This window comes from Methylomonas albis (assembly GCF_014850955.1).
Lineage (GTDB): Bacteria > Pseudomonadota > Gammaproteobacteria > Methylococcales > Methylomonadaceae > Methylomonas > Methylomonas albis.
Genome location: NZ_JACXSS010000001.1, coordinates 1959712 through 2017382, shown reverse-complemented (window position 1 = coordinate 2017382; position 57671 = coordinate 1959712). Strand labels below are relative to the sequence as shown.

Genomic DNA, 57671 nt, shown 5'->3' with positions numbered 1-57671 from the left:
TAAATGAATATCTTGTTCGACCACCAAATATTTTGTATCCAAAAATATGGCGGCATATCTCGCTACTTTTATGAATTGGCGAATAACTTAAGAAAGCTGGATCAAACTTCTGTCGAAATATTTTGCCCTCTCCATACTAATGAATATTTCTACGAGAATAACCAAATTCGTCCTCGCGGCATGAGACTACCAAGAGCTATGCCGCAAATGCTCTCGCGAAGAATTTCCTCGTTAACAAACGTAATATCATTCAGTTTGCTTAAAGACAAGCTTCACCCTGACATTTTTCATGAAACCTATTATTCACTTTTTGATTGTTGTCCGCCTGGAGCAAAGCGAATAATCACCGTATGCGATATGATTCATGAGAAATTTCCAGAAAACTTTTCAATTTTGGATAAAACACGCGAAATTAAAGCACGTTCACTGCATCGTGCAGACCACATCATTTGCATTTCTGAAAACACTAAAAGAGATTTGCTCGAATTGACCGATATACCTAACGAGAAAATCTCTGTAATATATCTTGGACATTCCTTTTCTACCTACGCTCCATCTCTCAAGCGAAATAGGCAAAATAAACCTCATTTATTATATGTAGGTAAACGCAACGGATACAAAAACTTTGCAAACTTACTTAAGGCTTATTCGGAATCAAAATTGCTAAAAAACGAATTTTCTATCGCTTGTTTTGGCGGCGGCAGCTTTACTTCGGCTGAATTGAAACTTTTTAAAGCTCTAACTATTAACCCTGACAATGTCATTTACGCATCCGGCGATGACAATGAGTTAGCTGCTTGGTATCGTTCAGCAGCGGTTTTTATTTATCCTTCGTTGTATGAAGGATTTGGAATCCCTCCCCTAGAAGCCATGTCTTGCGACTGCCCAGTGGTGTGCTCTAATAACAGTTCGCTACCGGAAGTAGTGGGGAGCGCTGCTGAGCTATTTAATCCCGAGGATACGACCGAAATGCGATTGGCGATTGAACGAGTGGTTTCATCGCCAGATTACTCTGCACAACTGATAGCGAAAGGAAAGCAACGCGTTAAACTATTTTCTTGGGACAAATGTGCCAAAGATACGCTTAACACCTATCACCAACTTTTAAATAATTAACCATGAAACGTGCATTAATTTGTGGAATTAACGGTCAAGACGGCGCTTATTTAGCCCGCCATTTATTAACAAAAGGCTATTCGGTGATTGGTACATCCCGAGACTCGATGGCGAGTTCATTTAACAATCTTCAATCTCTGGGTATTAAGGAACAAGTCGAAACGGTATCCATGGCGCTTAACGATTTTCGGAGCGTTTATTCGACAATACTACGACATAAACCAGACGAAATTTACAATTTAGCAGGCCAAACTTCAGTGGGTTTATCGTTTGAGCAACCCGTTGAAACTATGGAAAGCATCGTCACGGGTACGTTGAATTTATTGGAATCCCTTCGATTTATCGATTTCACCACGCGTTTCTATAACGCAGGCTCGAGCGAATGCTTTGGTAATACCGGAGAGACGGCTGCCACCGAATCCACGCCTTTTTACCCTCGAAGCCCTTACGCAGTCGCTAAAGCCGCTGCACATGGCCTAGTGGCTAATTATCGGGAAGCGTACGGCTTATTTGCCTGCACAGGTATTCTTTTTAATCACGAATCCCCTTTACGGCCTGAACGTTTTGTGACACAAAAAATAGTACGTGGCGCCGCGCAAATAGCTTCTGGGAATTGTAAAAAATTAAGTCTTGGAGATTTAGATATTGAAAGAGATTGGGGGTGGGCACCTGAATATGTGGAGGCCATGTGGTTAATGATAGAAGCTACTAAACCAGAGGATTATATTATCGCCACAGGCAAAACGGTATCTTTGGCATATTTTGTCGAAAGCGTATTTAGTTATTTCGGACTGGATTGGACAGACCACGTTATACAAGATAAAAAACTCTCAAGACCACTAGATATTAGAACTAGTAAAGGTAACGCTGGCAAAGCAGAAAAGGAGTTGGGCTGGAAATATCAAAGTGATGTTGATGCTGTTGTAAATTTTATGTGTAAAGACACCGAGTTAAAAGTACCTATGTAATGGCATTATTAACAACAGATGCGTCTATTATTTCTATGTAAACGCCGCCCACAAGGAAGAGACCTTCTAACTCGACCTTATGGGCGTTTTTTTTATTTGCCATATTATCTTGCGCAACAAGGTCACGATATCACCTTATTGTTACTGGATTATCATGCTGGCGACCCAATCTATCACCACGCTCACGGTATAAAATGGTTTTCAGTGAGCGTTCAGCCACTGAAACAGGCAAGCGGACCCATGGCTTATCTTAGGCAAGCAGAAAAGATAGTTAACACGCAGACACCTGATTGGATAATCGGATTTTCAGATACTTGGTACGGTATTCTCGCGGCATATTTAGGGAAGCGATACGGCGTAAAAACTCTAATTGACGCTTATGACAATTATGAAAGCTATATCCCCTGGTTTAAACCCTTACATTGGCTTTGGCGTCACTCTTTGCGGCGATGCACTGCGGTAAGCGCCGCCGGCCCTCAATTAGCTAAATTAATGGCGCGCAGCAGAGCGGATAACGTTTCCACGGTTATCCCTATGACAGCCGATCCGATATTCCACCCGCTGAATGATTGTTATGTAAGAAACCGCTTTAACTTGCCTAATGGAGTCCCGCTCATTGGTTATTGCGGCTCTCTTTATGAAAACCGGGGTGTAGAAACATTATTTCAAGCAATGAGATATTTAGTAAACCAGCTTCCAGAAGCTAAGCTTGTGATTTCCGGACGTCGGGAACAAGGCATAAAAATACCTATAGATCTGCGGCATGCTGTTATCGAGCTTGGTTATCTGGCAGATGATGACATGCCGCTGCTGATCAATGCGTTAGACGTATTAGTGGTAATCAACCGTCATTCAGCATTTGGCGAATACAGTTACCCCGTTAAGTTGTATGAAGCCATGCATTGTCAGAAACCTGTTATTGCTTCAGACTCGGCTGGCGCAAAGTGGATTTTGCAAGGTCATCCAGAATGCTTAGCCGATAGTGGTGACTCTGTGAACTTCGCGAAACGGATTCATCAAGCGCTGTCCTGGAAAACTAAAGAATACAATTCCAGTCATGATTGGGCGTTTTCTTCAAAACTATTTAAGGATTTACTAGGTCACTGAATTGTTAGGGGATCACCTAGAGTATTCTGCTTACTCAATAATGGTATTCGTTACCCTAATCTGGATAATATTCCAATAACTAATCCACACCCTTAGGCGCAAAGGATCATGAAAAATATTCTGCTAGTCACCCGTAACTTTCCACCACTTACCGGAGGTATGGAACGGCTCAATCTACATCTGTATTTTGAATTAAATAAAACATTCTATGTATCGATAGCTGGCCCCGCAGGTTGTCGAGAATATCTGGATGCGGACACCCAATATCACGAATTCCCTCACCGCCCGGTGGCAGCATTTCTTTTTTACTCTTTCTGGGCAACATTACGACTTGCCTTACGAAAAAGACCCGACATTATTATTGCTGGTAGTGGAATCACAGCATTATCTGCACGGTTAGTCGGCTATTTATTCAATGCAAAAGTTATAACCTTTCTTCATGGCTTGGATATTATTGAAAGACACCCTATTTATCGTGCTTTTTTTTTTCCAGCAATTCGTGCAAGCGATAGAATATTGGTTAACAGCAACAGCACCGCTAGGCTTGCCGTCAGCCAGAGGGTCGCCGCGCATAAAATCAAGGTAATTCATCCCGGCGTTAGAATTCCATTAGAAAATATTTTTAATGATAAGGGAGGTGATTTTCGCACTACTTTTGGAATCCCAGAAGATACCGCCATTCTGCTCAGCGTAGGCAGATTGACTGAGCGAAAGGGGCTTGTAGAATTTATTTCCCATTCGCTTGCTGACATAGTAAAAGCTCATCCTAAAACGATATTAGTTATTATCGGAGACGAACCAAGCAATGCTTTTCGCCATAAAACAGGCTTAAAAAATAAGATTCTAAAAATGGTTAAAAAGGATAAACTTGAAAATCACGTTATGCTCTTAGGCCACGTCACAGAACATACACTTGAAGCCGCTTTTAAAGTCAGCCAGCTACATATTTTTCCTGTTATTGATCTGCCAAACGATATTGAAGGGTTCGGCATGGTCGCAATTGAGGCTGCGGCTTACGGACTTCCTACATTTGCGTTTGCGGTCGGCGGGGTACCCGATGCTATAGCCGACAATGTGTCCGGCTATTTGTTTCAATCAGATGATTATCAGAGTCTGACAGAAAACATAATTCAATTTATTATTGGCTCGAAAGAACATGAAGGAATTACACAAGAAAGCTGCAAACACCATGCAGCAAAATTTTCATGGATATTATTTGGTGAGAACGTATCCAAGGAATGTCATGAGTTATTGCAGTGAGATTTTTTTGGCCCCTAAATCACCTTAAAGCTGTTTTACCGCACAGAAAACCAGAATAAATCAATTAAGTCCTGTTTTTTGTTCTGGCATTTTCACCTGTTAAGCTGGGACAATGGTGCCGATATCGACATAGGTCAGATTACTCTAAATCGTTAGCGCACCAAACTCAACAGCACCCCCGCCGCCACCGCCGAGCCAATTACCCCGGCCACATTCGGTCCCATCGCGTGCATTAGCAAGAAATTATGTGGATTGCTTTCCAGACCGATCTTATTTGCAACCCGTGCAGCCATTGGCACCGCAGAGACACCGGCAGCGCCAATCAAAGGATTGATCGGCGTACTGCTAAATCGGTTCATGACTTTGGCCATCAGCACGCCACTGGCGGTGCCAATGGAAAAAGCGACTGCGCCTAGAGCTAAAATACCCAGCGTTTCCATTTTCAAGAACGCTTCGGCGCTCAGTTTGGAACCGACCGACAAGCCCAGGAATATCGTGACAATATTAATCAATTCGTTTTGCGCGGTTTTGCTCAGCCTGTCCACCACGCCACTGGCGTTCATTAAATTCCCCAAACAGAACATGCCGACCAGTGGCGCCGCCGAAGGCAGCAACATCGCGGTCAACACCAGCAACATCAAAGGAAATACGATTTTTTCGGCTTTGCTAACCACTCTAAGTTGCTGCATTTCTATCCGTCGCTCTTGTTCGCTGGTCAATGCACGCATGATCGGGGGCTGGATCAAAGGCACCAAAGCCATGTACGAATAGGCGGCCACCGCAATCGCACCCAATAACTCAGGTGCCAATTTGGAGGCCACATAGATGGCTGTCGGGCCGTCAGCGCCGCCAATAATAGCGATCGCCGCAGCTTGCTTAAGCGTGAAGTCCATACCCGGAACCGCATTTAACGCCAGCGCGCCGAATAAAGTCGCAAAAATACCGAATTGGGCTGCGGCGCCTAAAAACAAGGTTTTGGGATTGGCCAGCATGGGCCCGAAATCGGTCATCGCACCAACGCCCATGAAAATTAGCAGTGGAAAGATGCCGGCCTTGATACCGCCATACAAGTAATAAAGGATGCCGCCTTCATCTATCATGCCTGCCATCGGTATATTGCTAAGCACCGCGCCAAAGCCTATCGGTAATAGCAGTAGAGGCTCGAAGCCTTTCTTGATGGCGAGATACAGTAATAAAAATCCGACAGCCATCATAACGACTTGCGGCCCGGTAACGTTATAGATACCCGTGCTTTCCCACAACAGTCTAAGATTTTCCATGGAGTATGTATTAAGTCGGTTGTTTGATCAGAATCACCATTACCCGAGTCAGCCAACAGTGCGGCCCGAATAGCTGATCAGAAGATTACTTAGGTCTCGGCCGTAAGCTATCGCGGGCCGAGACTACTTTTAACGGTAAGAGTTTTTATAAAGAGACCAGCACATCGCCAACCCCGACGGAATCACCCTGACGGACGTTTACCGCGCTGACGATGCCAGCGACTTTGGCGCGGATCTCGGTTTCCATTTTCATCGCTTCCATGATCAAAACTACATCCCCTTCGGAGAGATGAGAGCCGACATTGACGTTGACTTTAAGCACCACACCGGCGAGTGGAGATTCCACAAACCCACTGCCACTAACTATAGGTGCGGTAGCCGCTAACATCGGACCGCTATCCAAAACGGAATGAACCACAGCCGGTTTGACGACTATATCAGCACCGCCGGGTGCCACGGCTACATGATAGTTTTTGCCATCGACATTAACTGTATATGTCTCGGTCACACCAGCGGTTTGCGCAACTGCAGGCACGGGGGTGGAAGCTGCTGCGGGTGCCGGCTCCAATCCCGGAACCGGTTCGAAAGCCGCCGGGTTGCCCCGGTTTTGAATAAATTTCCAACCGATTAGCGCAAATAAACCGTCGATCAGTGCATCTTCCTCGACACTCTCGGCCAGCTTCACACCTTCCGCGGTGGCTTTAGCTTTTACTTCGGCTACCAACTTGTCCATTTCCGCTTCCAGCAAATCCGCTGGCCGGCAGGTAATCGGCTCGGCGCCATTCAGCACACGTGCCTGCAATTCCTTATTAACAGGCGCAGGCGTAGCGCCATATTCGCCTTTCAATACGCCGGCAGTTTCCTTGCTGATGGTTTTATACCGCTCGCCGGCCAGCACGTTCAACACCGCCTGGGTGCCGACGATTTGCGAGGTTGGCGTGACCAAGGGGATATAACCCAAGTCTTTGCGCACCAACGGAATTTCCTGCAACACTGCGTCAAAACGATCAGCGGCGCCCTGCTCGCGCAATTGACTTTCCATATTGGTGAGCATGCCGCCCGGTACTTGCGAGACTAAAATCCGCCCGTCAACACCTTTCAAGCTGCCTTCGAATTTCGCATATTTTTTGCGCACTTCGCGGAAATAAGCGGCGATTTTTTCCAGCTTAATCAGATCCAGGCCTGTTTCGCGCTTCTGCCCAGCCATAGCGGCAACGATGGTTTCGGTAGGACTGTGACCATAGGTCATACTTAACGAAGAAATCGCGGTATCGAGGTTATCCACACCGGCCTCGATTGCTTTGATGTAAGTTCCCACGCTCAAGCCTGTGGTGGCATGGCATTGCATGTGAATCGGAATCGCCACGGCTTTTTTCAGTTTGCTGATCAGTTCGTATGCGTCGTATGGCGTCAACAGTCCGGCCATATCCTTGATACAGATGGAATGCGCACCCATGTCCTCGATCTGCTTGCCTTGCTCAACCCATTTCTTGATGGTGTGCACCGGACTGGTAGTGTAAGAAATAGTACCCTGAGCATGGGCATCGGTATGTAGCACGGCTTTGATCGCACGTTCGATATTGCGCATATCGTTCATTGCATCAAAAATCCGAAATACGTCTATACCGTTGACCACGCAACGTTCGACAAATTTATCGACCACATCGTCGGCATAGTGTCGGTAGCCCAAAATATTTTGGCCACGGAACAGCATTTGCTGCGGCGTATTGGGCATGGCTTTCTTCAACAAGCGCAAGCGTTCCCAAGGATCATCACCCAAATAGCGAATACAGGCATCGAAGGTAGCGCCTCCCCAAGACTCGATAGACCAGTAACCGATTTGATCAAGCTGCTCACAAATAGGCAGCATGTCTTCGATACGAAGCCGGGTCGCCAGAATTGACTGATGGGCGTCACGTAATACCACCTCAGTAATTCCTAGGGGCTTATTTACCTTTTCCACTCTTTTCTCCTAATGACGTTTTTGGGTCGAGTACAGCTACCTTGTGGGTATGATTATCCGTGATTATGTTTTTTGCGGTATTGATGAACGGCTGCGGTAATAGCGGCGATGACTGCTTTATCGTTTCCTGCCACGATAGCTTGATCCGAAAATTTGGCAGGCATTTCCGGAAAATAGCGGCGTACCAACCTGGACATCACATTGATAGCCACTATCAACATGGCCAAAAACGCGTAGACCATGCCCATGCCTAGCAGCATCAGCTCAATCCCTGAGGACAACATTTCGTTCATGTGTTTCGTCCCAATGATTAAAAACTGTGTTCATTATCGCCAAAACCGCCGGATTAAACAATCCTGAGCGGCGCGAAGGGTTTAATGAACGTAGCCGATGAACCCGGATGTTATGTGAAGAGAGTCAGCAACCCAGACAAGCGGACATCAGTTTATTCAGTGGCCGATTGCAGATAGCTCAACACATCAGCGATGTGCGTTTTAACCTGAACTTTGCGCCATTCCTTGACCAACACACCGGCTTCGTCGATAACGAAAGTGCTGCGTTCTATACCCCGCACTTGCTTGCCATACATGTTCTTCATTTTAATGACATCGAATAAACTACACAGACTCTCGTCCAGATCGGATAGTAAATCGAACGGAAATGCCTGTTTGCATTTAAACCCTTCGTGCATTTTCACGCTGTCACGCGATACCCCGAAGATAAGCGCATTTAACTGCTTGAACTGTTCGATATTATCCCTGAACCCTTGTCCTTCCTGGGTGCAGCCCGGCGTGTTGTCCTTGGGATAAAAATACAAAACAACTTTTCTACCGCGATAATCGCTAAGTTTGACCGTCTTATCGCCGGTTGCGGCAATTTCAAAATCGGGAACGGCAGAGCCGAGAGCGGCTAAAGTCATGAGATCACCTTTTGATGGGTTCGAGAATAGCGTCGATGTTCAAGCCGTCGCAGAAATCCAGAAACTCTTCGCGCAACGATAAAATGCGCACTTCCGGCGGCACCAGTAACACAAACCTTGTGGAAAACACCGGCGTATTAAAAAATGCAGCCTGATGGCGGCTGGCATTGATTTCTTCGATACAAATGCCTCTGTCGAATAAAAACGAAGTCACCGCGAACAGCACATCGTTCTTATCCATGGAAATAGTTTCCAATGTATAGGGCACCCCCTCCAGCACCGGCGGGGTCTCATCCGGCCGTAGAAAAGTCATTTGAATTTCAAATCGAACTTTTATCGCCTCCAGCATACCTTCCAGTTTGGCGATATGATTCCAATTGCCGGCGATCAACACGTAAGCCGCAGTGATTTGGGTCAGATTGGAGGTGCGCAGCTCCACGACACTGCATTGACAGGCACTCAGCGCCGACAGGATTTCCGCGATAAAACCGTTGGACTTATTGCCCAACACTGTGATTGCAAGTTGCATAAAATAAGTCCTTGAATACGCCGAGCGCAGTGTAACATCAACACCGCGAAAAGCAGAACCGCGGCCACGCAATCCCGACTACTGCGAATCTATATCGGTAATCACTGCATGATTATCAAAGTGTACCGTTACTTTGTTGCTGGCTCGTGCCGCCGATACTAAAGCCTCATCGACTTTGAATGCCACGGCCAACTGTTGATCCGTTACCGGTACGGTCCGCTTTGGGGCGACGCCGGAATGCAGCCAGGACAAATACAAAGTCCAAAACAACCAAACACCGGCAATGATCACCACGATTTCGCCGTACAACTGCAATAATTCCAATAGCGTTTTATAACCGCCAAACCAGCGAATCTCGTCGGACAGGCTTTTCAAACCCAGCAACCAGGCGCCGAGCGTAAACAAAGGCCATAAAAAATACAGCCAAAGCGCCCAGCTTAATACTGACATAAACGCCGAGCCACATTTTTGCTGGAAACTTTGTAAATGCGGTTGGTTGATGATGATGTCTTTCATTTCTGCCTCAAACCTCTATCCAAGGTCACCCACACCGCCCGCTGGCCGCGTTTTTTACGTAAGGCCATGATACAGCCGTTGATCGTGGTGCCAACATTGATCAGCCAATAGATAATCGGATACCAAATCATCCAGTAATAATGCTGCGCGGAGCCGCCGCTTTTACGTTCGTAACTGGAATCGATGGTTAAACTGACCGCAAACTGAATCAAACAGGTGACGCATAACAACATGCTGGTCCAATGCGGCGACAAATCTTCCAGGGCTTCCTGTGGTTCGCTGCTAAACCACTCGAACGGCACCTGGGCCAACATCGCTACTACCAGAAACGCCCAAGTCAAACTGATGCAGCATTCCAGATACAGCGGCCACATGCCACGGGAACGCCAGCGAAACAGCGGCCGAAAATAGCGCAACAGCACTTCGACACCGCCCTGCGCCCAGCGACTGCGTTGCTTCCACAGACCATTGAGGGTTTCCGGCATCAACACCCAACACAAGGCATTCGGCTCGAAACGAATTGCCCAGCCGGCCAGCTGCAATTTCCAGCTAATATCAATGTCCTCGGTGACCATGTCCGGACTCCAATAGCCGACATCGTGCAACGCGGTTTTTCTAAACCCGGCAATCACGCCGGAGATGGTAAACACATGCCCGTAGGAACGTTGGGCGCGCTTGATCATGCCAACTATGGCCGAAAACTCCCCCACCTGAATTTTGCCCAGCAAAGTGGAACGATTGCGGATGCGCGGATTACCGGTCACCGCGCCGACATGCGGGTCTTCCAGAAAATGCCGGACTATCCAGGCCGTGGCATTCGGCGCCAGCAAAGCATCGCCATCAATCCCAATCAAAATCTCACTATTGGCTAACAACGCCGCCGTGCGTAAACCCACCGCCTTACCTTGATTGCTGGCTAAATTAACCACTCGAATTTGCGGATGCTGGTCGGCCAATTCATGCAAAATATCCAGCGTGTTGTCTTTGCTGCCGTCGTTGATTGCAATGATTTCGACATGGGGATATTGCTGATGCAACAAATATTCGATGGTCTCCCGGACATTCTCGCCCTCGTTATAGCAAGGGATCAGAATCGATACCGACGGATATTCGGACAACTCCGGCAAATCGGATAACACATTGCCGCGATTACGCTCCCAGCGCACGTAATAAATCATGCCACCCAACATCCAGACGTAGGCCATGAGCAGCGGATAATAAAACACGAAGCGCGACAGCCATTCGTTGAACTGCCACCATGGCACTTCCTGCAAATTTTCCTGGGTGATCAACCACCAATCGATAAATTGCTGTGCCCAAGCTTGGTCTAACAATTTTTCCATTTATCGCTTAATCCTTTTTCGAAACCGGAAAGAATTTTTTCAGCTCCGCCAACTTGGGCTGATCGTTAAACACGTTGTCGGGATAGTAACCGATGTGTTTGGCACCGTGTTTTTTCAACAACTCGAATTGCTCGGCGAAGACGGGCATAGCAATATCCTGCTTGGTTTTCCAATTAACCGCCTGCAATTCAAACACCATCTTGTCCAGGCCGCCCGGATATTGCGCGGTTTTTTCGACTAACTCTACCAACCATTGTTTGGGATTTTCGGCTTCTTCCATGAAAGGCATCGCCTCTACCGCCACGTAATCATAATGCTTTAAAAACGCCGGGAAAGACTGGGCATACCATTCTTCGCTATACGGCTTTAATAGCGGCAAAGAGTAAAAATTGCGGGCGGTTTTGATATAAGGCCGGTAGAACCTGACCTTGTCGGCCAAATAATCGGTGAATTGGCCGATCAACTCGGTTTTATGCTGCGCCCAGCGCAAACGCAACTCGCTAGACGCATGAATGGTATCGAACTCGGCCGGCATACCCCAGACGTTGCGGCTAAATTCCATCGCCAGCGGCGAGACGTCTTCAAAGTCCGACAAAATCCCGTCGTCGTGAAACAGAATGCCGTTAAAGTCGCAATGCTTGGCCAAATCTTCGTAAATCTCGCCGATAAACTGCCGTGCTTCCGGGTTAAACGGTGACAAACGCGTGTAAATATGCCGGGACAACTGCGGTTCTCCATCGCGCCATTCCTTCACATACCATTTCAGCGGCACATCGGCTTTATAGGCCATGATCGGCATCCAGGCATAGACGCGCACGCCGGCCCGCGTGCGTAATTGTAAGGTCACATGATTAAACATGTCCCGGCGCACCGGCAAATGCCGATTAGGGAAATACAGTTTGTCGGCATTGCCGTCGCCGTCCGGGTCGGAATACGCTTGCAGATAGACGGTATTGGCGCCGCTGGCTTTGATTCGATCCACCACCAAGGCCAAATTCTTTTCGGTTTGTTCTTCGTCGTCGTCGTAGATGTAATCCATATCCACGTGTGCCACCCGCAACTCCTGTCCCACACGCTGATTTTTAACGATTTCGCCGAATTGTTTGGCATTGGCGTCGTCGGTGATCATCATCCGTTTCATCACGTAGGCATCGGCCAAGGTATTGGCGCCGTCATTCAGGCCCATAGTCAGACGCATGCCCGCCAATTTGGTCGCTTCCAGCGCAATGGCGTTATATTCGCCGTAAGGCCAAACCATGACCCGCGGCCGCTTGCCCAATAACTGAAACAAGCGCTCGGAGCTTTTATCCACTTCCTGAAAAATTCGTTTTCGATAGTCCTCGTCTTTTTCGTATTCGTCGTATTCGCTACTGTACAAACGTGAAGTCACCGCACTTTGCTGATTGCCTTGCGGATTGGCGATGATGCCGTGATGTAAATCATAGGTGTGCGAAGCAATCTCGACCAGACCGCTCTCCGCCACCTCACGAATTTGCGCCGGCGTCATCAACGGTTTAACGCCGGGCACCTTCTGCTGCTCCAGCCAAGAACCGACTACCGCCAAGGTGGCCGGATATTTGTACTTTTTCAGCAAGGGCATGGCTCGAGTATAAAAACTCAGGTAGCCGTCGTCAAAGGTCAGCATCACGGCTTTAGTCGGTAAAACCTTGTCACCCTTCATGCAATCCAGTAAATCCTGGACGCTGATAACGTGGTAGTTGTTCTGCTTCAACCAGGCAAAATGATCGGCCAAATGGTCTTTATTCACCGCGATCCGATCAAATGGCGGCACCCGCTCTTCTTCTTCGAGAATGTCGTGATAATTCAATACCAAAAAGCTGGAGTTACCCGAATCGGCGGCTAGCAAGGACCCTGCGAACAAACAGAAAAAGACAAAAATTACACGAGCAACAATCTGCATATTCATTAATTTAAGCGGGAAAAGAAACTGGAAACAACTGGTTCTCAGTGTTAAAAAAAGACCAGAATTGGCCGACGCATTTTACCCGAATCATAAGGTTAGGCCCTTTTTATTTGTCCGTGCCGGGCACTGTGGTAGGCATATCCAAACATTAAAACTAGCCATCGACTAAGGTCCTCAATTCAAATTTAGCAATACCCACAGCAAAAAGCTCGAACGGCACCAGCCCTCACAAACTTCATAACTCTCGGAAAAAACTGGTTATGATTGAATAAAAAATCTCAGCTAATCCGCCAACCGATTAACTCTATCTATGACGGACCAGCACACCATCCCTGGAGAATTCATGCAAAAACCCTCGCTAAGTAGTCCATTACTGATAGGCTTGAGCTCAACCAATCATTGGCGACAAGACCTCACGGCCGGTTTTTTGGTATTTCTGATCGCCTTACCATTGTGTCTAGGCATTGCTGTCGCCTCCGGCTTCCCACCGATGGCCGGCATCATTTCCGCTATCGTCGGCGGCTTGCTGGTATCGCGCATCGGCGGCGCGCAACTCACGATTACCGGCCCGGCAGCCGGCTTGATAGTCGTGATTCTGACCTCGGTGCAAACCCTTGGTGACGGCGACGCCATGACGGGCTACCGTTACACCTTGGCGGCAATCGTCATCGCCGGCGCCTTGCAAACTGTGCTGGGTTACTTCAAGGCGGGCCGGTTGGCGGCATTTTTCCCAGCCTCGGTGGTACACGGCATGCTCGCGGCGATTGGCATTATCATCATCAGCAAACAGTTACCGGTGATGGCTGGCGTGCAAAATCAAGGTGCCAGCATCCTGTCCGGCATCGCTGCCTTGCCGCACAGCCTGATTTATTTCATGCCGCAAATCGGCTTGATTGCATTGGCCGGCATTGTGGTGCTGATCGGCTGGCCGCAAATTCAACAGCCCTTGCTGCGCAAGATTCCGGCGCCGATTATCGTTATCGCTTCGGGCATCCTGCTCGGCCATTTGTTCCAGCTCGATCAATTGCAGCCTGGCTCAGCGTTTATCGTCCCCAAAGACATCCTGTTTGCGCCGCACTTTCTGGTGACCTTCCCGGATAGCCTGTTGGCCAGTTTTTATCTGCCGGATTTCGGCAAATTGAGCGCATTTGCCTTTTGGGAAAGCGTGGTGTCGATCTGCCTGGTCGGCAGCCTGGAAAGCCTGCTCAGCGCCGCGGCAGTTGATAAACTCGATCCGGAAAAACGCTATTCCGACTTAAACAAAGAACTGCGCGCGGTCGGCATTGGCAATATAGTCTCCGGCATGATTGGCGGCCTGCCGATGATCGCCGAAATTGTCCGCAGCTCGGCCAACATCGATGCCGGTGGCCGCAGCAGTTGGGCCAATTTCTTTCACGGTGGCTTCGTACTGTTATTCGTGGTGTTGTTTCCCGATTTGATCTCGACGATACCCTTAGCCTCGCTGGCCGCCCTACTAGTCTATACCGGCTTCAGACTAGCCTCGCCACAAGCCTTTGCCAAAAGTATGGACTTGGGCAAGGAACAATTGGCTTTGTTTGTGATTACCATCTTGGCGATACTGGCCAGCAATTTGTTGATCGGCGTGCTGATCGGCATTGCCGCTAAATTATTGCTGCATATCGGTCGCGGCGTGTCCCTGGGCAACCTGTTGTCACTCTCCTACAAACTGCAAGCCAATGGCCCGAATAGCTGGATAATCAAAGTCAGTGGCGCGGCACTGTTCTCTAACTTTCTGGCGCTAAAAAGCCAGGTCGCCAATCTAAGCGACGGCCAAACCATAGTGTTTGATCTCAGCGCCGCCGACCTGATCGACCACACTGTCATGGAGTTCATCGCCCATTACCAGGAAGACTACATCGCTCGTGGCGGGCGTTGCGAAATCCATGGACTGGCCGATCTGGAATCGTTAGGCGACCATGCTTTAGCCGCTAGACAGCGCAGATAAATAAGGACTTACAAGCAACATCCATTAATTGCGTCTAAACCTTACCTCGGCACACAATCTATCGGGTGCCGGGGTCCGGACGCCTGGATCGAATGCACTTCCTATCTAAAAACCAAGCCACATCACCGAAACTACCATCACCTGCCCCAATTGCAGCAGTACCGTACCGTTAACCGAATCGCTAGCCGCGCCATTACTGGCCGCCACCCGCAAATAGTTCGAGCAACAACTCCAGCAAAAAGACCAAGCTATCGCATTACGCGAGCAAGGCTTTAAAGATCAGGAAAAGCCACTCGCCGAAGCCAAGCGCGGCCTGGACGATCAAGTCGCGCAGCAAGTCGCCAAACAACTGCAAGCTGAACGCCTGTGGGTGATAAGCGTGTAGCCGATGGATTTGGCGGCAGCGCTGCCCGGCGCGGTGCGGTTGCAAGCAATCGTGCAGCGTAGCGAACGCAGACAGGCTTTTGTCCAATCGCACTTGTTTCCGGGATTCTGTGTCCAGGTCACAGTTTCTAATAACAGAGCAAAGCCACTGACCACACAGTGAACAGAGACAGCTCAAACCTTGCATACCCTTATTCCCATCCCCAATACGCTCGGTTCTGCTAAAACAGGTATTTTCATCCTCACGATGTCATGGTCGCTCCACATCACTCGGATAGATTGACCCACGGCTCATCAAGACACAAAAACGATATATCGTACTTCGTGCGACATATCGTGCCTAACCGATTCTACATCCGGTCGCCGCGCAGCGGGCCTTGGCCAAGCGCCATCAAATAAAACCAATAAATAACAGCAAGTTATATTATTTTCACACTATCAAGTAATAACGGGCACAAGAATTGGCTATTAATTCATGTAAGAAAAAATTATTGAAATGAAATAGGCAATACCTTACATGACTCAATTCAAAAACTTAGTGCCTGATATTTTAATTGGCAGAAGAAAACACTCTAGATTAACTGCCGTTAAATAGTTACATACTTCCAGTGATTTTAATTTTTTTATAAGCTGTAAAAAATAATAAACTCTCGGTTTTTATGAAATAAATTTGTTCTTTATATAAATCAAAGTAATAAATAACCGGAATGATAAATCTAATCAAATAAAGAGGTTTAAAATGGATTCAATTAAATTTAACAAACGCTTTTATAATGATTTTAAGACGAAGCCGTCGACAAAATCGACATTGATAAGCCATGACATTGGAAAATTTTCCGGCGCCGCGATGCTGATGACGTTACTGCTGGGAGTGCACGCCACGACAGCATCGGCCGCTGCGTTTGATAGCAATATTGTGATACACGGCTCGGCTGAGTTCGACAGTACCGGCAGCCCATCGGCCCCGACCAATGCCACGCAAAACGGTTCGTTGAGCAGCATCATTAGCGGCGCGACGACGACCACTACTTTGAGTGGTGCAACAATTAGCGGTTCCGATCCCCTTCAGGGAAATTTGACGCATCTTGGCGATGGGTTCGGGATTGGTTTTAACGCTAGCGGCAACTCCGCAAACGGCGTTTCATCCGTTAATCCGCTATTTGGCGACTATACGTTTTCGCTAAAAAACAATTCAGCTTTGGATAGTTTCCTGGTCAGTCTGAAGTTTGACTTCAGTTTTCAAGCCAGCGCCACCGACACGACAAGGTCTACTACCGACAATGGGGAGTTTGCTGAATCCCTTGTAACGCTGCATAAACAAGACGGCACGGAGTTGCTATTTGCGAAAGCGTTATCCGATACTATCAATGACAATCAACAATTTCTGTTCACCAATAATCTGGTCGATTCGGCTACCGGTTTTGGCGGCACATTGACCGATAGCGGTTTCTTGTTGCTGACTTTTCTATTAAAACCCGGCGATTTGATCAATTTAGGCGATGGCGCAGCCGAAGTGTCGTTACGTGGCGCCGCCGATTCCGGTAGTTTCTTTGGCAACATTTCGACGCTGATTACCGTCGACTCAGTCGTCAACCAACGTGTTTCGACTGTCCCTGAACCGCAAAGCCTAGCTTTGCTGGCCATCGGCTTTATCTCCCTATACGCATCCAAACGCCGCGCTAACGTTGCATTGGCTAACATTTAATTAAAGGTACTCATCATGTCAAAACCAACATTCAAACCACTATTAAAACTGGCCATGATCGCTATCACCGGCTTACCAGTGTCAGCCTCCGCTTGCGGTTCCGACCCCTTTCTGGGCGAGATTTGCACATTTACCTATAATTTTTGTCCGCGCGGTTATTTGGAAGCCGCCGGACAGACCCTGAGCATTGCGCAAAATACAGCCTTGTTTTCCTTATTAGGTACGCAGTATGGCGGCGATGGGGTGCAGACCTTCGCGTTGCCGGACCTGCGCGGCCGTTCGCCGATTGGGGCCGGGCAAGGTCCGGGGCTATTGCCAATATCGGTTGGCGAAGAAGTTGGCAGAGACAGTGTAACTCTAAGCCAAGGCCAAATGCCTAGACACACCCATCTTGCGCAAACTTTTTTAGATAATGTTTTTGCTACGATTGAAGCTGTAAGTACAACCGGCAATAAGAGTACTCCCACCGGCAATGTATTAGCGGCCTCGACATCGAGAGATAACATCTATTCAAGCGATACCCCCAATGTTTCCCTAAAGGCAAACATCATAAAGTTTACGGGTACGCCAAACACTGCCATTGAAATTGCGGGAGCCAGCGAGCCGTTTGATAACCGTTCACCTGCTTTGGGTATCAAATACTGCATAGCCACGCAAGGTATTTTTCCTTCCCACCCATAACAGCTGGGATAGTATAAATCCGCCCTGTTGATAGCAAATAGTCTGAAGTGATATTCACAACACACATAGCTCCCACGAAAAAAGTGGGAACTATGTGGCTAGACAAAACAAGCTGCTGGCTGAGCCACATTATCAACCCGCAACCGGGTAAGCAAACACCGATTTACCCTAGTTTAAATCCCACAAAAAAACCGCCTGCGCCGCTGACTAAAGTGGACCCCATTGTCCAGACAAATTATGATTCAGTTTGAGATAGAACCCTGTTCATACTCCAGCTGAATGGCGCTGTCCCAATTCTTCTACACGGGAACAAGCTTCCGCCTTCCCGTTAAATTTATCCACAATCTTGACGCCGCCGCCTACAGCCGTCCAATACACATCATCGGGCGTTTGGTAACCCACGGAAAATTTCATGCTAGTTGTCGCCTCAATGTGAAAATCTTATGCAGCAATTTGCGCCTGGTTAGCAATTTCCTGAGTTGGTTTGTTTTGGGTTTCGGCATGATCCGGATTTAAGTGCACGGTATGGACTCTGTTCCAGTTCCGGGTGTTTTGGCTCCAGCGCCGAGGGTTTTGGCGACGGGCGTCTTCATAAAGCGCTTTGCGTTGATTCAACAGCGCCTCGTCCAATCCAGTATGGCGTTGGGCCGGGGTCACGAAACCAATAGCACCATGCCGATGCTCGTGGTTATATCCTGAAGGTCATAAATACCAATGCACTAAATCGGCCACCCATTCACGAGCGACGCTCAGATCGGCCAACGGTTTCAACGGGTATGGCGGCCGATATTTCAAGGTTTTGAACAGCGATTCCGAAAACGGATTGTCGTTACTCACCGCCGGGCGACTCAGCGAGGGCATGACGCCGAGCTGTTGCAGTGTGGCCAGTATGGTGGCACCTTTCACTTGTGCCCTGTGGGTATGTGGCTACCGTTATCGGAATGCAGGATGACTTTGCCCAGGTTGTAGACCTTCGCGCCCAACAATATCCCGCAACAGCTCGCTGGCGTAGTGGCTGCTTTCTTCTGCAAACACCTGCCAGCCGACGATCTGGCTACTGAAAATATCGAGGAACAGGTAGAGATAGTAGAACTGGCCTTTGATGGCGGTCGGCAGATAGGTAATGTCCCAACTGTAAAGTTGGTTCGGTGCTGTCGCGCTCAAGGCTTTGGGCTTGGTGCGAGGCTGGCTGGGGCGTTCACTGCGGCGGTGTTTCAGTTGCCGGGCGGCTTTTAGAATGCGATAGATTACTCACGGGCCAAAATTGGGTCATCCAATCAAAAAACAAAAATTGACGTAAAAAATAAGTTGACAATAGACATTGAATAAATCTAGCATGGCATTCAATTGGTATTAAATTGGTATTCAATACTTAGGTCAATAACATGAAAATCCCTACGATTAAGAATAATAAATTCAGCCTTTACCAACAGAGGCCTACGTCATCCCATTGGAACCCTCGTACTAACTGGGCGGTAACTCAGAAAGAGAGAATAATGGTGAATAATAGTAAACATACTGCTTGGCCTATTGCACCGATTATAAAAATCATTCTCGGCCTGGCAATTACCCTTTCAGCGCCCCAAGCTTATGCCGAACTAAATGCCTATGCCGGCGTAGTCGGCGGGGGGGGCTCCATTGCCCAGGGTTGCACCAGCTACAGTCCGGCGTTTTCAGGCATATTTACGTTTGGTGGAGTCTCGGTTCCGGTAGGTGGTATCGGCCCCTGCGGGTATAGCGGCGGTGTTTCGAGCGTTAGCGCCGCGACCGGACCCCTGACCTATACGAAAAGCCTGTCGCCTGTTAGTCTCGGTAATCCGGGCAGTGGTTATTTCGACGGCAAAGGCGATTCGATCGCTAATTACGGCAAACTTAGCGCTTCAGCGCACGCAGCTATTTCAGGCGGCATTCCAGGCTACCCCACGGGGGGGCTATTCGAATCGACGGGAGCGGCGCAATTTTCCGATACGCTGACGGCATCGAGCTCGCAGGTGGCCGATCTCAGCAATGGCTTTGTGCGCTATCAATTTGCTGTCGACGGCAGCCTGACTTCGCTCGGCACCCCGGCTCCCTATTTCTTCGGTGAAAATTATGCTGTGCTCGATGTCCAGAACCAGGGCGGCCCGCTGTATGAGGTTCTCAATGCGCATGCCAGGCGCGGGGATCTCAGTACCATCTCTAACACGACGCCACCTGCGGGCTGGACTGCCGGCATAGGTAGCCTAAGCGGGAGCAGTACGTTTTACAGTCTGGATCTGCCCATAGTGTGGGATCAACCGTGGAGCGTGCAGATCGGCCTGCTGGCCTGGGCACACGGCACCGCAGATTCTTCATTAACCGCGAAATTAACCGGTATTGAATTATTCGACATCAATCATCAGCAGATAACGAATTTTACCTTGAATGCCGCCTCGGGAACCCATTATCTGACAAGCGTGCCATTACCGCCAAGTGTGTTATTGATGCTCTCCGGTTTAATCGCAGTAGCGATGCGCAGCCGCTGCAGCTCGGCATTCGGCAGGCGTTCCACGACATAATTGATGAACCTTTGGATAAAGGGGTGTGTCGCAAAATTTCTCGAAATCAGAGACAATGCGGGACTTTTTAGCCTAGTGCAGTCCTATGATCAGTTTTAAAGGTGCTCATTTCCCCAAAGATATTATTCTTTACGCCGTCTCGTATCGTGATTTGTAAGACATTATGGAAGAGCGGGGCATTCAGGTTGACCATGCCACCTTGAACCGCTCGATTATCCACTATTATTCACAGATCACGGCATCAGCCGAAAAACGGAAACGCCCCGAAAGGCAAGTGCGCTATATCCTTTTTTTCGAAGCTCAGTTCGGCACGCTAATAGTCGCGCAATGAAGTTCGCAGTTTTCGTCAGATTCAACACTGTCTGCCGGATTTTAATGCCAAGCCCGCGTAGCTCCGATTAGCGAAGCGTATTCGGAGGAATGGAGGCGTAAAATTCATCCGATTCTGTTTCACTAGTGGAACCTCATCATGAAGAATGTTAAAGCTGCAGAGGGCGAATCTAAAATTGTATGGCGTTTACTGCCCGTCAAAATTTAAGCAGCCTGCGATACGTAACCAGTTTCGCCAAGCGCGGCGTCCGCGATGGCTTGTAAATCGATCACCCTATCCACCGACGCGATGGTTTCCGGCCGGTGCGCAATGATGATGCGGGTGAGTTTTAGTTGCTGCACCGCGCCGTTCACCAGTTTTTCACGGGCCACATCCAAATGGCTGGTGGCTTCGTCCAGCACCAGAATTTTAGGGCGTTTGTATAAGGCACGAGCCAGTAACACCCGTTGTTTCTGACCGCCGGACAATACCGTACCCATGTCGCCGATCAGTGTGTTGTAGCCCATGGGCATAGCCATGACATCCTGATGCACCGCAGCCAGTTGCCCGCAGGTTTCTATCCAGGTTTGATCCGGTTCCGGATCGAAGAAACAGATGTTGTCGGCAATCGAGCCGGCGAACAATTGATCTTCCTGCATCACCGCCGCCACCATATTGCGGTAATCGTGGCTGTCGATGCGGTTTAAGCGCACGCCACCGATCAGGATTTCGCCTGCACTGGGCTGCAACAGTCCCAGAATCAGTTTAGCCAGCGTGGTTTTGCCGTAGCCAGATGGGCCGATGAGCGCCACCGACTCGCCTTCGGCAAAATCCAGATTCAGATTTTTCAGTACCGACGGCTCGGATGGCGCGTAACTGAAATCCAAATTGCGGATCTGGATCGATGCGGCGAGTTGCTCGTGACGGGCACCGCTAACATGCTCATCCTCGGCTACCGCCAGCGCTATATCGGCGACGCGCTCGGTGTGCAAGCCCAGCATTTTGAATTCGATACCTTTTTCTATGAAGCTACCGACCCGGTGCGTGAATTGATCTTTAAACGACATAAAGGCAAACAGCATCCCTACCGAAAAGCCGCCGTCCAAAATAAACAAGGCTCCTAGCCAGATCACCGCGATATTTTCCACCCCGAACAACAAGCTGTTCAACCCCCGGTAAATGATATTCAGCTTTTGCACGCGAATACCGGCGTTGAAATGATCGACCATCAAATTTTGATAACCGTGCCGGCGTTGCAACTGGCGGTTAAATAACTTCACGCTTTGCATGCCGCGCACAGTTTCCAATAAATTGGTTTGCTGCTTGGCGGCGCGCAGGATTTGTTCTTCGCTGGCGGTGCGCAACGGCGCGAACGAAGCCAGGCGTAGCAGGCCATAAAGCAGCGCGGCCAAGCTGACGATGGCCGCCAACTTCCAGCTGTACACCAGCATCATGCCCAGGGTAACCAATGCCATCACGCCGTCGATGATGGCTTCCAGAAAGCTGGTGGTCAGGGTGCGTTGAATCACGTTTAACGATTCGAAACGGGAGACGATGTCGCCCAGATGCCGCTTCTCGAAGAAATTCATCGGCAACTGCAATAAATGTCCGAACAGATTGCTCATCATCTGCAAGTTCACCGACGTACTGAGTACCAGCACTACCCAGGAGCGCAAAGCGGTGATGCCGATCTGAATCAAGGCCAGCAATAAAAATCCCAAACCCAATACCGTCAATAAATTGGTATCCCTGGCCACCACCGCGTTATCCACCACCAGTTGCATAAAAAAAGGCGCTACGATTGCAAACACTTCTATGGCTGCAGCCAATAAAATGATTTGCAAGGTAGCGCTGGAGGCACCATTTAACTGGCCGATGAGGCGGTATAGTTTGATTTGTTGACGTTCTGTTTTTGCGGTAAACGCTTGCGTGGGCTGCAACTCCAAGGCGATGCCGGTGAAATGTTTGGAGACTTCGGTAAAGGCTAAGTGGACGCTGCCTTTGGCTGGATCGAGTATCGTCGCCACACCACGTTTGACATGGGTCAACACCACAAAATGATTGAAATCCCAATGCAAGATGGCCGGCAGACTCAGTTTGCTCAGCTCGTTCAAATCCACCCGCACCGGCCGCGAGCCCAGATGCAATTGGTTGGCGATCTGGATCAGATGATTCAAGGTTGAGCCTTTCAAGGACAGGGAAAACTTCTGCCGTAGGCTGGCTAAGTCGACCCGGTGACCATGAAAATTAGCCACCATCGCCAGACAGGCCAAGCCGCATTCTGCCGCTTCGGTTTGCAGAATCAGCGGGGTTTTTCTGCGGCCGGAAAAATCGAGGATGTGGAGCATAGTCATGGTTAAACCCGTCCTAGAATGCTGTAAAGAGGATCGAATACCCATTCGATCAAGCGGCGATGGTCCAGCCAGATGTCGGCATCCAACAGCATGCCGGATTGCAGCGGTATATCCTGGCGATAGGCTTGTACCGCTTGTTTATCGATCTCGACAGTGACCCGGTACACCGGTTCTTGTAACGTCACCGGCAGATCGGCTTCTTTTGGGGTAATCAAGGTTTTGGCGATTTCGACGATACGGCCTTGGTGGCTACCGAAGCGTTGATAAGGAAAGGCTTGATAGCGCACCGAAACCATTTGCCCCTGCTCGACAAAACCTACCGCGCTGGAAGGCACCAATAACTGAGCTTGTAACTTGGCACCTTGCGGCAAGATGGACAGCAAGGGATTGGCGGTCGTGGCGTTTTGCCCCTGCTCGGCCAGGATGGTGGTGACTGTGCCGTCGTGTGGTGCGGTAATCACTATGTTGCGGCGCGATTCGGATTCGGTAATGTTTTGCGCCAGCGTGGAAATATTGCGCTCGATGGCTGCACGTTGGTTTTTAAACTTCATTTGGCTGCTGTCCGCTTCCAGCTGTGCGGAATGGATGTCGCGTTGTAAGGTCATTTGTACCCGTTGCAGCGCTTGCAGCTTGGCTTGATGATCCAGCCATTCGTCTTGCTTTTGCTGAGCTTGCACCGCCGAAACGAATTTCGTGCTTAGCAGCTGCTGATAACGTTGCGAGGTTGCGGCGGCACCGGCCAAGCGCTGCTGCTGAGTGTCCAGCTCACTATTCACTTGTTGCAACTCGCGTTGCATACCATGCAGCTTATCCAGTACAGAAAGGTATTGAATCCGGTCGATTTGCTCTTGTTTGACCAGTTCGGTCTCCAGACTTTCCCGGCGTTGCTTCAGTTGTTCTATCGCCGCCGCTTGGGTTTGCGGGGTTTCCCGCGAACTGCTCTCAGTGGACAACACGAATAAGGTATCGCCGGCCTTCACCGCCTGCCCTTCGCGTACGTGTTTTTCGATCAAAGTGCCGGCCTGCGGTGCATATACCTTGATTAAGCCCATGCTCGGCGACAAATAACCGCTCACATGCGATTTACGGGTGTACTCGCCCCACAAAGCAAAGGCAATTAGTAACACAGCACTGCATACGGCTAAAGCGGTGAGAAAAGAAAACGACAAAGACTCCACGTGAATAACCTCCCCGAGCGGCTTGTCTTTTTTAAAGTCCAAGGCTTGTTGTCGAAATAACTCATGTTTCATAGCGCCGATTCCTTCTCACCCAATTGAAGCATATAGACCAAAGTCCTCAGAGAACGCCGTAGTCGGCTGCCCGCCGCATGTCTTCGGTCGGCTTGAGGTTATTGGTCACCACTTGCGGACATCTAAAGCATGCCGAGCGGCCTTCCTGTAGCCACCAACGACAGTCAGAACGAATCGCGCAAACCGGCAATTGCTCGGTGACTGTCGGCGTAAAACGCACGACTTTTTCAGCCAGCCGACATTTTGATTCCGCCTCCGCGTAGTGCCCACAACCTGTGCAGGCGCATGGCGCGGAGAAGCGAAATACTTCCGCCGGACTGACAGGGCCAGCCAATTCGAGCAATTGCTCAGTCACGGGTTGCGGGGCATTCAGATAAGCCATTTCCGGCTTATCTGCGGTGCCGGTCATCACGCCGATGACTTGGGCGCCCTCCCATTCCGGCTGCGCGCTGGGGCATAACACTGGGTTATCCGAGGTCATGGCCCTATCAACCCAGCAGGGTTGCTCCTTGAATGCCGCCAGTCAGGCCACCGGCGCCTGGGTTGGTAATGACATTGTTAAATCCCTTCAACTGATCGAACCAGGGGCCGCCGGCGATAATGCCTCTGCTTAGCAGAGTGCTTAAGCCACCGCTGATTTGATCTAATTGGTCCTGGTCTAATTCGACGCCGGCAGCCTCACGCGCTTGCAGAGCACGTTCGATACCTTGGGCGGCAAAAGCTGATAATTGGTCAGATGAGATTCGATTGGTTTTGTGTGACATAACAGTTCTCCTAAATAAGTTAAAAAGCCTTATCTCACGACGAGATTGGCTACAACAGTTTTGACGTTGAACGCGCCGGGATTGATGACCGGCCAAAATTTGCGCGGAAATTGACTTAAATCTTGATCCGGACCAATCAAGCCGCCGGACACCCGATTTAAATACTCTGCTGGCAAGACTTTCAGGTCTTGATCGAATTTGGATTTTTCAGACATTGTCTTTCTCCTTAATAAAGTTACGAGTCCGGCACACCGCCGGCCCAACGCCTGCGATACCGACAAAACTGCTTGCCAGCCGCATCCCCGTCTACCGGTTTGTGAACTTGAGCGGGTATTGATACTTTAGGCGTTCGCCACCCCGGTAAGCTGTGACAAATTCCACTGCGAATCGGGGTAGTTTTTCATTTGCCGGGTATTCGTGCGGCTATTGCGGCTACCCTAAACGCTGTACTAGGCTGGATGTATATATTGCGAAACTTTTTCGCCGGCTAAATTTAAAGATCGTCTTCAGCATCTACAATTATGAGCACGGCCCTTAGGTACTGTTCGCCTTAATGCCTTTGAGGGTATTGAGTCTATTTAATGACCAACCATCTCAGATTTCGACGAGCTCAGCCCGAACGAGGCACCAGGGATAAATAGGGCCGATTTGAATGGCAATTTCTTTTCTATAAATGACGATATTTATTGAAACTGGTAGCTTTTCATAGCCAAATTGGTCGGGAGAAGCCGCTTAGGCAATTGCCCAAAGTCGACACGATTCCGGCTTTGCCGCGTAAGCCAAGCAGGTTTAGGCAAACTGATCGGCGGCGGCTAGCAGAGAAAACCGGCGGCCCTGGCTTAATCCCAACCACATTAGCCGGACCGCTTGGACCGTAAAGATGGTGATACCGTCAAAACACAATATCGTTTAGAGCGACATTAAATGCCGCTTTTGCTTATTTAAATGCTGTACAGCATACTGCCCGAAATACCCTAACAAGATCACTTTATAGCTATAGCCATTGACCAAACAACCATGAAAGACACGCCTTCACCTGCCGAACAAACAATGTTATCCGAGGCAGTTGCTCCCTCATTTACCCGCGTTTTAATTTCCAATATCGTGGGTTTGGTGATGTTGCTTGGTCTGGCGCTTTTAATTGGAATGACGTGGCAAAGCGTCACCAGCACCGAGGAAACCACCCGGCGCGAAGTGAAAGAAACTTTGGACCGCGCGACCGAACGCCTGCAGACCTTGATTCGAGCGGCTGAGATGACAGCCGAATCCGCTGAACGTGCTGCACTGTCGCCGGAAGTAACGGGCGCCACTTTACAATCGACACTGCAATATTCACTGGCTGCGTTTGAACAGCGCCCGGAATTAAGTTACTTGGGCATCTCCTTGGCGGCTTCAGGCGAATACGGCGCGTTGGAACGCACTGCAAATGGCGAGATTTTACTTTGGCTATTCCCGGGCAACCGCACGGAAGGCCCGCTGGCGCGAAAGTTCATATTGACCGAGCAGGGATTCGTGCTTCATCAACAGCTTTACAACCAATACTACGATCCCCGCAGCGACGCGTTCTACGAAGCCGCTTTGCGCAGTCCGAGCGGCGACACCTGGGTTCCGGCTTACCGCTGGGCGGCTCCTTTCACCGGCAATGAGCCCTTGTGGGGCTTCAGCTACGGCAAAGCGCTCAAAGATGCCGGCGGTCGCTTGATCGGCGTTCTGGATGCCGACTTCGACATCCCAGCACTGAATAGCTTTCTACGTGCTATAGGTACGGAATATCACTCCCGGTTTCAGATCCTAGAGCTGGGAGCCGCTCCACGTCTAATCGGCGATCCGCTGCAAGTAGGCCGGGCACCACTGCCCTTGCCTGCCGAGTTGAACCCTTTGCTGAATTTCGTCGGCGAATTATTCCTAGACCGTATGGTATTGGAAGGCGAGCAACGCTGGGTTGCCGCCCGGCGCATGCCGCTGAAAGGCGGCATGTCTTGGTTGGTCATAACCTCGCGAAAAGTGTCGTATATAGAGGACATGCTGCGCCGCCAGTTAATTCAGGTGGGCGGCATGGGTGTGGCAATTACCGCGGGACTGGTGCTGGTCTCGATGCGCATGGCCAGGCGCTTCGGCAAACCGCTGGCGGTGCTGGAACGCCGAGTTGCCGGCATCGGCCATACCGAGCTGGAAGCCCCGGCGGCCGCCACTTTCGCCACAAACGAATTCCGGGAAACCCAAATTCTGGGTGAAGCACTCGACCACATGGCTGTGGCCGTTAAACAACTGTTGGAAGCTAAGGAACAGCAAGCCGCTTCGCTGGCCTTAAAAGGCGCTATTTTCGACTCCACTCACACCGCAATCTTTAGCCTGGATCACCAGCTTACCGTTATAGAATGGAACGCGGCCGCTGAACGTTTGTTTGGCCTGGCGCGTGAATACATTCTTGGTAAGAACATCACCGATGCCGTGTTCGCGCCCGACGGCCGCGCTGATTGGGCGGAGATTCTGAGCACCACGGATTCCGGCGCGTTTCAATTTCTAGGCGCCCAAGGCGTGTTCGACGCGGAATTGCGGGTAGCGGCTTTTAGACGCAATGGCTTGGAAGTCCGTACGTTGTTTCTAAACGACATCTCGGAACGAAAACGCGCGGATGCCGCGTTGCGGGAAAGCTTGGCCCGCTTCCACGCCGCAACCCGCGCGACAGGCGATGTCGTGTGGGACTGGGACTTCGCCAGCAACGAAATCTGGTGGAGCGAGAACTTTCAAATTGTGTTCGGCTACACCGCTGACGAGATTTTGCCTTCATTCGACTTCTGGGCTCGCCGCATTCACCCCGACGACCGCGACCGCGTGGTAGCACACCTTCAAGCCACAGTAGCCGGCAGCGCGAACAACTGGTCCGAGGAATACCGTTTTCGGAGAAAGGACGGCAGCTATGCAGACTTGTTTGATCGAGGCCAATTACTCTGTGACGACACGGGGCGCGGCGTGCGGATGATAGGCGCCATCCAGGACATCACCGCGCGCAAACAGGCCGAACTACAGATTCGCTATCTTGCCACCTACGACGGCCTGACCGGCCTGCCTAACCGCGACCTGATCCAGGACCGCATTGCCCAAGCCATTGCCCATGCGCGTCGCGCCGGTAGCCAGCTGGCACTGTTATATCTGGATCTGGATCGCTTCAAGGTAGTCAACGATGGCTACGGCCATCCATTCGGCGACGCGGTGTTGAAGGTAGCCGCCGAACGGCTAGGCAGTCTGATCAGGGACGGGGATACCGTGTCTCGCCTGGGCGGTGACGAGTTTCTAATTTTGCTGACTGATCTAAACAAAGATAGCGATGCCTATTTCCTCGCCCAAAAAGTTGTCCAGCATCTTGATTGTCCACTCCTGGTTCAGGGGCGTAATATCCATTTGTCCGTCAGTGTTGGCGTCAGCGTTTTTCCGCAGGACGGCGAAACCGCCGAGGCACTGATCGACAACGCTGACGTGGCGATGTACCGCGCCAAAGACCTAGGCCGTAACACCTGTCAATTCTTCACCCGCGAGATGAGCGAGGAAACCCTGCGCCGTGTCAATATAGAAACACGCTTGCGGGAAGCGTTGGCGGCGGGGCAGTTTCAGTTGGTCTACCAACCCAAGGTCAACCTGAAAAACGGGCAAATTTCCGGCTGCGAAGCCTTATTGCGCTGGCAACATCCCGAGATGGGTGTGGTGTCTCCCGCCCAGTTCATTCCAATCGCCGAAGACTCCGGGCTTATCGTACCCATAGGCGATTGGGTGTTGCGCGCGGCTTGCGCTCAGGCAAAAGCCTGGACAGACGCCGGTTTGCCGCCGGTCTGTGTGGCGGTGAACATATCCGCGCGCCAGTTTCTACAGCAGGATGTGATCAGTTGGGTGATGAATACGCTCCAAGACACCGGCCTGCCGGCCTCTCAACTGGAACTGGAACTGACCGAGAGTTTGATCGCTCAGGATGTCGAGAAGGTCATCGCCACTTTTACCCAGCTCCGGAGTGCCGGCGTGAAGCTGTCTATCGACGATTTCGGTACCGGCTATTCCAGCCTCAGCTATTTGAAACGATTTCGCGTAGATACCCTGAAAATTGATCAATCCTTCGTCCGCGACATGCTCACCGACCCGGAAGACGCCACTATTGTACTGGCGGTGATTGCACTGGCGCACAACCTGGAGTTCAAGGTGATCGCCGAAGGCGTGGAAACCGAACCACACTGTCAATTTCTGCGCGAACACCACTGCGATGAGATACAAGGCTATTACTTCAGCAAACCATTACCGGCATCGGCATTCGAGGCCTTGCTGCGCACTGGCAAACGCTTGGTATAAACGGCAGGCGCTTGGCGGGATGGCTTTTGCAAAGTTGACGCCTGCCACTTCACTGAGTTCTATTCCCTCTTTCACCACAAAACTGGTGTGTCTGTGATTTAATTGGCCGGCAATCTGTGAAATACTTCACTACCACGAGGCAAACTTAGTATGCTAAGCGTCTCATACAAACCAGACCGTTGTCGAAAGCGGCACTCCACTAAACCAAGCAGTTATAGCCTCATTATGCAAGCAGAAGTCATCGCCAGTCTGAGCAACATTCCCTTTCTCGCCGATCTGCCAGAGGAGGCTTTGGACGCTTTGGCAGCAAGAGCCAAGGTCATTAAATTCCCGAAAAAGGCGATGATCATCGCCGAAGGTGACCAGACCAGTTCGCTCTACATCATCTTGTCCGGCAAGGTCAGGGTTTTCGGCAGTAACGACAAAGACAAAGAAGTAACCTTGTTGATTCAGGAAGCCGGCTCGTATTTCGGCGAATTGGCCTTGCTAAGCGACGAACCCCGCTCCGCCGCCGTGGAGGCCCAGGAAAAGACCGTTTGTGCGGTGATCGCCAAAGCTGATTTTATCCAATGGTTGAAACTACACCCGGATGCCGCGATTGCCTTACTGAAAGTATTGTCTGAAAAAGTCCGCTTTTTGACCGAGAAAGTCAAACAAATGGCCCTATCGAATGTTTATGAACGTACCATTAAGGTGCTGCAAGACATGGCGGAAAAAGACGGCGATGTCTATGTGATTCATAACCGCCCGACTCAGCAAGAGCTGGCGACAATGGTAGGTTCGTCTCGGGAAATGATTAACAAGGTCATGAAGGAATTGACCAAAGGCGGCTATATCAGCGTGGAAGAAAAACTCCTCAGAATCGAGAACACCCCGCCGGCCGCGTGGTGAGCTAAATCAGGCGATTTGCGCCGATGCGCTATCGCCGGCGTACATTAGGCCAATTGACAAAAACAAAAATTTCTTAGTCAAAGTTAAATATTACCTTGCTCAGTTAGGGATTCAGACTTTATCATCCGGGAAAAATTACTTACCGGAGATAAAATGCGTCACCTTGTGATTTGCTTCATGGTTTTATTTACGCCAATGTGTTTGGCGGAAACCGATGCAACTGCGACAGGTTGTAGCGTGGAAAACGCCGCCAAACTGGTTTCGCTGCAAGGTAGCTTGTTTTACGACGCTGGCGCCAAAGGGCAATGGCAACCGGCGCAACTGGAGCAAACACTCTGCGAAGGCAGTCGGGTTAGGATAGAAGCATACAGCCGTGCCTCCTTGCTACTACCAAACGGTATCACCCTCCGTCTAGCCGAAGGCACCGTACTAACCTTGAACGGCATCGCCCCCAGCCAACCCACCTTGGTCGATTTGCTGAAGGGCTTTGTACATTTCATCAGCCGCACGCCCAAACAGCTACAAATCACTACCCCCATCGCCAACGCCGGCCCGGAAGGCACCGAATTTGCGTTACGCGCCGATGATGCCAGCGCCGAGTTATGGGTTTACGAAGGCGCGGTGCGCTTTTTCAACACCTACGGCGACATTCACCTGAAGGCCGGCGAAGCAGGACAAACCTTGCTGGGCCAGGCTCCGCGCGCGCAAATCGATCTTAAGCCCGCCGATGCGGTGAATTGGGCCTTGTATTACCCCCCGCTATCAGCCTATGCCGAGCCGGACGCGCCAATAGCACCGGCTCTGCGTGCCGCGATTCAGAATTATCGGCAAGGCCGGGTCGATTTGGCGCTAAGCAGTTTAGAGCGGACGCCACTAGCTGAACAGTCGCCGGAGTTTTTGAAAATCCGTGCAGCAATCAGGCTGACAGCCGGGCAAAGCCAACTGGCGATGCAGGATATTCAAGCCCTACTCTCCGGCAATGCAAATGACGCGGAGGCTTTAGCGCTAGAGAGTATTCTGGCACTGACCCAAAACCGCAAAGTCGACGCACTGAATCTGGCCGAGCGTGCAGTGAGCGCAAATCCCCAATCGGCGACTGCTTACTCAGCACTATCCTACAGCCAACAAGCCGGATTCGAACTGGAAAAAGCCTTGGCAGCGGCGCAGCGTGCCAGCCAGCTAGCAGCTAACGATGCGATGCATTGGGCACGGCTGTCCGAGCTGCAATTGGCGCTGGGCTTACGCGAAGAAAGCGCACAATCGGCGACTAAAGCCTTTATGCTCGATCCGAATTTGGAAAGAACGCAAACCGTACAGGGCTTTTCGCATTTGTTTCGAGTGGATACCGCCCTAGCCCTGCAGCATTTCGAATCGGCCGTCCGGCTGGATTCTACTGCGCCGCTACCACGCCTGGGCTTGGGTTTAACGAAAATCCGCAGCGGCGACTTGGAAGCCGGCCGCCGCGACCTGGAAATCGCCGCCATTCTGGACCCGAATAATTCATTGCTACGCAGCTATCTGGGCAAAGCCTATTACGAAGAAAAGCGCCCCGCGTTGGCCGGCGATCAATTCGACTTGGCAAAGCAACACGACCCGAAAGACCCAACGCCTTATTTTTACGATGCACTACGCAAGCAATCCTTGAATCGCCCGGTCGAAGCGTTGCGTGACATGCAACAAGCTATAGAGCTGAACGACAACCGCGGCGTATACCGCTCCAAACTGCTGTTGGACGAAGACGCCGCCGCGCGCACCGCCAACTTGGCACGTATCTATAACGACCTGGGCTTTGGCCGGGTAGCGTTGAAGGAAGCCTGGAAGTCTCTGGGCCACGACGCTACCGATCCCTCCGCGCACCGCTTTTTATCCGATGCTTACATCGGTCAACCGCGCTACCGCGTCGCCCGCGCCAGCGAGTTGTTGCAGGCCCAATTGCTGCAACCGATCAATATTACACCGGTACAACCGCAACTGACCGGCGAGAATATTGGCATACTAAACAGCACCGGGCCGGGCAGTTTGTCGGTCAACGAATACGATTCCCTTTACACCGGCAACGGTGCGCACATGGTATTGAACGGTGCCTACGGCAGCCGCAACACCCTCACCGACAACGCTATCGTTTCCGGCGTCTACGATAAACTCTCGATGAGTTTTGGGCAATTTCATTATCAAACCGACGGCTTTCGGCAAAACGACGACTACAAACAAGACATTTACAATGCGTTTGCTCAGTATGCTATTACCCAGGATTTGAATGTGCAGGTTGAATTGAAGACCGAGGACGTACGGAGTGGGGATACGCCTTTTCGGTTGAATGGCACGCAAGCGTTAAACCAGCGACAAGCAATAGAACAAGATACTGTGCGAGTTGGCGGACATTACCGAATCGACAACAGCCAAGACTTACTGTTTTCTTCTTTTTATACCACCCGCAAGAACAGTATCAATGACCTTGCACAATTCGATGCCCTCAGCCGTACTGGTCCTGTTCCCTTAAACCAATTTACCTATAATGAATCAGAAGTCAAAAGCTATCAAAGCGAGTTGCAATATATATTCAATGCTGAAAAATTCGATGTAACCAGTGGTGCCGGTTATATTAATGCCGATGACGATACACTATTAAGCAGCTTAACGCGTCGCCGACTTTCGCCGTTTACTGTTCAAAGTAGCCTTACTTTCTCAAATATTGGTGAACGTCAAACTGAATATTTCAATGTCTACAGTTATTTAAAATATAAATTCTTACCTAACTTAAATACCACATTAGGTTTGAGCTACGACTCTTATGAAGCTGGTACATTCAAGAAATATCAATTAAATCCCAAGTTTGGGATTATATGGAATCCCACGCAAAACTTGACCTTACGCAGCGCCGCATTCCGTACCATCAAAAGGCCACTAACCAACAATCAAACCATAGAACCCACACAAGTAGCTGGTTTCAATCAATTTTACGACGAGAATAATGGCGCTGCGGCATGGCAATATGCATCAGGTATTGATTACAAACCCACGAATAGTTTATTTATGGGCGGGGAAATTATCTGGCGTGACAGTCAGCAGTCTATCAATAACATTTCCTCGCAATTTAGCCGGAGCGAAGCAACCCACATGGCTTACCTTTATTGGTCGCCTAGCGATTGGTTAACCTTGAAAAGCGAATATCGCTTCGAAAAATTCAAACGGGAGTTTGTCGTAAATAGCTTGGACTCGTCGAACCCGCGCAGTGTCGCCTCACATCAGGTCCCGCTGTCTATTAACCTGTTTCACAACTCAGGGATGTTTGCCAAATTTTCCGGTACTTTTGTAGATCAGCATGTCACATCGGTCAGGTCTTTAACCGGCTTTCCTCGCACATCCCCGGTTTTTACAGGCGACAGCTCGAGCTTCTGGGTTTTCGATGCCTTGCTAGGTTATCGTCTACCCAATAGACTGGGCACTCTAGCCCTGGAAGGCCGTAACTTATTCGACAATACCTTTTTTTACCAAAGCGTATTCGACGCCAGCGGCCCCCAACTTAGCCCTTTTATCCCTGAGCGGCAATTATTCGTCAAACTGAGTTTATTTTATTAATTTGACGACTATTTTCGATCAGGCTTTTTTAAAAACAGGAGAAATATAATGAAAAAAATGCAAGCGGCTACCATCCTTATGATGAGTACTTTAATCATTGCGTGCGATAAAAAAACAGAAACCAGCACTCCGCCAAAACCGGTAAAACAAAATCCGTCGGTGCCTTCACTCCTGAAACAAAACGCAATACTGGCGGAAGGTATTAATTTTAAAACTAATCAATTCGTCGTAGTCGATTCTGTAACGGGCAAAGAAGTCAAACCATGCATCCAACCTAAAACCGATAAAGCCGGTGACCAAACATGCGATACACGCATAGCCAATGTCGACGAAGCCGTATTAAATGCGTTAAAAATTGATAAACCTATAGATGGCGTAATCGTAAAAAACAATAAAGAAATAAAAGCAAAATTCTTTGTCTCAGTAAAAGCCGTATTCGAAGGTTCATACTGCAATACGTTTTTCTTAAACGGAGAGCAATACGAATTCTGCTACACACAAGAACAAATAGATGCTGCACTAGAGTAATGACAATTGTCATTTAATGATTGCAAATCAAAATACTGGAGGAATCAAGATATTTTCTATATTAAGGGCAATATAGTTTAATAAACCAATATGGCAATTTGCTTAGTTATTATTGGTGGACTCGCCTTTGCGGTCCACCAAATTCAAAATCACTTTTAAGCCTATCCACGACTGGCAAACTCCTTATGGCCCGTCCGTTTCGCATAGTCGTCATTACCGTTCTGGGTTTTATTCTAAGTACACTGGTAGATTTAGCTTTCGATACGGAAAGCAGACTAGGTTTGGACACCTTATTCAAAATCCGCGGCCCGCAAACAATTCCCGATCAGGTGGTAATTGTCGCGATGGACGAAGCGTCCGAGACTCGCTTGGGCGTGAGCCAAGACTTGACCCGCTGGCGCGAGTTTCATGCAAAGTTGCTTGACCAATTGCACCGCCAAGGCGCGCGTTTGATCGTGTTCGATCTGCAATTTATCGCCGCGAATCCCAGCGTTGACCCTGCGCTAGCAAATGCCATGCGCGCAGCCGGCAAAGTATTGATCAATGAATGTGTGCAAAAATTTCGCCGGGGTGTCGAGGACTTTTACGGGCGGGAAGAATGTTCGGACCGCAATAAAATGCCTGCCATTACACGCGAAGGCAAACCAGCGACAAGCTTATCCGAGCAGTTGGTGGTGATGCGCAAACTATCGCCAACGCCGGCGATTGCTCAGGCGGCATTGGATAGTGCGCCGTTTTATCTTGTCAACGACTCGGAAAACGCCAGCATCCGCGAGTCCTGGACTTTTTACGATGCCCTCGCCGAAGCCCCCAGCCTGCCGGTTTTGGCCTGGTTTTATTACCAACCGGCAAGCAGCGATAATCCGGTCAACCAACCCTTGTCGGCTTGGTTGACCGAGCAGCGCCGGGCGTGTGCAAACGCATCTAAACTGGACAAGCCCACCAAGCAATTGATCTGCCAAGGCGACAGCCGCTACCTGAATTATTACGGCCCGCCGCGCACGCTGAGGATGGAATCTTACGCCGACGTCTATGAAGGCAAAGTAGGCGATTTACAAGGCAAAGTCGTTTTCGTCGGCCGCGCCAATCGCCAGTTTTCGCCGGGTAAATCCGACTTTTTCCAAACCCCTTATTCGGACTCACGCACCGGCAAAATGGCCGGTGTGGAAATTATGGCCACGCAATTCGGCAACTTACTTGAAGATCGCTTTATCGAGAGTCCAGCGCCGGGCTGGATAGTCGCTAGCGTATATGGTCTGCTCATCGCCATTGTGCTAGTCCGTTTCGTCGGTTGGCCCGGCGTTGCCATCAGCTTGGCCCTTGCCTTGGCTTACGCGGGTTCGACTATTTACTTGTTTAGCCAACGCCACTGGTGGCTACCGGTCGCCGGGCCGCTATTAATTCAATTGCCGCTTTCCTGGCTGTTGAGTTTGGCTTGGTCGCGCTATGATTTAGTGCGCGAACGCGGCCGGATGCTGGCGTTCGTGCGCCGGGTGTTTCCGCAATGGGTCGGTATGTTGCCGGCCGCGCCGGGACAATGGACGGAAGGTGCTAATGGCGCAGCCGCCGGCACGGAAAGAGATGTCAGCGGTTTATGCCTGGCCACCGACATCGAAGGCTACACCACCATCGCCGCCCAACACTCGCCTAGGGAAATGTGGGCATTATTGAATACTTACTATCAGGTGTTGGGGCATCCGGTGGTGTCGCACGACGGTGTGATCGCCGACGTCACCGGCGACGCGATGATGGCGGTCTGGTTCGATGCGCCGGCAGCCAGCCAACGCAGTGCCGCCTGCTTGGCTGCACTGGAAATGGCCACTGCGGTAGCCTCATTCAACCTATCCTCCAGTCTGACACCACTCGCCACCCGCATCGGCTTGCACGAAGGCGAGCTAACGCTGGGCAGCCTGGATGCCGGCACATCCAGCCACTACCGGGCCATCGGCGATACGGTCAACATCGCCGCGCGGATTCAAGGCGTCAATAAGTACCTAGGCACGCGGATACTGGCATCGCAAAGCATAGCCACTGATCTGGACGACATCGTATCTCGGCCAGTGGGTAGTTTTCGCGTAGTGGGCCGTGCGGAGCCAGTGAAGCTGGTGGAAATCGTCGGACTCAAACAAGGCAGCGATGGCCAACCGAACGCGGTGCACGGTCTATTTACCGATGGACTGGCCGCATTCCAGCAAGGCCTGTGGACAGAGGCCGCCCGCCTGTTTCAAGCGGCGCTCGATCTCGATACCAACGATGGTCCCAGCTGTTTTTATTTGCAAAAAGCCCTGGCATATCGCGAAATGCCGCCGCTGGAATGGGACGGGATCGTCGTATTAGACAGCAAGTAAGTCCCTTATTTTTTAGCGATTGCTTAATTCTACTTTGTCAGATTACAAAAAAGGTTCGTCATACCCGCTGGGATGCGGGTATCCAGTGCCATGGATGGTAAGCTTCGATCCGTCCCTGGCGCCTGGATTTCGGCAATCCCTGCCGAAACGACGGACTTAGAGATGTAGTTCGAGTAATCTGACAAAGTAGAATTAAACGACCTATCGAGGAGCCGCTATTTCTGTCAGCCAATATGCCGCCAAACCGGCAAGGAAAACTACACTGCCCGACTATTTGGCGAGATCACAGCAGAATTCCGTAAAATTAACGGTATGCTGCAGCGACGATAAGCGATGGACGAAAAATGAACTGGAACGAATATATTCAATTGCTGGCGGGCTTGATTGCCGTCGTCAATCCCATAGGCGCCATCCCTGTCTTTCTGGCGTTGACCGCACATAAAAGGCCCGCGGATAGACAACGCACCGCCGCGATTGCCGCTTTTGCGGTAGCCATGGTGTTATTGATTTCCTTAATTGCCGGCGAACATATCTTGCGCTATTTCGGCATCAGCCTATCGGCGTTTCGGGTGGCGGGCGGCATCTTAGTGCTGTTGATGGGCATATCCATGTTACGCGCCAGCGATGACCGCTCCCGCCACACTCCGGAAGAACGCGCCGAATCCTATGAAAAAGAGTCGGTTGCCGTAGTGCCATTGGCAATCCCCTTACTCAGCGGGCCGGGAGCGATCAGTACCACCATTGTTTATGCCCACAACGACTTGTCTATGGCGCACTATCTGTTGTTCATCGCGGCGATTTTAACCGTCTCGCTGCTGGTATTGGCTGCTCTGCTGTCCGCACCCAAGATTGCCGACATGATGGGGCAAACCGGTATGAACGTGGTGACGCGGGTAATGGGCTTATTGCTGGCATCAATAGCCGTGGAATTTATTGCCAAAGGCATGATCGGTTTGTTCCCGATTCTGGCAACCAACGCTTAGGTTAAACGGACAAATCCGGGATTAATTAACGGCCCCGCTTGATTGGGCAAGACAAGCAAGTAGTTCTTAGCATCTCAAGACGTTAACGGGCATAGTGACACTATGCCCGTTAACCTAATCAGGCCTATACCTTAGGCATTTGTCGCAGCTTCTCGACCACTTTGTCGCCAAATTCAACGGTGCTGATCATGGTCACGCCGCTGCCGGGCTTGGACAAATCGGCGGTGGAGTAGCCATCGGCAAATACGCCTTGCATCGCCGCCCAGACGTTTTTCGCTTCCGCTTCCATATCAAAGCTGTTTTCCAACATCATCGCCACCGAACCGATCATCGAATAAGGGTTGGCGATGTTTTTGCCGGCGATGTCCGGTGCCGAACCGTGTGAGGGTTCGTAATAGGCTTTATCCGGGCCGATGCAGGCCGAAGGCATCAAGCCCAGGGAACCCAAGATGCCGCCGCCTTGGTCGCTCAAAATGTCGCCGAACATATTTTCCATCACCATCACGTCGAACTGGGTCGGTTTCAGGCACAGCGCAGTGGCGGCGGCGTCGACCAGCATGTTGACGACTTGCACCTCGGGATATTCTTTGGCGACTTCTTCCATCACCTCATTCCACAACACGCTGGACTTCAGCACATTGCTTTTATGAATGTTGTGCAGCAATTTCCGGCGCTTGCTCGCCAGTTTGAAGGCTTGCTGCATAATTTGGTGAATCTGCGATTCGTCATATTCCAGCGTTTCGCGCACATAACGCAAACCGGCATCGTTGACGCCCATTTCTTTTTCGCCGAAATACAGGCCACCGACCAGTTCGCGGACGATCATCAAATCAATACCTTCGCCGATGATTTCCGGCTTTAAAGGCGAGAAATGCGCCAGCGATTTTGGCAAAGACACCGGGCGGAAGTTGGCGTAGGTGTTGTAACGGCGGCGTAGCGGTAATAAAGCGCCCCGCTCAGGTTGCTCGTCGATAGGAATGCGTTTGGAATCTTCGTGGCTCAAGCCGATCGGGCCTTTCAAAATAGCATCGGCCTCGTCGCAAATGGCTTTGGTTTGGTGCGGAAACGCCGAGCCGGATTCGAAATACGCACAGGCGCCGAAGGCAGCCGGCAGCAACTCGAAGCTCACGTCGTTACGTTCTTCGATCACTTTCAGAACCTTAACGGCTTCCGCGGTAATTTCAGGGCCGATGCCGTCGCCGGCCAATATTGCGATTTTATAATTTTTCATGGGATGGTGATAGCTCAGTGGTTAAAGCGATAAATCGGGAATGTTTAATCGATAACTAAACCGCGGATTTTATCAGATTGGTTGCGATGCTTCCCCCCGAAAAACCGCTTTCCGGATAAACATAGGTAAAACCTGAATGGAATGGGATTTATAGCCGTTTTACCTGATTTACCCTGAAGCAAAATCGTTTCGAGCGGGTTGCATAAGTCACATATGCCGGGAAACCGAGTAATTTTCTCCAACGTTCGAGCTCAGAGCTGCAACGTTTTAGAAATTTTCCGGAACGGCCGAGCTCCGGACTCGAACGATCAAGAAAACTTCTCCATCAATCAAGCTCCGAGCTCGGATGATCGAGAAATTTTCTAAAACGCTGCAGCTCCAAACTAAAACGTCCGAGCTTTTTTCTTGATCATTCTCCCGCAGAACTACATCGCTCGAGTTCTGAGCTGAAACGTTGGAGTTATTTTGTCCAATGACCGAGAAAAAAGCTTGGCCGTTGGAGAAAATTTGTTCAACGGCCGAGTAAATAAGTAAATCAGTGGCAAAAACATAATCAGCAGCCGGCTTATTTGCCGCAGCGAACGTATCCGTCTTTATTGCCCCCACACTCCGGCATGGAAACTATGAAAAGGCAATCCGGGCAAAACCGCATTATTGGGACGATAAGCTACACTTCGCTCGACTTAACGTGAGAGCTGTTCTGATGAATGAAGAAAAACGCCTATCCACGACTCAACTCGCTAAACTACGCAGCGTGTCCCAGGAGCAAATGTTCGGGCAATTGAGCACTTTGGGTTTGATCGAAAAACACGACGACAAATGGCAATTGACCGATGCCGGCACGGCTGCCGGCGGCGTCTATTTGACCGGTAAATACGGCCAATACGTCGCCTGGCCGGAAGATTTTCAGCTACCTAACGCACCAAGCAAACCGGACGCGCCGAAACTGTTGACTGCCACCGTGCTGGGGCAGCAGTTCGAACTCCCCGCCAACAAAATGAACTATATCTTATCAGAACTAGGCTGGATCAAAAAAGGCTTGAAAGGCTGGCTGGTCACCGAACAAGGGCTAGCAATGGGCGCCGAACAAGGCGAAGACAGTCGTTCCGGCATTCCCTACGTGCGCTGGCCGGAAAAAATCACCCGCAACCGCGCGCTGAAAGACAACATCGACAATATCAAAGGCGTCGATAAGCCCAAAACCGATACCGACAAGATGGATAGCTTCCGCCACAAATTCGAAGCCACCCACCGCACCACCGACGGCCACTTCGTCCGCTCCAAGGCGGAAATGCTGATCGACAACTGGCTGTACATGGCGGAAATCGTTCACGCCTACGAACGCAAATTGCCTATCGAAGAAGAAATGTACTGCGATTTCTACATCCCCACCGGCAAAGTTTATATCGAGTTCTGGGGTTACGAAAACGACGCCAAATACCAGGCCCGAAAACAGGAAAAACTCGCCATTTACCAGAAGTACAATTTCAATTTGATTGAATTGACCGATAAAGACGTGTTGAATCTGGACGATATTTTGCCGCGGTTGTTGTTGAAGTTTGGGGTGCAGGCGTATTGATCAGACATTGTGAGTTGCTAATTGTAACTAAATGCAGAGATGATTTTTTTCATCCGTTATATTCAATGTCATTTAGCTGTTGCTCTGCCGCATTCCCCAGATAATCACGGATTGCTGAAAAAAATGCTGGCCAATCTCCATCAATATTTTTTTTAAGCATTGCCTTTGCTAACCGCATTCGGGCGTTTTGAGGTGTATATCCTGCCCGTACCATATCCCTCAGCTGGTCATTAAGTTTTTCAAGTGTTGGCTTACGAAGGTCTCTTAGGCGATTAGAATTCAGGAGAAGCTCATCAATAGTAGCTTTTTCATCGTTCCCACGCTCCGCGTGGGAACGCAGCCTCGGACGCTCCAGCGTCCATCACCAAACATCGATCTCCATCAACCCCGCCAAGCCTTGATAGTTGGCGGCACTGGAATAACGCCAATGCTGCGGTAAGTTGACATAACCGCGCTTGACCGGGTTAGCGTGGATGTAGTCCAGCTTCTGCCGCATCATCACTTCGTTCAAAATCATTTCGGCATGTACGCCCTCTTGCCAGAACTGGTATTCGCGATCCCGTTTATGTGCGGCTTTGGCAAAATGCAGGCGTTGCAGCAGGCGCTCGGCTTTTTGCTGCTGGAGGTGGTCGATGATCCGGCGGGCGGTATAAGCTTTGAAGCTGGCAACGCATTTGTCGAGTTCCGGGGCCTGGGCGATAAAGTGCAGATGGTTTTCCAAAATCACGTAGCCATAGAGTTTTAAATCTGTGTGTTGGCGTTGGTATTGCCAACTATCGAGGACGATTTGCACGGTTTCCGGGCGGGTAAACACGGCCAGCCATTCCAGGACGGTGCAGGTCATGAAATGGGGTTTGTCGGCTTCGGTGATGAGATAACGGCTTCTTCCCACGCTTTACCTTGATTCATAAAGACGCCCGAGCGTCCGGGGCTGCATTCCCACGCGGAGCGTGGGAACGATGAATCACGCAGCCATCAGCTCGTAGCGTGCAGTGAGGTAACGAACCGCACGGAACATGTAAATCAATTCGTAGTCGGCGAAGCTTGATAAGCCACACCAAAGCGCTCAGGGCCGTAGGTCCGTAGGTCCGATTAGTGAAACGTAATCGGACGAATGTACGCGATAAAGTCTTTTGATTCCTGCAAACCGGCTTGATTGCAATACCTTAACTGGTGGAGGTTGTTCAGGGTTTGAGTTCTCGGCGCGGGCGGCGTGCCACAGGCCAATTCTGCAATGATCAGCGGGTGAATCAACGCCAAATCGGAAAGGAGCAAACGCACCAAGTCTTCGTTACGATTTTTGAAATGGCTAACCCAAACCGAGGTATCGACCAATATCATGCAAATGGTTCGGTTTGTCGGCGATCTCGGGGAATATCCGCCATCTCCGGCATGGTTCCGCCTAAGGCGGCCAAGCGTTTAGCGGCCTGAATCCGCACGAAGGTTTTCATCGCTTCCCGGAAGATTTCGGTCTTATCCATGTCCGGATCAGCCATGTCCAGGGCCTTTTGGTACAACGCATCGTCTATGGTTACAGTGGTTCTCATCGTGTTTTCCAGGCATCAATTTTGATGATGTACTGTATCAAAAATTAGCTCATGGGATACGATAAGCAGCGTGCACCGTTTGGGTATCGTTCGCGATTTGCACGGCTTCCAAGGTCACCAGCACCTTTTATAGCCGCTGGCTACGGGGCTAAAAACCAACACTAAACTTGTCAACAAGCCATCGCCAGCGGATAATCCGGCTTACTTTTTGTCTTACCTAAAGGAGATGTCTGTGTCTACCACGACTATTACCTTGTCCAGCAAGGGTCAGGTTGTTATCCCCAAGGAAATTCGCGATGAATTGCATTGGGAAGCCGGTACCGAACTCACGCTGATTGCCAATGCCTCCGGCGTTACGCTGAAAGCGGTGCCAAAGAAATCCGGCCGTAATTTGGCGGATTTGATCGGTATGCTCAAGCATGACGGGCAACCTTTATCCACCACGGCATTATGCCAGCCGGTAGATCTCAATGAAGAAGACAGTTTGGATGCCTCATGATTGCTTTTGATACCAACCTGCTGGTGCGGGCATTGGTGGACGATCATCCCGAACAGGTGGCGGTGGTTCGGCAATTGATTGACAGTGGCAGCATCTTTATATCTCGCACGGTTTTATTGGAAACCGAATGGGTGCTGCGGGCTCGCTATAAGAAAATTCGCGAGCAACTTAGCGCTTTTTTCTTCGCGTTATTGGAAATTGACAATACGGTGGTCGAGGATGCGGAAGCCGTCAGCCATGCGCTGGAATGGTATTCGCAAGGCGCCGATTTCGCCAATGCCTTGCATCTGGCGGCTTGCGATAAGGCTGTGATGCATACCTTCGACCGCGATTTTTGCAAGTCCGCGCGCGACGCAGGTATTGCGCCGGATGTGCGGATTTGGGACGTGTAAATTCCGTTAAGCTCAGTTTTCATCGTTCCCGCGCCCCGCGTGGGAACGATAATCTGCCGGCGCAGTTGAGTTTGTGGCTGGTTTCCGGCTATAGCGCGACAGTAAGCGTATTCCCCTTGAACAATGGCTGGGTTGGGAGCAGCCAACGGCGTTTGCTTCGGGCGTTGCTCCATAGCGTTCGGGCGGGTAGTCTAGGCTTGCAGACTATTGGCCATTTCATGCAGTTGGATGTTGATCAACTTTATGGTCGCCAGAATCCCGGCAAACACCTGATTGACATGCACGCCCCTGGTTTTACGCAATTCGTTGCCGCAATCCCAGGTAATCACGCATTCGGTCAACGCGCTGGTGTGGCCGCCTTTTGGAATGCGAATTTCATAATCGGCCAGGGTCGGCAAGATGTAATTGTAATGCTGCAGCACCTTGCCGATGGCATCGATAAAGGCATCGAAGCCGCCGCTGCCGGCACCGGTAGTCTGATGTTTCTCGCCTTTTACATCGACTCGGATGCTGACGGTGGATGGCAAGTCCAGGCCGCTATTGATGGAGCAAGCCAATAATTTGATGTGCTGATAGCTCTTGCTTTCCAGTACATCGGCGATGATAAACGGCAAATCGTCGGTAGTGATGGTTTGTTTGGAATCACCGATGCTGACAATACGCGCCAGCACTTTTTTCTGGTCTTCTTCCGACAGATCCAGCTCCAGCTGTTCCAGATTTTTTTTCAACGAGGCTTTGCCGCTCATTTTGCCCAAGGCATAACTGCGGATACGGGAAAAACGCTCCGGCCCTAACTTGGTTTTATACAAACCGCCTTTCTGGTCGCCATCGGCATGGATGCCGGCGGTTTGCGTGAATACATCGGCACCGACGATAGGCGCATTGGCGGCAACGCGCTTGCCGGAAAAGTTTTCCACCATTTCGCTGATGCGCACCAAATGGCTCTCGTCCACAGACAATTGCATAGCCATTTTATCGCGCAGCACCACCGCCACTTCGGCGATGGAGGCGTTACCGGCTCGCTCGCCCAAGCAATTGACGGTGCAATGTACCGCGCTGACACCGGCCCGCACCGCCGCCATCACATTGGCGGTAGCCAGGCCGTAATCGTTATGCGGATGGAAATCGAATTGCAACGTCGGATAGCGCTGGCACATATCGTTGAAACTGGCGTATACCTCTTCCGGCGCCATCACACCCAAGGTATCGGGTAGCATGAAATGGCTGATTGGCGCAGGTTGCAAACGCTCCATCAAGCCATAGACATAATCGCGGCTGTCCTTGTAGCCGTTCGACCAATCCTCCAGATAGACATTGATCTTTAAGCCTTGCTCGTGCGCGTAACCTATGGTTTGCAAGACATCGGCACTATGTTGCTCCAGGGTTTTGCCGAGTTGTTCGCGGCAATGTTTCTCACTGCCTTTGGCCAGCAGGTTAATTACCTTGCCGCCGGTGGATTTGATCCAATCCACGCTGCGGGTATGGTCGACAAAACCCAGCACTTCAACGCGCTCGGCAAAGCCTTCCTGCCCGGCCCATTGATTGATCAGGCTGACGGCTTCCTTCTCGCCTTCCGAAACCCGCGCCGAAGCCACTTCGATGCGGTCGACGCGCAAAAACTGCAACAAAGCCTTGGCGATGCTGACTTTTTCCATAGGCGTAAACGCCACGCCCTGAGTTTGCTCGCCGTCGCGCAGCGTAGTATCCATTAACTGGATGTGTCTTGAATTTGTGGGCATACCTGTTGACTGTGATCGACGTGACGTCTGATTTTTATTGAATAAGGGCGCATGCACGAGCATATTGCGCTTTCTAGTTTTGGATTTTCTGCATAGCGCTTCCCGCATTGCCTGCCTAGCCAAACCGAAACCAGCGCCCATGAATTTGAGGTAGCCATTGCAGTTCGCCCTGGATGGCGAGCGAGCGTAGAAGCCGTTACAGAATCAATCACCATCTGCATAACAGGCCATTCTCCCTTAAAAGACAATAGATTTGCAATTTGCGTGTCATTTTCCCTGCTCACCAGCGTTTTGCATGTCGCTTGAGACACCAATCACCACAATCCATAAGCCTTAAACAGGTTCGAGCTTATTCGCGATTTTGCATATCTCGCGAGCGAACATAGTATTAGCCGCATTAATCGGCCGCTAGACCCCAGCGCCACTCATGTCAAGCAAGGCGCATTCCAAAACTTGCACCGCGAATAAACCTTAAGCACATTCGTAATCTATCCGGCAGTGGCTATACTCAGCAAAAAGGAGGATCTATGCGGATTAATACAGCACCGGCCTGGCTACTATGGTTAGCCGTTGCGGGGCTTTATACTCTGACGGCCCGATTGGCGTTGCTGTATTTCGCGCCCGACGGTAGCGCCAGCGTATTCTTTATCGCCAGCGGACTGGCCTTATCGGCGATTTTGCTGGGCGGGCGCCATTACGTCTGGGCCATTCTGTTGGGAGCCCTGGCCATTAATCTGCTGCAAGGTAAAACCTGGTTAAGCGCGGCAGCAATATCCATAGGCAGCACCTTAGGCGCTTGCTTGGGCGCTTGGTTGCTACGGCGCATACCAGACTTTGACCCTACGCTGCGCACCCTGCGCGATTACTTGCTGATGGTTGGTCTAGGCGGCGTGATGGCATGTTCGCTTACCGCGGCGATAGGGACGTTGACATTGCTGCTGAGCGGCGTTATCACGGCAAACACCCTAGGCTCCACTCTTTTGTATTGGTGGATGGGCGACACGCTGGGCGTAATCTTGGTCGCACCATTGATATTGGTGTGGGCTAACAGCGCTTACAAATTAGACAACGCCAAACAATACGGCGAAGCGCTGGCGATTATCGCGATGAACATTTTAGTCGGTCAGCTGGTTTTTCTGGACTGGTTTCACGACAGCATCGGCGGCTACGCGAAAAGTTACTGGATATTTTTGTTCGTCAGCTGGGCGGCAGTGCGACTGGGCAAACGCGCCACCACTTTCATTTTGGTCATTACCGCCACACAGGCCATGATCGGTCTGGTTCAGCAACGTTCCGGCCTATTCGATCCCACTCTGGGCGACAACCACGAGATCAACTATTGGTTTTTCATGGTGGTGCTATCGGTAGTGGGCATGGCTTTAGCGTGCTACTTTTCCGAACGGCAACAGGCGCTGGAAACCTTGGCCGAGAAAGAAGACCTATTGCGTACCTTGTTGAAGGCCATGCCCGATAAAATATGGCTGAAAGATCCGAACGGCGTTTATCTGTTGTGCAATCCCAGCTTCGAACCTATTTTCGGTCACAAAGAACAGCAAATTCTCGGTAAAACCGATTTCGATTTCGTCTGCGAAGCGCAGGCCAAGGCCTATCGTGAGCACGACGCTAAAGCCATAGCCGCCGATCAATCGGTTAGCAATCTCAATTGGGTAACCCATGCCGACGGTAATCGCACTGCTCTCTACGAAACCATCAAAACCCCGGTAAAAGCCCATGACGGTAAATTGATCGGCGTGCTGGGCGTCGCCCGTGACATCACCCAGTTGCACGAAACTCAGATCGCTTTGAGTGAGCGCATTAAAGAACAACAATGTCTGCATGCCGTGTTTCGCGTCACCGAGGATATACAAAAACCGTTGTCCGAAGTATTGCAAACCGTGGTGGATCTATTACCCGGCGGCTGGTTTTACCCGGAATTCACTGCCGCCCGCCTGGAATGGCAAGACCAATGCTATACCACCCCTGATTTCGATCACGCTATCGATCTGCTGAGCGCGTCCTTTCAAATCGACGGTGATACCGGCGGCATCACGGTCGGCTATCTGCGCACCCAGGCCGTCCAACAAGAAAGCCCGTTTTTGAGCGAAGAACGCATCCTGATCGATGCCGTGGCGGAACGGCTGGGCAGCTATTTAAATCGCCGTTTAACCGAAGAAAAAGCCGGAAACCGCGAACGTATTTTTACATCCATCGTCTCGCAGGCCACCGATGCCATCACCCTGATCGATGCGGAAAGCTTGGAATTCATCGAATTCAACGATGCCGCCTGCCAAAGCTTGGGTTACAGCCGCGAAGAGTTTTCAGGCTTGCGCCTGACCGATATTCAAGGCGAATTTGCGCCGGCTACGGTCGCCAAGATGACCGAAAACTTTATGCAAGCCGGCTCCGGGCAATTTGACAGCTTGCGCAAGCACAAAAACGGTTCCCTGCGTGACGTCCACGTCAACCTGCAAGTCATCGAGATTCAGGGCCGCAAACATTTATCGCTAATTTGGTCGGACATCACCGAACGCAAACAGATCGAACAACAATTCCGCCACCTGTTCGCGCATAACCCGGCGCCGATGTTGATTTACGAGCGCAGCACCTTGGCAATTGTCGCAATCAACGACGCATTTACCGCCTTGTACGGTTACAGCCAAGACGAAGCCCTGGCCTTAGTGTTGACCGATCTTTACCCCGACGAACAAAAACAGGCGATAGCCCAACTGATCGTTGGCCTGCAAGGTTACGCCAATACCGGCGAATGGCGGCATATCCGTAAAGACGGGTCGGTCATCGATATTATTTCCCGCTCCCACGACATTCAGTTTTCCGAACGAACTTGCCGGGTGGCGGTAATAACCGACATTAGCGAACTGAAACAAGCGGAAGCCGAATTGGATTCGTATCGCCACCACCTGGAAGATCTGGTGGCGGCCCGCACTCAGGAACTGGAACAAGCCCGCCAGGACGCCGAAGCGGCCACCCTGGCGAAAAGTCAGTTTTTGGCTAACATGAGCCACGAAATCCGCACCCCAATGAATGCCATCTTGGGCATGCTCTATCTGGCCCTGAAGCAAGAGCTACCCTCGACGGTCCACAACCATCTGACTAAAGCCCAGAACGCCGCCCACTCACTATTGGGCATCATTAACGATATTCTGGATTTCTCCAAAATCGAGGCTGGCAAGCTGGCATTCGAAGCCGCCGAATTTGCCTTGGATCGAGTGATCGAGCAACTCACCGACGCCATAGGCATGCAAGCCGAACAAAAAGGCGTAGAGTTTTTGATCCGCTACGATGTGAACATCCCTTCCACATTGCTCGGCGACCCGCTGCGTTTAAAACAAATCCTGCTGAACCTGTGCGGCAACGCCATTAAGTTTACCGAGCGCGGCGAAGTGGAATTGGCTTTCAGGCTGCTAAGCAATAAGGATGGCGCGGTTACTTTGCAAATCTCGGTACGCGATACCGGAATAGGCATGAATTGGGAATTGCAGGAGCGCTTATTCCAGAAATTTACTCAAGCAGACCAATCCACGACCCGGAAATTCGGCGGCACCGGCCTGGGTTTGGCGATTAGCAAACATCTGGTGGAACTGATGGACGGGCGGATCTGGATAGAAGACTCGCAACCGGGCCAAGGCACCACGATTTGTTGCACGGTGCAGCTGCAAGTCGCCCAACAAGCCGAAGCCCGCCGCCGCGAGCTGTTTGCGCAGACCGGCCCCTTACTGAAAGGCATCCGCCTGCTGGTAGTGGACGACAACGACGTTTCGCGGGAAATCCTGGCGGAAATGCTGCGTTTCTTTCAATTGGATGTCAGTAGCACTGCCGATGGCGCAGACGCGATTCGTCTATTGGAAAACGCCGCCGAGCAACCGTTCGACCTGGTTTTAATGGACTGGCGCATGCCCGGCATGAATGGCGACGACGCGACGCGACGCATACACGCCAATCCCAATATTGCACGACAACCCAAGATTATCATGGTGACCGCTTACGGCCGCGAAGATGTCATGCTACTCGCGCATCAGGCCGGCGTGGACGGCTTTCTGATCAAACCGGTTTCGCCCTCCTCGCTTCTGGATAGCATTCTCTCGGTATTGGGCCGCGGTAACGTGCAGGGCAGACAACAGGAGCCACAAAGTACTGCTGTGACGCCACCCAATTTCATCGGCCGCCATGTATTGTTAGTCGAAGATAATGCCATCAATCGCGAATTTGCCATCGAACTGCTGCGTAGCATGAACATTCTGGTGGATGAAGCGGTGGATGGCCTGGAAGCATTGACCATGGTGCAGCGCCAGCAATACGATTGCGTACTCATGGACATCCAGATGCCGGTGATGGATGGCCTGGAGGCGGCGCGGCAGATTCGTGCGCTGGCCCAACAACCGGGCGGCGAACGTTTTGCCAGCTTGCCTATCATCGCCATGACCGCGCTGGCGATGGCCAGCGATATCGAAGATAGCCAGGCGGCGGGCATGAACGACCATGTCACCAAACCGGTCGAACCTGAACGTTTGTTTTCCTGTTTATCCAAATGGCTGCCGGCCGCCTCCACTAGTGACTTTTCGGAGGTTGGACGTTATTCCCAGTCAACACAACCAGCCTACTCGCCCGATTTACTGAGCCTGCAAAGCCTACAAGTAGCCGAAGGGATTCGCCGGATTGGCGGCAAGGAAATGGCCTATCGTAAACAACTCAAGCGCTTTCGCGAGCACTATGCCACCGCAGTCGACGAACTAGAGCGCTTGTTAAAGGCGGACAATCTTGCACCGGCAGAAATTTATTGCCATTCCCTAAAAGGCGTAGCCGGCAATATCGGTGCCAATAGGCTTTACCAGGCCGTCGCCGCCATCGATAGTTCGCTCAAACAACAGCAACGTCGTCCCTCAGAGGAAGGCCTCCAAGAACTTCGCCAGTTATTGCGGCAGGTAATAAGCGACATCGATAGCCTAGCTCCGCTAGCTGTTACACCAGCCGCTCCCGGCGAGCAACTGGCGGTCGAGACTATAAGCGCTAAAATTACCCAACTACTGGCGGCACTGGAAAGCGATTTAGGCGCTGCCGATGCCTTGCTATCCGAGTTACGACAAGGAATGACCGACAGCGAATTCGCAGCGGACATGGAGATAATCGCCACCGAAATAGACGCGTTCAACATCGATCAAGCGCTTGCGTTATTGTGCGAGTTACAACAACGCCTGATAGCGAGATCAACATTTAATTAGTGGACTGACCATGCCTCGGACCAATACCAGCAGACCCAGCATTCTGATCGTCGACGACGTCAACGAAAACCTGCATGCTTTATTGAGTATTCTGCGCGAAGACTACGCAATTTTGGCGGCGACCCACGGCGAAAAAGCGCTGGAACTCGCCGCGCGGGCACCGGGCCCCGACTTGATATTACTGGACATAAAGATGCCCGGCATGGACGGTTACGAGGTATTACGGCGGCTCAAGGCCGATCCTAGTACCGCCGACATTCCGGTTATTTTCGTCACCGCCTTATCAGAATCCGCCAACGAAGCGGTCGGCCTTAAACTGGGCGCCGCCGATTACATCACCAAACCCATCAATCCCGACTTGTTAAAGCAGCGCATCCTGACGCAACTGGAATTGCGTCAGTATCGCCGCAAACCTTTGCTTTCGCTGAACGAACAAATGCTGATCAGGGCCGAACGCCCCGCCCTGCTGTTGGTCGACGATGTACCGGAGAATATCCACGAATTGGCCGAGGCGCTGAAAGAGGAATACCGGATACGCGTAGCCAGTAACGGCGCAAAGGCGCTCGAAATCGTGCTGGGCACCAATCCGCCGAACTTGATATTGCTGGATATTCTGATGCCGGACATGGACGGTTACGAAGTGTGCCGGCGGATCAAGGCCACTACTGTGGGCACCCGAATTCCGGTGATGTTTGTCAGCGTAATCGATAGCACGGTGGACAAAGTACGCGGTTTTTCTATCGGTGCCGCCGATTACATCACCAAACCCTTCGACATCGACGAAGTGCGCGCGCGAATCCGCACGCATCTGGAATTAAGCCGCTTGTATCATCATTTTGAACAGCTGGTGGAAATGCGTAGCGCCGAACTGGGCCACTTGGACGCCATTGTCAACCGTTCGCCGGTGATTGCCATCAGCTGGCGCAATGTCGACGACTGGCCGGTCAGCTACGTCAGTTCCAATGTCTCGACCTGGGGTTATCGTGCGGAATACTTCCGTTCCGGCAAACTGAAATATATCGACTTAATCCACGCCGCTGACCGCTTGGGTGTTGAAACGGCGATCGCCGCACATATCGCCCAGGGGCCGGACGACTATTACCAGGAATATCGAATTCTAAATGGCGAAGGGCGCTGGATCTGGATAGCCGAATTCACCCGGTTGATCAGAAACGATGACGAGCAAGTCGTTTCGATAGAAGGTTTACTCAACGACATTAGCGCCAGGGTGGAAGCGGAGCAAACCTTGCGCGAACGCGAGCGGCAACTGCGGGCGATGGGCGACAATTTGCCGGACGGCTATATCTATCGCTACCAACTTAAAGCCGATGGTCTGGCCGGATTTCAATACGCCAGCGCCGGTTTGGAAAAATTACATGGTTTGCAACCGGCCCAATTAATTAAGGATATGAGCCTATTCTATGCGCAGCTGGCGCCGGAATCGATAGCAAAATACCGGGAAGCCGAGGCCGCCAGCATGCGCGATTTAGGCGTTTTTCAAAACACTTTACTGTTTAATCTCCCCAACGGTGTGCAGCGCTGGATCGCCTTTCACTCCAGCCCGCATCGACAGCCCGATGGCAGTGTATCGTGGGACGGAGTGGCTATCGATGTGACCCAGCGCATAGAAAACGAACAAAAGTTGATTTTACAAGCCCGACGCGCCCATGCCTTACTGGATCTACCCAAAGCTTCGGAAGATTTAAGCGAAGCAGAATTTATACAACGCGGCATCACATTGGCCGAAGCGCTAACCGGCAGCCAAATGGCCTTTGTGTATTTTGTTAATCAAGACCAACAACTCATCGAGCCGACGGCTTGGTCACCGGAAACCAAGCCAAATAGCAGCGGCACATTCTTTGAGAAACGCCATTCCCTCGAACAAGCGGGTATTTGGGATGAAGCCCTGAGATCACGCAAGCCACTGGTATGCAATGACTGCGCTAAGCAGCCAAAAAAGTGCGCGTTGCCGGACCATGCACATCAACCGATTCGCCTGGTGTCGGTGCCGGTACTCGAGAACGGCAAAGTGACTATGCTGATCGCCATCGCCGACAAGCCTAGCGATTATTCCGAACTGGACGTCGAAACTGTGCAATTGATTGCCAACGCCATCTGGCGGATTGTGCAGCGCCAACGCATAGAAAAAAAAGCCGCGCGTTTCAGCCGCGTGCTGGAGCGCTCCACCAATGAAATTTATATTTTCGACAGTGAGACTTTACAGTTTATCGATGTAAATCTTGGCGGCCGCGAAAATCTCGGTTATTCGCTGGCAGAGCTCGAACAATTGTCGATACTGGACATTAGCACCGATATAACCGCCGAGTCTTTCGAGGCACTTATCGCGCCGTTACGAGCCGGCCACAAGCATCATTGCGACTTTAGCACCCACCATCGCCGTAAGAACGGCACAGTCTATCCGGTTGAGGTCCGGCTGGAAATCACCGAAGATCAGCCGGCGCTGTTTGTCGCCATTGTTAACGACTTAACCGAAACCCTGCATATGCAGGAACGCATTACCGAGCTGTCTCGTTACGATTCGATAACCGGGCTACCCAACCAATTCTATTTCGAAGATCTGCTGTCCTTGGCCATTTCAGAGGCCGAACGGGAACATTACGAAATTGGAGTGGTGCGTCTGTATATCGAGAATTTTCACAATATCGACGACACCTACGGTTTTGATATAGGCGATCAAACGCTGAAGATAATCGCTAGCCGCCTGGTGAAAGCGGCCGGCAGCGAAGGCATCGTCACGCGAATGGCAAAAGACAATTTTATTGTTGCCTACCCCTTGGTGAAACGGATTGCCGAAGCCAGGGAGCTGGCGGAAAACTTACAATTTGCAGTGTCCGAGCCGGTCCTGCTGGGCGACTACGAAATTCATCTGGAAGCCAAACTCGGCATCAGTTTCTATCCATCCGACGCTAAATTGGCCAACCCATTGGTGCAACGCGCCGGTATCGCGCTGAATCATGCCAAAGCCGACAAGGCTTCGAATCTGCGCTTCTTCGAACGCGAAATGAACGATCTATTACTGTCCAAAATCGCGCTGACCAACGACATACGGCATGGCATAGAGCGCGAAGAATTCGAGCTTTATTTCCAACCCCAGATCGACCTGGGCACTCGGAAAATCGTTGGACTGGAAGCCTTGGTGCGCTGGAATCATCCGGTGCTGGGTTTCTTACCGCCAGGTCGATTTATTAACCTGGCGGAAGAATCGGGTTTGATATTGCCGCTGGGCGACTGGATTTTACGTCGAGCCATTTATCAGATGAAAGAATGAATGGCCGACGCCCCCGCCTATCGAAACATTACGATGGCGGTAAATGCCTCGGCACTGCAAATGCAATCCGGCAATCTGGTCGAGTTGATCGAAAACCTACTGCATGAAACCGGGCTACCGCCGCACTACATCGAACTGGAACTGACCGAAAGCCTGCTGATGAGCAATGTTCTGGAGACCCAAGCGCTGTTGCAACGGCTCAAGGCCATCGGCATCCAGCTATCGATAGACGATTTCGGTACCGGCTATTCCTCGCTGGCCTATCTGAAGCAATTTTCAGTAGACAAATTGAAGATAGACAAAAGCTTCATCGATCATTTCACCCGCGATTCCAACGATGCGGTGATCGTACAGGCAACTATCGCGATGGCGCACAGCATGGGGCTGACCGTGATTGCAGAGGGCGTGGAGACGCAGGCGCAAGCCAATTATCTACGCACACTGAACTGCAATCAGATTCAGGGCTATTATTTCAGCAAGCCGCTACCCGCCAAGGACATTTTACATTTATTGGAATCGGGCGCAATGCTGCATCTGCCGGCCGCCGATCACGGCCAAAGTCTATTATTGGTTGACGACGACCCGAACATTTTGTCGTCGCTAAAACGCGCGTTGCGTCTGGAGAATTATGAAATTTTAACGGCCAACGACGGCGAAGCAGCCCTGGAATTGTTGGCTAAGCGTCCCGTCACCGTAATTCTTTGCGACCAACGTATGCCCAATATGGCCGGCACCGAGTTCTTGTCGCGCGTGAAGCTAATGCATCCGCGCACCGTGCGTATGATACTGTCCGGTTACTCGGATATTGACACTATTACCCAAGCCATCAACAAAGGTGAGATCTATAAATATCACACCAAACCCTGGGATGACGACGAATTACGCAGCAACATCCGCGAAGCGTTTATCCGCTATGAAACCAGGAATGGCACCTAAAAAACCAGCCACGCAAAAATAGGTTTCGGGATCAACGGCGGCGATGGCAAGTAACAAAGCGGAAGCCTTATTTCTTTGAAATCGTTAGCCCGACGCACTGGCGGCCGGGCTAACGGAAATACTTAGTCCTTAGTCCATTTCGCGGCTAATTGACCCGAAAGCTGACCAAAATACGTGCCCACCACTATCGAGATTGAAATAACCAACAGGGGATTACTCAACGATACACCTAGCAAGACGTCTTGCGTCAACTTGTCCGGTGTTTGCAATAAATAGGCGAAGGTAGACGAATAGCCTAGAACGCTGGCGGGAATCGTCGCCAATGGCTGAAAGTTTGCCGCCAGACACATCACCACCACCGCAAAAGTCACCGTAATGGCAGCCATCGCCGGAAAGCCCAGCGCGGTATCCGGAGAAATGCCGGTCAAGATAATCGCCGTCACCCACGCCATGAATACGCCGAAAATGCCGCAAACGATAGTGTTTTTCAAGGCTTCCTTGGTCGCACCCAAGAAAAAGTAGGCGGCCCAGGCAATAGTGGCGGCCCAGATAAAAAACACGCCGCTGGCCGGTCCCACCGCCAAAAATGTCGCGACACCCGCCAATACGCCGATGCTTAAAGAAAGTGCTGTAAGTTTATCCATTATTATCCCTCTGAATTGCGCCTCATTTTGATGGTGATAAGCTCGATTATGCATTGAGGCTACCCTGCAAACCGAAATCCTTTTGCGACCAAGCAATCCCGCCTTGACCGGCTTGAATGGTAGCAGAGAATAGAGACTAGAAGTATAAATGCGCATCCTCTCCGAACATCGTTACCAAATAGCTAAACTCATTTTCGCCCGCAATTTGGGTTTCGCACGTCGTTCAGGCATCGACACGGGGCCGACCGGCTCATGCTAATTTTAGCTAATCCCCCCCGCCCTTCCTAACCATCATCCCCTTGCTCGGGTTATAGCCCATGATCGCCGCGCCCATAAAAAGCAAAAACGCCGCGCCGGTAAACAGCAAGGCCTGTTGATTAAATTGCTCGTACAAGGCAAAACGGATCAACTCCACCGCTTGCGAGAACGGGTTGTATTGCGCCAGGGTTGACAACAACTCGCTGGACTCCTTGATCTTCCATAAGGGATACAAAGCGGTGGACATGAAGAATAGTGGGAAGATTACGAAGTTCATCACCCCGGCAAAGTTCTCCAATTGCTTGATGAACGACGACAGCAACAAGCCTAACGCGCCCAGCATCATGCCGGCCAACACCAGCGCCGGCAAAATCCAGACATAGCCCATCAACGGCGCTTGAATATCGTACAGCCAGGCGATACCCAAGAAAGCGTATGATTGCAGCACACCCACCGCCGTGCCGGCGATCAGTTTGCTACACAATAAAAACCAACGCGGCAACGGGCAAACCATCAACATGCGCATACTGCCCATCTCCCGGTCATAGACCATCGACAGCGAGCTCTGCATGCCGTTAAACAGCAAAATCATGCCTAACAGACCGGGGGTGATGTAAACCTCATAGAGGATATAAGTTTCATAGGGCGGCGCAATCGCTATACCCAATGCGGCGCGGAAGCCGGCGGCGAAAACGAACAGCCAGACCAAGGGCCGCACCAAGGCCGAGACAAAGCGTTCGCGCTGGTGTAGAAAACGCAGCAGTTCGCGGCCGACGATGCCGGCCGTCGCCCGCCAGTAATGTAACAGCCTCATGCTTGCGGTCCTTGAGTCAATTTTTGAAATACTTGGCCGGGATCCGCCCAACCGGTGGTCTGCAAGATTTCGGACAACTTGCCACTGGCTTTGACTTGCCCCTTGTGCAGCACAATCAAACTGTCTTCGGCCGCGATTTCATCGATCAAATGCGTGGCCCACAGCACGGCCAAATTCTGCTGACTGACCAAGTCATGTACATGGCTGACAATAGCCTGCCGGCTAGGCATGTCCAATCCCACGGTCGGCTCATCCAGCAATAGTAAACGGGGTTTATGCAGCAAGGCGCGGGCGATTTCCACCCGGCGCTTGTGGCCGCCATTCAATTGCCTGACCTTTTCGCCGCGGCGTTCGAACATAGCCAGACGCTCCAGCTCTTCTTGGATGCGCTTATCAGCGGCCTTGCGTCCTATACCGTGCAAGGCGGCGTGGTAACGCAGGTTTTGCGTCACCGACAAATCAGGGTCCAGCGTAGTCTGTTGAAATACCACACCCAAACGCGCTAGTGCTTGCAGGCTTTGCTTTTTAAGATCAAACCCGCAAAGCTCAATCCGCCCTTCTCTGGCATCGTAAAGCCGGGTAATCAAGGAAAACAGCGTGCTTTTGCCGGCGCCGTTAGGTCCCAGCAAGATGGCGCATTCGCCGGATTGGACGTTAAAACTTACGGCATCCAAGGCCTTTTTTGCACCGTAGGCAAAACTCAGGTTTTCAACCGCTAAGGCAATCTCGGTCATGGTTTAACCGCCACACCCCAAGGATAACGGCCGACCGCCACCGACTTAGTCACTTTATGGCTTTCCAGGTCGATGATCGACACGTCGTTGCTGACGCCGTTGGTGGTGTACAAACGTTTTTGGTCCGGCGAAAACGCCAGGTTCCAGACCCGCTGCCCCACCAATAAAAACTTTTCCACTTTATAGGTTTGGGCATTGATTACCGCGACGCGGTTAGCCGGCCCCATCGCCACATAGCCGTAGCGGCGTTCCTTATCAATCGCTATCCCCACCGGTTGAATCTGATCGCTGCTGACGCCTGACACATCCAGTTTAATGTTCTGCACGATTTGCTTGGAAGCAGTGTCGATAATAGTCAGCGTGCCGGCCATTTCCGAAGTGGCCCACAATTGCTGGCTATCGTCGGTAAACGTCACCGCGCGCGGTCGCGGATCGACCAGCGTGTTGTCCGCAATCTGCCGGCTATTGGTATCGATCCAGTGCAGCATATTGGTGGTTTCCGAGGCGCTGATGGTCCATTTGTTGTCCGGGCTGACGGTGATGCCTTCCGGCTCGACGCCCACTTTGATCTTAGCGACGACTTTTTTTGCCACGATGTCGATGACCGTTACTTCCGCATCATCTTCGTTGGAAACATACATGAATTTGCCGTCCGGGCTTAACGCAAAGGTTTCCGGGTCTTCGCCGGACGGCAGTTTGCCGATTTCCTTCAGCGTTTCCGAATCCAGCATGCGGATGGTGTTGTCATCGCTGGTCGCAACGAACAGCGTCTTGCCGTCCTGACTAATCGCTATGCCGCGTGGACGCTGGCCGACCGGCACGGTTTTGACCAGCTTGCCTTCGACGGGATCGAGCACGGCAATAGCGTTATCTTTTTCCAGCGTGACGAATACGGTTTCGGCTTGCGCGGCCGTCGCCAACAAGATGGCGGCCAGTCCGGCCATTTTTATCGGGTGCATAAACTTTTCCTTGGAATGCCTGATGTCATTTTACTGTTCTATTTAATTCAACCAGAGACAGCGTTTCACTAATATATCGATTTAGCCAACGAAGAGGAGGAGACACAAACCAATGCCATTGAGTTTAATGCTGCCAAACCGTTAAATTGAACTCAATTTACCAACAAATGCCCTCCTCTGCGGCTAGGCAGTTTAACCCGAAGCTTGGCGAGATTACATCCCTTCGCAAATAGGGAAATTTTCCGATTTATCCCGTCCCTCAACTGTGCGTCT

General features: G+C 51.0%; 46 protein-coding genes and 2 pseudogenes. 21 read left to right on the top strand and 27 right to left on the bottom strand.

The window, feature by feature from the left end:
• Positions 1-3 precede the first annotated feature (3 nt).
• The 4 genes from EBA_RS09220 to EBA_RS09205 all read left to right on the top strand — a co-directional run bounded on the left by EBA_RS09220 (position 4) and on the right by EBA_RS09205 (position 4451).
• Positions 4-1116: a glycosyltransferase family 4 protein gene (locus EBA_RS09220; protein WP_192374454.1), complete on the top strand. Its 1113-nt coding sequence runs from the start codon at positions 4-6 to the stop codon at positions 1114-1116.
• A gap of 2 nt (positions 1117-1118) precedes the next feature.
• Positions 1119-2084 carry a GDP-mannose 4,6-dehydratase gene (locus EBA_RS09215; protein ID WP_192374453.1) on the top strand — a complete coding sequence of 322 codons (966 nt, stop codon included), beginning with the start codon at positions 1119-1121 and terminating at the stop codon, positions 2082-2084.
• 18 nt (positions 2085-2102) lie between these two features.
• Complete coding sequence (locus EBA_RS09210; protein ID WP_192374452.1) at positions 2103-3191, top strand: glycosyltransferase; 1089 nt, start codon at positions 2103-2105, stop codon at positions 3189-3191.
• Between the two features lie 108 nt (positions 3192-3299).
• Positions 3300-4451, top strand: a complete 1152-nt coding sequence (locus EBA_RS09205) for a glycosyltransferase family 4 protein (RefSeq protein WP_192374451.1) — start codon at positions 3300-3302, stop codon at positions 4449-4451.
• A 152-nt stretch (positions 4452-4603) separates the two neighbouring features.
• On the opposite strand, the gene EBA_RS09200 is transcribed toward EBA_RS09205, so the two are convergent.
• From EBA_RS09200 to pgaB, 8 genes are all read right to left on the bottom strand, one after another.
• On the bottom strand, positions 4604-5731 hold the full coding sequence (locus tag EBA_RS09200) for a sodium ion-translocating decarboxylase subunit beta (RefSeq protein ID WP_192374450.1): 1128 nt from the start codon (positions 5729-5731) through the stop codon (positions 4604-4606).
• 145 nt (positions 5732-5876) lie between these two features.
• Positions 5877-7694, bottom strand: a complete 1818-nt coding sequence (gene oadA, locus EBA_RS09195) for a sodium-extruding oxaloacetate decarboxylase subunit alpha (protein WP_192374449.1) — start codon at positions 7692-7694, stop codon at positions 5877-5879.
• Between the two features lie 53 nt (positions 7695-7747).
• Positions 7748-7987: an OadG family protein gene (locus EBA_RS09190; protein ID WP_192374448.1), complete on the bottom strand. Its 240-nt coding sequence runs from the start codon at positions 7985-7987 to the stop codon at positions 7748-7750.
• A 152-nt stretch (positions 7988-8139) separates the two neighbouring features.
• Positions 8140-8613, bottom strand: coding sequence for a peroxiredoxin (locus EBA_RS09185; protein ID WP_192374447.1), 474 nt, complete (start codon positions 8611-8613; stop codon positions 8140-8142).
• Positions 8614-8617: 4 nt separating this feature from the next.
• A complete protein-coding gene (locus EBA_RS09180) occupies positions 8618-9142 on the bottom strand; it encodes a glycine cleavage system protein R (RefSeq protein ID WP_192374446.1) in 525 nt (174 codons plus the stop codon).
• A 78-nt stretch (positions 9143-9220) separates the two neighbouring features.
• Positions 9221-9658: a poly-beta-1,6-N-acetyl-D-glucosamine biosynthesis protein PgaD gene (gene pgaD / locus EBA_RS09175; protein ID WP_192374445.1), complete on the bottom strand. Its 438-nt coding sequence runs from the start codon at positions 9656-9658 to the stop codon at positions 9221-9223.
• Positions 9655-11001 (bottom strand): poly-beta-1,6-N-acetyl-D-glucosamine synthase, encoded by a 1347-nt coding sequence (pgaC, locus tag EBA_RS09170; protein ID WP_192374444.1) that lies wholly within the window; start codon positions 10999-11001, stop codon positions 9655-9657. Before pgaC ends, pgaD begins: the two co-directional genes overlap by 4 nt.
• Positions 11002-11008: 7 nt before the next feature.
• A complete protein-coding gene (gene pgaB / locus EBA_RS09165) occupies positions 11009-12868 on the bottom strand; it encodes a poly-beta-1,6-N-acetyl-D-glucosamine N-deacetylase PgaB (RefSeq protein WP_225616052.1) in 1860 nt (619 codons plus the stop codon).
• Positions 12869-13268: 400 nt separating this feature from the next.
• Here pgaB and EBA_RS09160 point away from each other — a divergent pair, with 400 nt between their 5' ends.
• Positions 13269-14891, top strand: a complete 1623-nt coding sequence (locus EBA_RS09160) for a SulP family inorganic anion transporter (protein WP_192377227.1) — start codon at positions 13269-13271, stop codon at positions 14889-14891.
• A 256-nt stretch (positions 14892-15147) separates the two neighbouring features.
• Here EBA_RS09160 and EBA_RS09155 read toward each other — a convergent pair whose 3' ends face one another.
• Positions 15148-15369: a hypothetical protein gene (locus EBA_RS09155; protein ID WP_192374442.1), complete on the bottom strand. Its 222-nt coding sequence runs from the start codon at positions 15367-15369 to the stop codon at positions 15148-15150.
• Between the two features lie 753 nt (positions 15370-16122).
• Between EBA_RS09155 and EBA_RS09150 the strand changes: the two genes are divergently transcribed.
• Both EBA_RS09150 and EBA_RS09145 read left to right on the top strand, forming a co-directional pair.
• Positions 16123-16980 carry a PEP-CTERM sorting domain-containing protein gene (locus tag EBA_RS09150; protein ID WP_192374441.1) on the top strand — a complete coding sequence of 286 codons (858 nt, stop codon included), beginning with the start codon at positions 16123-16125 and terminating at the stop codon, positions 16978-16980.
• A gap of 15 nt (positions 16981-16995) precedes the next feature.
• The gene (locus EBA_RS09145; protein WP_223146657.1) at positions 16996-17661 is read left to right on the top strand and encodes a phage tail protein; all 666 of its coding nucleotides are present in this window, start codon (positions 16996-16998) and stop codon (positions 17659-17661) included.
• Positions 17662-17925: 264 nt separating this feature from the next.
• On the opposite strand, the gene EBA_RS09140 is transcribed toward EBA_RS09145, so the two are convergent.
• From EBA_RS09140 to EBA_RS24875, 4 genes are read right to left on the bottom strand one after another with little or no spacing between them, the layout of a single operon-like run.
• The gene (locus tag EBA_RS09140) at positions 17926-18075 is read right to left on the bottom strand and encodes a hypothetical protein (protein WP_192374440.1); all 150 of its coding nucleotides are present in this window, start codon (positions 18073-18075) and stop codon (positions 17926-17928) included.
• 27 nt (positions 18076-18102) lie between these two features.
• The gene (locus EBA_RS24885; RefSeq protein ID WP_192374439.1) at positions 18103-18318 is read right to left on the bottom strand and encodes a hypothetical protein; all 216 of its coding nucleotides are present in this window, start codon (positions 18316-18318) and stop codon (positions 18103-18105) included.
• A gap of 45 nt (positions 18319-18363) precedes the next feature.
• Complete coding sequence (locus tag EBA_RS24880; protein WP_192374438.1) at positions 18364-18567, bottom strand: hypothetical protein; 204 nt, start codon at positions 18565-18567, stop codon at positions 18364-18366.
• Positions 18568-18594: 27 nt separating this feature from the next.
• Complete coding sequence (locus tag EBA_RS24875) at positions 18595-18825, bottom strand: DDE-type integrase/transposase/recombinase (RefSeq protein WP_192374437.1); 231 nt, start codon at positions 18823-18825, stop codon at positions 18595-18597.
• Between the two features lie 335 nt (positions 18826-19160).
• On the opposite strand from EBA_RS24875, the gene EBA_RS09130 reads away from it, so the two are divergent.
• Together EBA_RS09130 and EBA_RS09125 are read left to right on the top strand one after the other, a co-directional pair.
• Complete coding sequence (locus tag EBA_RS09130; RefSeq protein WP_192374436.1) at positions 19161-20198, top strand: hypothetical protein; 1038 nt, start codon at positions 19161-19163, stop codon at positions 20196-20198.
• An 85-nt stretch (positions 20199-20283) separates the two neighbouring features.
• Positions 20284-20463 (top strand): annotated as a pseudogene (locus EBA_RS09125) (hypothetical protein); the annotation flags it as partial.
• A 269-nt stretch (positions 20464-20732) separates the two neighbouring features.
• Here the strand turns inward: EBA_RS09125 and EBA_RS09120 are convergent.
• The 5 genes from EBA_RS09120 to EBA_RS09100 are packed head-to-tail and all read right to left on the bottom strand — an operon-like array spanning position 20733 to position 25091.
• Entirely contained in the window at positions 20733-22862 is a 2130-nt protein-coding gene (locus EBA_RS09120) for a peptidase domain-containing ABC transporter (protein WP_225616050.1), read from the bottom strand.
• A 2-nt stretch (positions 22863-22864) separates the two neighbouring features.
• Positions 22865-24112, bottom strand: a complete 1248-nt coding sequence (locus tag EBA_RS09115; RefSeq protein ID WP_192374435.1) for an HlyD family secretion protein — start codon at positions 24110-24112, stop codon at positions 22865-22867.
• Between the two features lie 46 nt (positions 24113-24158).
• On the bottom strand, positions 24159-24593 hold the full coding sequence (locus tag EBA_RS09110) for a nitrogen fixation protein (protein WP_192374434.1): 435 nt from the start codon (positions 24591-24593) through the stop codon (positions 24159-24161).
• Between the two features lie 7 nt (positions 24594-24600).
• Entirely contained in the window at positions 24601-24876 is a 276-nt protein-coding gene (locus EBA_RS09105) for a hypothetical protein (protein ID WP_192374433.1), read from the bottom strand.
• Positions 24877-24905: 29 nt separating this feature from the next.
• Entirely contained in the window at positions 24906-25091 is a 186-nt protein-coding gene (locus EBA_RS09100) for a hypothetical protein (RefSeq protein ID WP_192374432.1), read from the bottom strand.
• An 802-nt stretch (positions 25092-25893) separates the two neighbouring features.
• Here EBA_RS09100 and EBA_RS09095 point away from each other — a divergent pair.
• The 6 genes from EBA_RS09095 to EBA_RS09070 all read left to right on the top strand — a co-directional run bounded on the left by EBA_RS09095 (position 25894) and on the right by EBA_RS09070 (position 37540).
• On the top strand, positions 25894-29211 hold the full coding sequence (locus tag EBA_RS09095; protein ID WP_192374431.1) for a bifunctional diguanylate cyclase/phosphodiesterase: 3318 nt from the start codon (positions 25894-25896) through the stop codon (positions 29209-29211).
• A 225-nt stretch (positions 29212-29436) separates the two neighbouring features.
• Positions 29437-30102 carry a Crp/Fnr family transcriptional regulator gene (locus EBA_RS09090; protein ID WP_192374430.1) on the top strand — a complete coding sequence of 222 codons (666 nt, stop codon included), beginning with the start codon at positions 29437-29439 and terminating at the stop codon, positions 30100-30102.
• A gap of 153 nt (positions 30103-30255) precedes the next feature.
• Positions 30256-33681: a FecR domain-containing protein gene (locus EBA_RS09085; protein ID WP_192374429.1), complete on the top strand. Its 3426-nt coding sequence runs from the start codon at positions 30256-30258 to the stop codon at positions 33679-33681.
• A 48-nt stretch (positions 33682-33729) separates the two neighbouring features.
• Positions 33730-34209 (top strand): hypothetical protein, encoded by a 480-nt coding sequence (locus tag EBA_RS09080; protein ID WP_192374428.1) that lies wholly within the window; start codon positions 33730-33732, stop codon positions 34207-34209.
• Between the two features lie 185 nt (positions 34210-34394).
• Complete coding sequence (locus EBA_RS09075) at positions 34395-36557, top strand: CHASE2 domain-containing protein (RefSeq protein WP_192374427.1); 2163 nt, start codon at positions 34395-34397, stop codon at positions 36555-36557.
• A gap of 344 nt (positions 36558-36901) precedes the next feature.
• Positions 36902-37540 (top strand): YchE family NAAT transporter, encoded by a 639-nt coding sequence (locus EBA_RS09070; RefSeq protein ID WP_192374426.1) that lies wholly within the window; start codon positions 36902-36904, stop codon positions 37538-37540.
• Between the two features lie 124 nt (positions 37541-37664).
• Here the strand turns inward: EBA_RS09070 and leuB are convergent, their stop codons facing one another.
• On the bottom strand, positions 37665-38771 hold the full coding sequence (gene leuB, locus EBA_RS09065; protein WP_192374425.1) for a 3-isopropylmalate dehydrogenase: 1107 nt from the start codon (positions 38769-38771) through the stop codon (positions 37665-37667).
• Positions 38772-39474: 703 nt separating this feature from the next.
• On the opposite strand from leuB, the gene EBA_RS09060 reads away from it, so the two are divergent.
• A complete protein-coding gene (locus tag EBA_RS09060; RefSeq protein WP_192374424.1) occupies positions 39475-40350 on the top strand; it encodes a glycerol kinase in 876 nt (291 codons plus the stop codon).
• Positions 40351-40711: 361 nt separating this feature from the next.
• Here EBA_RS09060 and EBA_RS09055 read toward each other — a convergent pair whose 3' ends face one another.
• The 3 genes from EBA_RS09055 to EBA_RS09045 all read right to left on the bottom strand — a co-directional run bounded on the left by EBA_RS09055 (position 40712) and on the right by EBA_RS09045 (position 41897).
• Positions 40712-41242 (bottom strand): REP-associated tyrosine transposase, encoded by a 531-nt coding sequence (locus tag EBA_RS09055; RefSeq protein ID WP_192374423.1) that lies wholly within the window; start codon positions 41240-41242, stop codon positions 40712-40714.
• 200 nt (positions 41243-41442) lie between these two features.
• Positions 41443-41691: a type II toxin-antitoxin system VapC family toxin gene (locus EBA_RS09050; RefSeq protein WP_192374422.1), complete on the bottom strand. Its 249-nt coding sequence runs from the start codon at positions 41689-41691 to the stop codon at positions 41443-41445.
• A complete protein-coding gene (locus EBA_RS09045; protein WP_192374421.1) occupies positions 41688-41897 on the bottom strand; it encodes a type II toxin-antitoxin system VapB family antitoxin in 210 nt (69 codons plus the stop codon). The genes EBA_RS09050 and EBA_RS09045 overlap by 4 nt, the downstream gene beginning before the upstream one ends.
• A 232-nt stretch (positions 41898-42129) precedes the next feature.
• Here EBA_RS09045 and EBA_RS09040 point away from each other — a divergent pair, with 232 nt between their 5' ends.
• A complete protein-coding gene (locus EBA_RS09040; RefSeq protein WP_223146656.1) occupies positions 42130-42396 on the top strand; it encodes an AbrB/MazE/SpoVT family DNA-binding domain-containing protein in 267 nt (88 codons plus the stop codon).
• Positions 42393-42788: a type II toxin-antitoxin system VapC family toxin gene (locus EBA_RS09035; protein ID WP_192374420.1), complete on the top strand. Its 396-nt coding sequence runs from the start codon at positions 42393-42395 to the stop codon at positions 42786-42788. The genes EBA_RS09040 and EBA_RS09035 overlap by 4 nt, the downstream gene beginning before the upstream one ends.
• A gap of 191 nt (positions 42789-42979) precedes the next feature.
• Here EBA_RS09035 and EBA_RS09030 read toward each other — a convergent pair whose 3' ends face one another.
• The gene (locus tag EBA_RS09030; protein WP_192374419.1) at positions 42980-44527 is read right to left on the bottom strand and encodes an alpha-isopropylmalate synthase regulatory domain-containing protein; all 1548 of its coding nucleotides are present in this window, start codon (positions 44525-44527) and stop codon (positions 42980-42982) included.
• 527 nt (positions 44528-45054) lie between these two features.
• On the opposite strand from EBA_RS09030, the gene EBA_RS09025 reads away from it, so the two are divergent.
• The 3 genes and pseudogenes from EBA_RS09025 to EBA_RS09015 all read left to right on the top strand — a co-directional run bounded on the left by EBA_RS09025 (position 45055) and on the right by EBA_RS09015 (position 53989).
• Complete coding sequence (locus tag EBA_RS09025) at positions 45055-49764, top strand: response regulator (protein WP_192374418.1); 4710 nt, start codon at positions 45055-45057, stop codon at positions 49762-49764.
• Between the two features lie 10 nt (positions 49765-49774).
• Positions 49775-53524: pseudogene (locus EBA_RS09020) on the top strand (EAL domain-containing protein); the annotation flags it as partial.
• A gap of 54 nt (positions 53525-53578) precedes the next feature.
• Positions 53579-53989, top strand: a complete 411-nt coding sequence (locus tag EBA_RS09015) for a response regulator (RefSeq protein ID WP_225616516.1) — start codon at positions 53579-53581, stop codon at positions 53987-53989.
• Positions 53990-54111: 122 nt separating this feature from the next.
• Here the strand turns inward: EBA_RS09015 and EBA_RS09010 are convergent, their stop codons facing one another.
• From EBA_RS09010 to EBA_RS08995, 4 genes are all read right to left on the bottom strand, one after another.
• A complete protein-coding gene (locus EBA_RS09010; RefSeq protein ID WP_192374415.1) occupies positions 54112-54633 on the bottom strand; it encodes a DUF1097 domain-containing protein in 522 nt (173 codons plus the stop codon).
• Between the two features lie 265 nt (positions 54634-54898).
• A complete protein-coding gene (locus EBA_RS09005) occupies positions 54899-55705 on the bottom strand; it encodes an ABC transporter permease (RefSeq protein WP_192374414.1) in 807 nt (268 codons plus the stop codon).
• Positions 55702-56439 (bottom strand): ABC transporter ATP-binding protein, encoded by a 738-nt coding sequence (locus tag EBA_RS09000; protein WP_192374413.1) that lies wholly within the window; start codon positions 56437-56439, stop codon positions 55702-55704. Before EBA_RS09000 ends, EBA_RS09005 begins: the two co-directional genes overlap by 4 nt.
• Positions 56436-57398 carry a PQQ-dependent catabolism-associated beta-propeller protein gene (locus tag EBA_RS08995; protein WP_192374412.1) on the bottom strand — a complete coding sequence of 321 codons (963 nt, stop codon included), beginning with the start codon at positions 57396-57398 and terminating at the stop codon, positions 56436-56438. The genes EBA_RS09000 and EBA_RS08995 overlap by 4 nt, the downstream gene beginning before the upstream one ends.
• Between the last annotated feature and the right edge of the window lie 273 nt (positions 57399-57671).

What these genes read in the sequence shown, in the direction of transcription:
- EBA_RS09220 (WP_192374454.1), top strand. Translation starts at nt 4, where the DNA reads ATGAATATCTTGTTCGACCACCAAATATTTTGTATCCAAAAATATGGC.
- EBA_RS09215 (WP_192374453.1), top strand. Translation starts at nt 1,119, where the DNA reads ATGAAACGTGCATTAATTTGTGGAATTAACGGTCAAGACGGCGCTTAT.
- EBA_RS09210 (WP_192374452.1), top strand. Translation starts at nt 2,103, where the DNA reads ATGCGTCTATTATTTCTATGTAAACGCCGCCCACAAGGAAGAGACCTT.
- EBA_RS09205 (WP_192374451.1), top strand. Translation starts at nt 3,300, where the DNA reads ATGAAAAATATTCTGCTAGTCACCCGTAACTTTCCACCACTTACCGGA.
- EBA_RS09200 (WP_192374450.1), bottom strand. Translation starts at nt 5,731, where the DNA reads ATGGAAAATCTTAGACTGTTGTGGGAAAGCACGGGTATCTATAACGTT.
- EBA_RS09190 (WP_192374448.1), bottom strand. Translation starts at nt 7,987, where the DNA reads ATGAACGAAATGTTGTCCTCAGGGATTGAGCTGATGCTGCTAGGCATG.
- EBA_RS09185 (WP_192374447.1), bottom strand. Translation starts at nt 8,613, where the DNA reads ATGACTTTAGCCGCTCTCGGCTCTGCCGTTCCCGATTTTGAAATTGCC.
- EBA_RS09180 (WP_192374446.1), bottom strand. Translation starts at nt 9,142, where the DNA reads ATGCAACTTGCAATCACAGTGTTGGGCAATAAGTCCAACGGTTTTATC.
- pgaD (WP_192374445.1), bottom strand. Translation starts at nt 9,658, where the DNA reads ATGAAAGACATCATCATCAACCAACCGCATTTACAAAGTTTCCAGCAA.
- pgaC (WP_192374444.1), bottom strand. Translation starts at nt 11,001, where the DNA reads ATGGAAAAATTGTTAGACCAAGCTTGGGCACAGCAATTTATCGATTGG.
- EBA_RS09160 (WP_192377227.1), top strand. Translation starts at nt 13,269, where the DNA reads ATGCAAAAACCCTCGCTAAGTAGTCCATTACTGATAGGCTTGAGCTCA.
- EBA_RS09150 (WP_192374441.1), top strand. Translation starts at nt 16,123, where the DNA reads ATGCTGATGACGTTACTGCTGGGAGTGCACGCCACGACAGCATCGGCC.
- EBA_RS09145 (WP_223146657.1), top strand. Translation starts at nt 16,996, where the DNA reads ATGTCAAAACCAACATTCAAACCACTATTAAAACTGGCCATGATCGCT.
- EBA_RS09140 (WP_192374440.1), bottom strand. Translation starts at nt 18,075, where the DNA reads ATGAAATTTTCCGTGGGTTACCAAACGCCCGATGATGTGTATTGGACG.
- EBA_RS09120 (WP_225616050.1), bottom strand. Translation starts at nt 22,862, where the DNA reads ATGACTATGCTCCACATCCTCGATTTTTCCGGCCGCAGAAAAACCCCG.
- EBA_RS09115 (WP_192374435.1), bottom strand. Translation starts at nt 24,112, where the DNA reads ATGAAACATGAGTTATTTCGACAACAAGCCTTGGACTTTAAAAAAGAC.
- EBA_RS09110 (WP_192374434.1), bottom strand. Translation starts at nt 24,593, where the DNA reads ATGACCTCGGATAACCCAGTGTTATGCCCCAGCGCGCAGCCGGAATGG.
- EBA_RS09105 (WP_192374433.1), bottom strand. Translation starts at nt 24,876, where the DNA reads ATGTCACACAAAACCAATCGAATCTCATCTGACCAATTATCAGCTTTT.
- EBA_RS09100 (WP_192374432.1), bottom strand. Translation starts at nt 25,091, where the DNA reads ATGTCTGAAAAATCCAAATTCGATCAAGACCTGAAAGTCTTGCCAGCA.
- EBA_RS09095 (WP_192374431.1), top strand. Translation starts at nt 25,894, where the DNA reads ATGAAAGACACGCCTTCACCTGCCGAACAAACAATGTTATCCGAGGCA.
- EBA_RS09090 (WP_192374430.1), top strand. Translation starts at nt 29,437, where the DNA reads ATGCAAGCAGAAGTCATCGCCAGTCTGAGCAACATTCCCTTTCTCGCC.
- EBA_RS09085 (WP_192374429.1), top strand. Translation starts at nt 30,256, where the DNA reads ATGCGTCACCTTGTGATTTGCTTCATGGTTTTATTTACGCCAATGTGT.
- EBA_RS09080 (WP_192374428.1), top strand. Translation starts at nt 33,730, where the DNA reads ATGAAAAAAATGCAAGCGGCTACCATCCTTATGATGAGTACTTTAATC.
- EBA_RS09075 (WP_192374427.1), top strand. Translation starts at nt 34,395, where the DNA reads ATGGCCCGTCCGTTTCGCATAGTCGTCATTACCGTTCTGGGTTTTATT.
- EBA_RS09070 (WP_192374426.1), top strand. Translation starts at nt 36,902, where the DNA reads ATGAACTGGAACGAATATATTCAATTGCTGGCGGGCTTGATTGCCGTC.
- leuB (WP_192374425.1), bottom strand. Translation starts at nt 38,771, where the DNA reads ATGAAAAATTATAAAATCGCAATATTGGCCGGCGACGGCATCGGCCCT.
- EBA_RS09060 (WP_192374424.1), top strand. Translation starts at nt 39,475, where the DNA reads ATGAATGAAGAAAAACGCCTATCCACGACTCAACTCGCTAAACTACGC.
- EBA_RS09050 (WP_192374422.1), bottom strand. Translation starts at nt 41,691, where the DNA reads ATGATATTGGTCGATACCTCGGTTTGGGTTAGCCATTTCAAAAATCGT.
- EBA_RS09045 (WP_192374421.1), bottom strand. Translation starts at nt 41,897, where the DNA reads ATGAGAACCACTGTAACCATAGACGATGCGTTGTACCAAAAGGCCCTG.
- EBA_RS09035 (WP_192374420.1), top strand. Translation starts at nt 42,393, where the DNA reads ATGATTGCTTTTGATACCAACCTGCTGGTGCGGGCATTGGTGGACGAT.
- EBA_RS09030 (WP_192374419.1), bottom strand. Translation starts at nt 44,527, where the DNA reads ATGCCCACAAATTCAAGACACATCCAGTTAATGGATACTACGCTGCGC.
- EBA_RS09025 (WP_192374418.1), top strand. Translation starts at nt 45,055, where the DNA reads ATGCGGATTAATACAGCACCGGCCTGGCTACTATGGTTAGCCGTTGCG.
- EBA_RS09015 (WP_225616516.1), top strand. Translation starts at nt 53,579, where the DNA reads ATGCTGCATCTGCCGGCCGCCGATCACGGCCAAAGTCTATTATTGGTT.
- EBA_RS09010 (WP_192374415.1), bottom strand. Translation starts at nt 54,633, where the DNA reads ATGGATAAACTTACAGCACTTTCTTTAAGCATCGGCGTATTGGCGGGT.
- EBA_RS09005 (WP_192374414.1), bottom strand. Translation starts at nt 55,705, where the DNA reads ATGAGGCTGTTACATTACTGGCGGGCGACGGCCGGCATCGTCGGCCGC.
- EBA_RS09000 (WP_192374413.1), bottom strand. Translation starts at nt 56,439, where the DNA reads ATGACCGAGATTGCCTTAGCGGTTGAAAACCTGAGTTTTGCCTACGGT.
- EBA_RS08995 (WP_192374412.1), bottom strand. Translation starts at nt 57,398, where the DNA reads ATGCACCCGATAAAAATGGCCGGACTGGCCGCCATCTTGTTGGCGACG.